The organism is Paraburkholderia sp. GAS42, assembly GCF_050436565.1.
Taxonomy (GTDB): domain Bacteria; phylum Pseudomonadota; class Gammaproteobacteria; order Burkholderiales; family Burkholderiaceae; genus Paraburkholderia.
The window spans coordinates 402424-459488 of record NZ_JBNDML010000004.1 but is presented as its reverse complement, the minus strand read 5'-3'; the positions used below and the strand labels follow the sequence as shown (position 1 = coordinate 459488).

Sequence of the window (57065 nt, the reverse complement as noted above, 5' to 3'; positions counted from 1 at the left end):
AGACAGGATAGCGGGCGCAACACGCTTCTGCGTGTTGCCTGAAATAGCCGAAATCCTGATTGCGTTATCGGACGCGCAGATTGCGAGGCTGGCCGCCACGCCGCATGTGCTCTGCCATTTTCACTTTCACGTTCAGCCCGTGCTGGCCGCCCTGTCGGATGTGCGACGCCCTGCCGAAGCAACCTCAGCGACTGGGCCGTCCGTCAGCGAAGCGCGTTGTCCCTTGTAAGCGAATCATCCGGCGACGGGGAGAACACCGTGCGTATCACCGAAATCAATGACGACGAATGGCTGCTGCTGGCGCCTGTCCTGTCAGATGCAGTCATCGCTCATGGGCGGCGCGGCCGCCCACGCGCGCAGGTTCGCCTCGTAGCGAATGCCGTGCTGTGGATACTGACGACCGGCGAGCCCTGGTCCAGGTTGCCGGGGATCTATCCGTCGGTGCCGACGTGCAGGTGGCGCTTCGAAGCATGGCGTTCGACCGGCGCCCTCGCGGAAATGCACAGGCTTCTTTCGAACACCGGACGCACGTTCGTTTGCGGGCCCGACGGTTTGCTGGAACACCGCAATGTCCCGCCACAACGCATTGGCGGCCGACCTCGGGATGAAGGCCTGCGCCAGGTGCTCTGGAAAAGCCAGGCGTCGTGGCAGGCACCGCATGACACGCCGCAGCGACCCCATACGCCGGATACGTTCATTGAAATTGTCCGGCAGCTTCCGGATTCTTCGCGTGCCGTGCCTGACCGTCTCGAATCCCGCGCCCCGATGAACGCCCCACAATCCGTTCATCCGCCTGCCTCACCGTGCACGGGCCTCGCGTGGGAAGGCAAACGCGAATCCGATCCGCGCGGCTACATCATCTACATTTCCGCCGACCGGGTGGCGAGCGCCCGGTTCCGCGGATGGGCCGAGATCGTGCGGGACGCACAGCGGGTCGCACGCTCGGGCCTTATCGGCCCCAGCTTCACGAGCCGCGAGGCTGCACAGCAGCACGCGCTGGAATGGGCGCGGCGATGGATCGACAAGGAAAGCACTGTCGACAGAAGCGACTTCGATGCTGCAAACAGCGACCTGTGGGAACGAAACGTCCGGTCCGGATGAGCGACGCATCGACGGCGTCTCCGGACAGATTCCGCCCGCAACTGCACGCAGACGGTCCATGCAAAGGGTACAGGACAGCGTCAGCTCATCCAGTACTCGTCTGGAATGCTGCGGTCCGCTTCGGAGAGATAGGGGTTGTCGAGCTGAAAGGTCTTCCGGGATGCGGGCTTCGTGCGTACCAGCCCGTCCTGAATGTAGGGATGGGTGTTGAACAGTCTCATGTAGGATCCGTCGCGATACGCTGCGACGAGCCCCCTCTCGATCGTACCTGCCAGTTCTTCGTGGCCCGTCGCGACATAGAAAATGAAATCGGATCGATACTTCAGCAGCAGCCGGTTCTCGACCACGAGGTCGGGCTCCCGGTGTCGGCGCCCCTCGAGTTCGGCAAACGCTTCGACAACGCCTCGCGGAAAATAGTCGACCCGACCACTCTGGGTCATCTCGAACATCGTCTCGTAAGTCGAAGTCTGAACATTCAGACCGGCTGCTTTCAGGATATCGGTATCGATCCACCCGAGCCCCTGACCACCCGTGAACGCCTGCAGATCGGAAAAGCGCTCAATCCTGTCGAAATCCGTTTGCCGGTCCTTTCGTATGACGAACACGCGGTAGCCAATCAGCCCGCGATGTATCGGAATCCGGACCACGTTCAAGCCGCGCTCGGCTCGCGCCTCCATGCTCGTCCAGTGCAGATTGATCGTATTGTTGCCGCGCGCCAGTTCGGCCAGCGCGCGGCCTCGCTCCATGACAATCTCGGCCTGCTGCACCGAATAGGAGGCATTCGCCGCTTTCATCGCCAGATCGAGGACAGCGAGCGCATACGCAGCATGCACATCGCCGCCAACGCGAATGCGCGGGTAGACGATATCGAAGTGTCCTGCCGGGGCGGCGTGCGCGCAGAGCGTGACGCCTGCCGCACCCAGCGCAGCCAGCACAAAGCGCCTGCGATGCATAGACGGATGACTTCTCGACACGGGAACGATGCGCCCGGATCGGCGCACGTCCGCACAGGCTTCCACCTGGTCAGTCTTTCATCGTGCCACGCGCTACGCATGCTGGCAAACCGTACTATCCCGCTGGCACAGCGGGCGCTACGTTGCCCGTCGGCAGGTCAGTGCACTGCACCAAACATTGCGTTGACGCCGTCCTCAGGCGTCAGTCCTACGTTGAAATAGCCTTCGAGCCTCACCGCGGTCGCGTGATCGAGTACGAAAGGCGGCCTGATGAAGCCGATCGCGAACGCGTGGTCGTACCACGCACTCATCCACGCACGCAATTCTGTCTCGTGCTTCGAGACTCTCCCAGCGTTGTCCGCGGTCATCATGATCTCCCCTGGACGGAATCGTCATGTCACGCAACGAGCGGTTCGAAGCTCATCCTGCACACGTTGCCCGCTGGCGGAAACACGTGCCAGGTACCATCGTCGTGCCGGAAGAAAAACAGCACGAGCGGACCGGCGGGTCGTCTGATTTCGACGCATACGCGGCAGGTCAGACCGTCCCGCGAACCATGCAGCGAGAGCACGCGGACTGGCAGCGCGCCTGCCGTCGCCCGCAGTTTTTCGCGCAGCCCGCGTAGTGAGCTTTTCGTCGTAACCACGTCTGCCCCCTCGTACTCCTCGTTCCCATAGGGCCATCGTGGGGTAACGCCGGGGATTTTTCAGTCGGCAGCGGCGGATTGTGGATTCGGGAAACGCTGGTTCACGCTTAAGGATTTCCCTAAAGGCCCCGTCATTCGGCCACCAGACCGTGCCTGATCGCATATCGGATCAGTTCCGCATTGTTACTGAGGCCGAGTTTCTGCATGAGACGCATCTTATGGGTGCTGATCGTCTTGGCGCTGAGCGAACATGAATCGGCAATGTCGTTGATGCTCTTGCCGGCCGCCAGCATGCGCAATACCTGGAATTCGCGGTCGGACAGAACCTCGTGCGGCGGTGCGTCGCCGGAATGGGTCTCGAAGACCATCGCATCGACCAGCTTCGGATCGATGAAGCGCCCTCCGCCGGCCAGCTTGCGGATCGCGGCGAGCAGAACGTCCGGATCGCTGTCCTTCGTCACATAGCCCATCGCGCCGGCTCGCAGCGCGCGCGAGACGACCTGCGCCTCGTTGTGGATGCTCAGCACCAGCACGGGCAGGCGGGGCTGCTCGGCACGCACGCGGCGGATCAGATCGACCCCGCTGATCCCGGGCATCGTCATGTCCAGCAGCATGAGATCGAACTGTCCTGTGCGCAGCCGGTCGAGCACTTCCGAGCCCTGCGCCGCCTCGGCCGCGACGACGATGTCGGTTGTCGTCGCGATGATCTGTTTCAGGCCGCCGCGCACAATCGCGTGATCGTCAGCTATCAGGATGTTGATCATTTTTTTCGGCCCCGCCTGCAAGCGGAATGTGAATGGAAATGGCGGTGCCCATGCCAGGCGCACTGTCGATCGTCATCGCCCCACCGATCAGGCGGGCGCGTTCCTGCATGCCGAGCAGGCCATACGAGTAGCCTGTATGCGCCATCGCCGGATCAAAGCCGCGACCGTCGTCGCTCACGTGAAGGTCGATCGTCGCCGCGGTGCTGGTCAGCGTCACGTCGACCCGCGTCGCATCGGCATGACGCCCAACATTGGTCAGCGAGGCCTGAACGATGCGGAATACAGCTGTGGCATAGGCATCTGGCAGAACCGGCTCGCCTCCATTGATGTGCAACTGGCACGGAATGCTATTGCGCCGGCCAAAGTCCTCGACCAGCCACTCCAGCGCCGAAACGACCCCAAAGTTCAGCGCCGCCGGCCGGAGATGGTTCGCGACATTGCGGACCATCCAGATCGTTTTCTCGACGAGTTCGCGCATGTCGTCCGTCTTCCGTTTCGCGTCGGGGTCGCCGCCAAGGCGCATCTTCAGCAGCGAAACGTCCATCTTCAAGGCCGTCAGCAACTGGCCGAGCTCGTCGTGAATTTCCATCGCGATGCGCTTGCGCTCCTCCTCGCGAATCGCCTCCATGTACGCAGACAATTCGCGCAACTGCTCGCGGGATTCGAACAGCTCCTGTTCGATACGCTTGCGCGCCGTGATGTCGTTCAGGCCGACGTAGATCGCGGGGGCGTCGCCGTACGTCGCCACGCGCGCGGTGGCCATGGCCCAGAACGGCGTGCCGTCGGCCCGCCGCATGTGGACTTCGCTGTTGTTGAAGCTCCCCTCCCTGCGCAGATGAGACACTAACCGGTCGCGGTCAGTGGCATCCACATAGAAATCGACGATGTTGGTCAGCGTAGCCTCGCGCGCATCGAGCCCGAACAGTTCGCGCAGCGGTCCGTTCGCATACAGGATAATGCCTTCGGGCATCGACGTGATGCATAGCGGGATGGGGCTCGTCTCGACGATGGTGCGAAAGCGCGCTTCGCTCGACTGCAGTTTCGCTTCGGCCCGACGGCGCTCGTCGACCTGCGCGGAAAGTCTCGCGTTCGACTCCGCAAGCTGCTTCGTGCGCTGATCGACCCGCTGTTCGAGTTCGTCACGCGCGCGCGACAATGCAGCCTCGGCCTGCTGGCGTTCCGCGACTTCGCTCAGCAGCTGGCGGTTCTGCGCGACGAGCTGCCGGTGCATTCCGCGCAGCGCCAGATGGGTCTCGATCCGGGCCATCATTTCGTTGACCCGCACCGGCTTGGTCACGTAATCGACGCCGCCGGCCGAAAAACCCTCGATCATGTCTTCGCTGCCCGTCAACGAGGTCATGAAAATCACCGCGATATCACGCGTGCGCTCATCCGCCTTGAGCCGCCTGCACGTCTCGAAGCCATCGATACCGGGCATCTTCACGTCGAGCAGAATGAGATCGGGCTGGGAGAACAGCGCGCGTTCGAGCGCCTCCGCGCCATCGAGCGCAACGAGTACCCGAAAGCCACGGTCCATCAGGCTATCGACGACCACGCCGAAATTCGCCGGCGTGTCATCGGCGATGAGGATGGTCGGCCGTTCACCGGTATTTGCGATCGGGTCGCTCATGGTCCTGGCTCGCAACTCAAATATCGTTCAACCAGCTGGAGGATCGCTTTCGACTGGTAGTCGCGGGCGAGCGCGCAGAGCTGCGCCATGAACGGGCGATAGCGCGAATCACGCGCCGCCATGCGCTCGGCCCACACGATGATTTCGTGCATGTCGCCAAGGCGGGCGAGGCGATGGAGTTCGTCCATCTGCTGCTGCGGCACGGCCAGTGAGCCCACGGCGGACATGTCAGCGCGCGTGGACAGCGGCGACGGCGCATAGACCCACTGCAGTCCGAGCAGCGTGGCGATCTGCGTCAGCATTGCCTCGAAGTCGACCGGCTTGGAGAAGAATGCGTTCACGCCAGCGGCAACGCTCATCGCCTTGTCGGTTCCTGAAGGGCTGGCGGACATCGCAATGATCGGAACGTGCGCGAAGTCCGGCAATTGACGCAGGTTGCGCGTCAGATCGAGCCCGTTCATTTCGGGCATCACGATGTCGGTGAGAATCAGATCCGGTCGCTCGCGCTGCGCCTTCTCAAGCCCCTCGCGGCCGTTTTCTGCTTCGACGGTGTCGAAGCCGAGACGGCCCAGCAGATCCACCGCGAGCGCGCGGTTTACGTCGACGTCGTCGACGATCAACACCTTCCTGCGCGCTCCCTCGTAGCCCGTCGCCGCATGCGGCAGCGGCGCAGAGACTATCGTCGTGCGCGGCACCGGCCAAACGCTCGCTGGCGCCAGTTCGAACCAGAACACGCTGCCCTGCCCGACATGACTTTCGACGTCGATCTCGCCCCCCATCGCGCGCACGAACTCGCGGCTGATGGCAAGCCCGAGGCCGGCGCCACCGGCGCGCCGCTCGGGCAGGCCCAGCTGTTCGAACGGCTCGAAGATCGTCTCCAGCTGATCGGGACCGATACCAGTGCCCGTGTCGCGCACTTCGAAGCGGACCCGGTTCGACGGAGACTTCGAGATACGCAGGCTGACGCAGCCGAAATCGGTGAACTTCACGGCGTTTGCAAGCAGGTTGAGCAACACCTGCCGCAACCGCCGCTCATCGGCACGCACGCCGGTGGGCGCGTCCTGCGTGATTTCACAGGTGAAGTCGAGGTGCTTCTGCTCCGCCTTGACACCGATAATTTCCCGAATCACATCGACGAGCCCCGCGAGCGGCACGTCGCAAATCTCGACGCGCAGCTTGCCCGCCTCGATCCTCGCGAAATCGAGCGTGTCTTCGATCAAGGTCAGCAGATGTTCGCCACTGCGGTGGATGACCGCTACACGTTCGCGTTGCAGCTCGTTCAGTGTAGCGTCGCGGCCCAGGATCTGCGCATAGCCAAGAATGCCGTTCAGCGGCGTGCGTAGTTCATGACTCATGTTCGCGAGGAATTCGCTCTTGGCCCGGTTTGCGGCTTCGGCCAGATCGCGCGCTTCGCGCTCGGCCGCTGCGTCCCGTTCGTCGAGATAGGCACAATGCAGCCGCGCGCCCATCGCATTGAATGCGGTCACCACACAGTCGAGTTCGTCCGGCTCACGCGGCTGGCGTCGCTGAAGCCTGAACGGCCGGGGCGCCTCACGGAAATCGTAGCGTCCAACCATGCGCGCGATGGCGGCCACATGACGCATCACGAGGCGCGACAGGATGTGGATGGTAAAAAGCGAGACGAGAAAGGTGTTGACGGCCTGAGTCACCAGAATGACCACGGCGGTTCGCATCGACTCGTGGTAAAGATCGGCGAGCGTCGCCTCGACGTAGAGCCTGCCGATCTCCCGGTCCTTGCCCTGCACACGGTACACGAGCGGAAACTCGCGGGCGATGACCGGACCTGCGGAGCGCTGACCGGCGCTCAGGTAGGCGGATTCGCCGGCCTTCCCCGTCTCGCGGATTTCCGCGAAACGTATGTCGGCAAGACGCAGGATGCCGTTCAGTTCCAGTTGTAGTTGCGCGTTATCGAGCCGCCAGAGCGCTTCTGCGAGACTGTCGCGATTGCTGCGGTCAACGTCCGCGAGGCGATTTTCAATCTGCTCCACGCCCAGGTGGTAGTGGCGGTAAAGCTGTGACCCGGTCAGCAGCAGCGTGACCGCGCAGCTGAAGAGCAGCACCGTCGCGAGAAGCCGCAACACGACGCTACTCCGAAAGCGGCTGAACGAACTCCACCATGCGTCGAACATGTTGTTTGCCATACATCCCCGCGAGTGCTCCGGCTCTTGTTTCGTCTATTCTGCACTCGTTGCCGAAGCGGGGGGGCATGCACGCCGCCCGCCGCACTGGCAGAGTGGCCGTTTGGCGATTAGCGCTCCGGCCAGTCAGCGCCCTTCAGGTTCCCCGTGGCGACAGCAGTGCTCGCGCCGGACGCGTGTGCCCCATTGATCTGAGGAATTTTCTCACCCGCGCCGACGGGGTCCCGGGATCGTGCGCGAGGCGGCTAATCGTACGCGGCCTTATGCAAACGTATCCCGGGATAGAGCAGAATCTCATCGATGCACAAAGTCAGTTCGCAGAATATCGGCCAGGCGCTGCCGCCCAGCGCGCCGGGATGCGCCCTGCTCAGTTCGCGCAACCCGTCCGCCAGCCGCCGCACGGACACGGGTCCGCCATTCGGCAACGGCCAGCAGTGCAACAGGTAGCCGAGCGGTATGACGCTTCTGCTTTCGCACCACGTGTCGAACAGGCGCTGACACGCGCTGTTGATCTGTTCGACCGTATCTTCGTACTGTGCTGGATGAGCGGTCATAACGGGCCCGCCGAAAAAGATGATCCGATAGCCCATCCTAGGCAGACCGACAGCGCCATACAGTAAGGAAGCCCGGAAAATGCGCCGCCGGTCTGCTGAATTTGCCGTCAGGAAATTCTGAATGCCGATGTATGCCCGTGGGAGAGCGTGAACGGCAAAAGGATCGTCCTAGCCTGAACCGGCTTCCCGATGCGACAGTACACAGCAAGCACTTCAGCAAAAGCACATCCGGCAAGGAGCGCAGCGTGTCCGACTCGTACCCGCATCACCCCATCACCTACCGCCCGTTCGAAACCCGCGACGTCGCAGCGGCGTACCGGCTGTCGACGGAAGTCCGCTGGCCACATCGCGCGGAAGACTGGGACTTCGTATCGGACATCGGCGAGGGCTTTGTCGCCGAGGACGCGAGCGGCGTGCTGGGCACGGCCTTGTGCTGGAAGTACGGCAGTGAGACCGCGTCGCTGGGGATGGTGATCGTCTCCCCGGCGCAGCAGGGCCGCGGGATCGGCCGCAAGCTGATGGAGTTATTGCTCGAAGCGCTCGGCCGGCGCGTGACGCTGCTGCACGCGACGCCTGCCGGCCAGCCGCTCTATGAGAAGCTCGGCTTCGAGAAAATCGGCACGCTGCATCAGCATCAAAGTGCAGCGTTTCAGGCACCCGCAATTGACCTTCCGCCGAACGAAACGCTGCGTCCGGTCACGCCAGACGACACGCCGCGCCTGGCGGAACTGGCCTCACGTGCGGGTGGCCTCGACCGCAGCGCAGTGTTGCCCGCGTTGCTCGAGATCGCCGAAGGCGTCGCACTCGAACGCGACGGCGCGCTCGTCGGCTTTGCGCTGTTTCGCCCCTTCGGACGCGGCCATGCCATCGGCCCCGTGGTCACGCTCGACACGCCCGAAAGCGCAGCAGCCCGTGCCAAAGCGCTGATCAGCTACTGGCTCGCGAAAAATACCGGCGCGTTCACTCGCATCGACACGCCAGACGGTGGCGGCCTCTCATCGTGGCTCGAGGAAATCGGCCTGCCGCGCGTCGACACGGTGGTCAAAATGGTCCGCAACGGCGTGCTCACCGCCGATCCACAAACACGCGAGTTCGGCATCATCAACCAGGCTCTCGGCTAGGCGGCACCATGAGTTTCCTCTACAAGGCAGACCCCGCCCGCGGCGAACAATGGGCGCGACTCTTCGCGCAAAAGGCGCCGGACATTCCGTTTCGCCTCTGGCCCGATGTCGGCGACGCGGCATCGGTCCGCTATCTCGCCGCGTGGCAGCCGCCAGAAAACCCCAATGCCGCGCTACCGAATCTCGAAGTCGTGTTCTCGGTGGGCGCGGGCATCGACCAGTTCGATCTGTCCGGCGTGCCCGCTCATGTGCCGGTGGTGCGGATGATCGAGCCGGGTATTGTCGAGGGGATGGTCGAGTATGTGACGCAGGCTGTCCTCACGATCCACCGCGATCTGTTCGACTACGCCGCGCAGCAGAGCGCGTGCGTCTGGCGCGAACTGCCCGTGCGGCCGGCCGCGACGCGGCGCATCGGTGTACTCGGGCTCGGTGTGCTGGGCACCGCCGTGCTCGAACGGCTGCGCCTGTTCGGTTTCGCGTGTGCCGGCTGGAGCCGCTCGCCGCATACGCTCGACGGGATCGAATGTTACGCGGGCGCCGATACGCTCGATGCGTTTCTCGCGCGCACCGATATCCTCGTCTGCCTGTTGCCGCTCACGCCTGCGACGCGCGGCCTGCTCAACAAGACGACTTTCGATGCGCTACCGGCAGGCGCCTCGCTGATCAATGTGGGGCGCGGGCCGCATCTGGATCAGGACGATCTGCTCAACGCACTTGCGGGCGGCCGCCTGCGCAACGCGATACTCGACGTCACCGATCCCGAACCGCTGCCGGCCGCGCATCCGCTCTGGACGCATCCGCGTGTGCGCATCACGCCGCACATCGCGAGTGCGACGCGCCCCGACACGGCGGTCGATGTCGTGCTCGACAACATTCGCCGCCATCGCGCAGGTCTGCCGATGATCGGACAGATCGATCGCAGGCAAGGCTATTGACGGCGCACGCATCGCCCGGCCGCCCGCAATTTTCCGCATGTTAAGATCAAACGCCACCCTCGACAAGCCGGACCGAACCCGCGACGATGAGCACCGACTGCAAGCTTGACCGCATTGATCTGCGGATATTGTCCCAGCTGCAAAAGAAAGGCCGTATCACCAACGTCGAGCTCGCCGACGCGGTCGGCCTATCGCCCAGCCCGTGCCTGATTCGCGTGAAGCGGCTGGAGAAAGCGGGCTACATCCTCGGATACGGCGCCCAGATCCAGCTCGAAAAGCTGGGTGATGTGCAGGTGGTGTTTACTGAAGTCACGCTCGCCGATCACCGGCGCGAGGACTTCATCAAGTTCGTCGCGGCGGTCAAGGACGTCGACGAGATTGTCGAGTGCCACCTCGCGAGTGGCGGCTACGACTATCTGCTGAAGTTCGTCACGCGGGGCGTCAGCCACTATCAGAGCATCGTCGAAGGCCTGCTCGATCGCAACATCGGCATCGAGAAATACTTCAGCTACGTGATCATCAAGTCGCCGTTCGTGAAAGCGCACTACCCGCTCGAGTCGCTGTTCTCACAGAACCATCAGTGAGCAGTCGCGGCGCACGCAGTTAGCGCCCCGCCGTTACTGCTGCGCGTCGCCTGCCGTGAGGTCGGGCCACCGCGCGAATTCCTCAGCAAGAAAGTCCACGCAGACCCGCACTTTCGCCGACGACGCAACCCGCGCCGGATAAACCGCCCACACGTTCGCGGGCTGTGTGGCGTCGGGCAGCACCTGGACCAGCGCGCCGCTTTCCAGCAGCGGCCGCACGTCCCACAACGAACGCAAGACGATGCCTCGCCCCGCCAGCGCCCATTGGACCGCCACTTCGCCATGATTGGTCGACAGCGGACCGCGAACCTTGATCGACACGGTCTCGCCGCGCACCGTCAAACGCCACACACCGAAAGGATGATCGCGCTCCTTGATCACGAGGCACGCGTGCGCCGGGAGGTCGGCAAGCTGGCGCGGCGTGCCGTGCTGCGCAAGGTAAGCAGGCGACGCGCAGAGCACCCGATGATTCTCCGCGAGCCGCCGGGCAATGAGTTGCGACGCGATGTCATCGCCGATGCGGATGTCGAGATCGAAGCCCTCACCCGCCACATCGACGATCCGGTCGAACAGGTCGAGCCGCACGCCGAGTTGCGGATAGCGCGCGCTGAACCGCGCGACCGCAGGCGCCACCACGTGCCGGCCGAAACCGAAACTGCTCGAAATGCGCAGCGTGCCGCGCGGCACGCGCCGCGTCGTTGAGATGTCCTCGACGAGCTGATCCATATCGTCGAGGATTTTTTCAGCCCACATGTACACACGCTCGCCGGCTTCGGTGACCGCCACGCGGCGCGTCGAGCGATGAAAGAGGCGCGTGCCCAGATCGGCTTCGAGCAGGTTGACGCGCTTGCTCACATACGCCGCGGACACCTCCAGCGCCTCCGCGGCCGCGCTGAAGCTCAATTTGCGCGCGACGGTGCAAAATACTCTCAGATCATCAAGGTTGGGCGTTTTGTTCACGATCCGTGCAGATTGACTTAACTGAAACGCCCATTCTAAATCGAAGCAGCACGAATAAACTGTGCACCTGTTCCCGTTGAACGACCCCGACAGGAGGCCTCGCATGACCCGCAAAACGTATCGCATCGCCGTGATTCCCGGCGACGGCATTGGCAAGGAGGTGATGCCCGAAGGGCTGCGCGCGCTCGACGCCGTCAGCAAACGCTTCGACATTCCGCTCGAATACCGGCATATCGAGTGGGCGAGCTGCGATTACCATGCCGCCCACGGCCAGATGATGCCGGACGACTGGAAGGCGCAACTGCAGGATTGCGATGCGATCCTGTTCGGCGCGGTCGGCTGGCCGCAGACCGTGCCCGACCATATTTCGCTCTGGGGCTCGCTCTTGAAATTCCGCCGCGAGTTCGACCAGTACATCAATCTGCGCCCGGCCCGGCTGTTCGAGGGCGTGCCGTCGCCGCTCGCGAACCGCAAGGCCGGCGACATCGATTTCATGATCGTGCGCGAAAACACCGAGGGCGAATACTCGTCGGTGGGCGGCACGATGTTCGAAGGCACCGACCGCGAATTCGTGATGCAGCAATCGATCTTCACGCGCAAGGGTTCCGAGCGGGTGCTGAAGTTCGCGTTCGATCTCGCGCGGCGCCGCGAGAAGAAAGTCACCGTCGCGACGAAGAGCAACGGTATCTCGATCAGCATGCCCTGGTGGGACGCGCGCGCGGCCGAAGTCGCCGCGCTGTATCCGGATATCACGTGGGACAAACAGCATATCGACATCCTCTGCGCGCGTTTCGTACTCAATCCGGACCGCTTCGATGTGGTGGTCGCGACGAACCTGTTCGGCGACATTCTTTCGGATCTCGGCCCCGCGTGCACGGGCACGATCGGCATTGCGCCGTCGGGCAACCTGAATCCCGAGGGTGCGTTCCCGTCGCTGTTCGAGCCGGTGCACGGTTCGGCGCCCGATATCGCGGGCAAAGGCATCGCCAATCCGATCGCGATGGTCTGGTCGGCGGCGATGATGCTCGACTTTCTCGGCAAGGGCCAAGGCAAGGAGCGCGAAGCGCACGACGCGATTCTCGCGGCAATCGAAGCGGTATTGAAGGAAGGACCGCATACGGGCGATCTGGGCGGCAAGGCGAACACGGCGGACGTCGGCAAGGCCATCGCCGGGCGTCTCGCGTAACCGGCCTATCTTTCTTCAAACGGGCACCATGAAAGTTCAACAGATCAAACAAGGCATCGCATTGCAGGGACTCGAAGACTGGGGCACGGCCGGTCTTCCGGGCACACCGGAGATCAAGGTATCAGGCGTGCAAAAGGTGATACGGGGCAGCGAATCAATCGACACGGGCGTGTTCGAATGCACGCCCGGCACGTATCGTCGCTCGGTCAAACAGGCAGAAGTCATGCACTTCCTGAGCGGGCGCGGACGCTTCACACCCGATGGCGAAGACGCCGTCCACTTCACAGGCGGTGACACGCTGTTCTTCGAGGCTCACACGGAAGGCTTGTGGGAAGTCGAAGAAACAATGCGCAAGGTCTACGTGATCTTTTAGGCCAACTTTCGAAAGAGCAATCAGGTCACATTCGAATTGACTGCCGGCGAGAACGTCAGACATAACACCATGTCATGACCACTCAAACAATTCCGGCGTTGCTCCGCCTGAATTGACTCACTATATTTTGTATCAACCCCGCGCTGTTTTGCTTCGGCGGCAAGCTGAAGGTGCAACAGCATGACCTGGAAGATGTCTTCCGTTCAACCGTGTCGAGGAAAGCCGTGATCAAAATGCCGAGGTTGGGTTCGATTGCCATAACGCTCGCGGCGAGCTTCGCCAGCGTGGCGCCGGCTCTCGCAGCAGGAAAAATCACTTTCGTCTCGCAAGGCGGCACGTATCAGGAAGCGCAGACCAAGGCAATCCTCGATCCCGCCGCAAAGGAACTCGGCATCGCCGTCAATCAGGACAGCATTCCTGATGCGTGGCCGCAGATCAAGGCGCAAGGGGCAACGGGCAAACCGATCTGGGACGTCGTGGATACGCCTACGTCGAACTGTCTGCGCGGCGGCCGCGAAGGTCTGCTCGAAAAGCTCGACTTCACGAAGATTCCGAATGCAGCATCGATGCCGGAAAAATATCGCACGCCTTATTCGGTTGCCTACGAGTTCTATTCGACTGTCATTGGCTACAACAAGAAGACGTTGAAGAAAGTACCGCAAAGCTGGGCCGACTTCTGGAACGTGAAGGCGTTCCCCGGCACCCGCGCGCTGCGCAACGATCCGCAGACCGTGCTCGAAGCCGCGCTGCTCGCCGACGGCGTGGCGCGCGACAAGCTCTATCCGCTCGACGTCGATCGCGCGTTCAAGAAGCTACAGCAGATCAAGCCGGACATTACCGTGTGGTGGACGTCGGGCGGCCAGTCGGCGCAGTTGCTGCACGACGGCGAAGTGGACATGACGATGATCTGGAACGGCCGCGCGAGCGCCGTGCGCAAGGACGATCCCGATGTCGACTTCACGTTCAACGACGGCATTCTGCAAAACACGCAGCTTTGTGTGCTGAAGAATGCGCCGAATCTTCCCGACGCGATCAAGTTCGTCAACGCAGCGGTGTCGCCTGAGTTGCAGGCCAATCTGCCGCTTTATATCGACTACGGTCCGGGCAATCCCGCCGCGTTCAAGACCGGCAAGATCACGCCGAAGCGTGCGAGCGAATTGCCGAGCTCGCCGGAAAATGCCGCGAAACAGGCACTGATGTCCGAAGACTGGTGGGCATCCGACGCCGGCATTCAGGCCAAAGCACGCTGGCTGAAGTTCATGCAGTGACCATGCAGTAACGTCGCGCGTCTCTCGCAGCGCCCGCACGAACTCCGTTCTTCGCGGGCGCTTTCGTTTCGCACGCGAGGACTCGATGCATTCACGGCGTTCAAACGAACGTGTAAACGAAACGCCTTCGCCTTCGCTTATCCAACGTGATCGACTATCTGATTCTCGGCGGCGGATCAGCCGGCTGCGTGCTCGCAGCGCGTCTGTCCGAAGATGCCGGCAAGACGGTGTGCCTCGTCGAGGCGGGCCGCGACATTTCGCAACGCACGATGCCTGCGGCGATTCGCAGCCGCTATCCGGGCCGTGCGTACCTCGACACGACGAACATCTGGCAGCAACTCAAGGCGCGCATGAGCGCGCCTGCAGCGACGCGTCGCTATGAACAGGCGCGGCTTCTCGGCGGCGGCTCGGCGATCAACGCGCTGATGGCCAATCGCGGCGCGCCCGCCGATTACGACGAGTGGGAACAACTCGGCGCGCATGGCTGGAACTGGCAAGCGTGTCTGCCGTACTTTCGCAAGCTCGAAACGGATTGCGATTTCGACGGCGAATTGCACGGCAAAAGCGGGCCACTGCGCATTCAGCGCACCGCGTGGGCGCACATTTCGCCGTTCGTGCGCGCGGTGCTCGATACGCTCGACAAGCGCGGCCATGCGCGACACGCGGATCAAAATGGTCCGTGGGAAGACGGTACGTTCGTCGGCGCGATTGGCGTGAGCGCGGCCGGCGAACGCATTCCCACTTCCGTCTGCTATCTCGACGATAACGTGCGCGCCCGGGCCAATCTGACGATCCGCACTGACTGCATGGTCGAACGCATTCTGTTCGAAGGCAAGCGCGCGGTTGGCGCACGCATGATCGATCGCGACGGCCAGCACGTTGAACTGCGCGCTGAACATGTGATCGCGTGCGCGGGCGCGATTCATAGCCCCGCGTTGCTGCTAAGAAGCGGCATCGGCCCCGCCGACGATCTCACCGCGTTAGGCATCGAAGTCCGCGCGCGTCGTGAAGGCGTGGGCCGCAATCTGATGGAACATCCGTCGATTGCCGTGTCTGCGTTTCTGCCGCGCAGCGCACGCGCGCTGTTTCCCGACGAGCATCACGAACAGGCTGTCGTGCGCTTTTCTTCGGGCTTGCCCGGCACCGCCAGCGGCGATATGCACGGCGCGATCCTGTCGCGTTCCGGCTGGCATTCGGTCGGATATCGGCTCGGAACGATTTTCTTCTGGATCAACAAGTCGTACTCGCGCGGACGGCTGAAACTGAAGTCGACCAGCGCATTCGATGAACCCGACGTCGATTTCGACATGCTGTCCGACGCGCGCGATCTGGAGCGCCTGAAGCTCGCGCTGCGCTTCGGCGCCGACACGCTCGCCGATGCGTCGATGGCCTCGTATCGCGACGCACCCTTTCCATCGAGCTATTCGCCGCGCGTCGCCGCCATCGCCGTGCCCGGCGCACGGAACGCGGTGCAGCGCGGCGCGTTGAGTGCATTGCTCGACATCGCCGGTCCGTTGCGCGGCTGGCTGATCCGGCGCGTCGTCACAGAAGGCGTGTCGTTGCAGCAACTGCTAGGCGACGATCACGCGCTGACGCAATTCGTCACGCGCTCGGTGGGCGGCACGTGGCATCCGTCGGGCACCTGCAAGATGGGCGCGGCCGACGATCCGCTCGCCGTGACCGATGCGCGCGGCGCGGTCTACGGGGTCGAACGGTTGCACGTCTGCGACGCGTCGCTGATGCCGTCCATTCCGTGCGCGAACACCAATATACCGACGATCATGCTCGCGGAGCGGATCGCCGATCTGTTGCGCGGCGAAGCGCGTCAGTCGCCGTAGCCGACGATGCCCTTCACTTCGAGAAACGCTTCGAGGCCCCATTCGCCATATTCGCGGCCATTGCCCGACTGCTTGTAGCCGCCAAACGGCGCGCCCGCGTCCCACGACGGATAGTTCACGTATACACTGCCCGCGCGCAACTGGAACGCGACACGTCGTGCCCGCGCGGCATCGGCAGATTGCACGTAGGCGGCGAGGCCGAACGGCGTGTCGTTGGCGATGGCGATGGCGTCTGCTTCGTCGCGATACGGCATGATCGCGAGCACCGGTCCGAAAATTTCTTCGCGGGCGATGCTCATCGAAGGCTTCACGTTCGCGAATACAGTCGGCCGCACGTAATAGCCGCGCGTCAAACCTTCGGGGCGACCGGTGCCGCCCGCCACGACTTGCGCGCCTTCGTCGATGCCGACCGCGATCAGCCGCTGCACACGCTCGAACTGGATTTCGCTGACGACAGGGCCCATCGTCGTGCGCGCGTCGTCGGCGGAACCGACACGCTGCGCCTGCGCCGCGCGCCGCGCGATTTCGACCGCTTCGTCATGACGCGACGCGGGCACGAGCATACGCGTCGGCGCATTGCACGACTGGCCGCTATTGCCGAAACACGAATTGACTCCCGCCGTGACGGCGGTCTCGAAGTCCACGTCGTCGAGCAGAATGTTCGCCGACTTGCCGCCCAGTTCCTGATGCACGCGCTTCACGGTCGGCGCGGCGAGCGTCGCGATCTCGATGCCCGCGCGCGTCGAACCGGTGAACGACACCATGTCCACATCGGGATGACGGCACAGCGCCGCGCCGACGGTCGGCCCGTCGCCGTTCACGAGATTGAACACGCCTCGCGGCACGCCCGCGGCGTCGAGAATCCCGGCGAACAGCACGGCGTTGAGCGGCGACACTTCGCTCGGCTTGAGCACCATCGTGCAACCCGCTGCGATGGCGGGCGCGACCTTGCACACGATCTGGTTGATCGGCCAGTTCCACGGCGTGATGAGCGCGACGACGCCGACCGCTTCGTGATTGATCAGCGTCGTGCCTTTCTTGCGCTGCCACGCGAACGTCTCGCAGGTGCGCAGCAGTTCTTCCAGATGCCGCTTGCCGAGCCCGGCCTGCCACGCGTGCGACAGCGCTTTCGGCGCGCCGATCTCGCGTGAGATCGTCGCGGCCATCTCGTCGTAGCGTTCGAGATACACAGCGAGAATGCGGCGAATCAATGCGAGACGTTCGGCGGGCGTGGTCTGCGAGAACGTGACGAACGCGCGCTTTGCAGCCGCGACCGCGCGGTTGACGTCCTGCTCGTTGCCGAGCGCGATTTCCGCGAAGGCTTCTTCCGTGCATGGATCGATCACGGGCAGACGCGCGTCGCCGGACGGCTCGACCCACGCGCCGTCGATATAAAACTTCAATGCATGGTTCATGCGGTTTTCCGTTCGAATGGAATCAGGCGCGCGCCATCGACGAACGCCGGCTCACGACGACGATCATCACCAGACACAGCGTGAGCGCCGTCAGCATCGTGCTGATGGCGGCGATGGTCGGATCGATTTCGTCGCGCAACGTGACGAACATGCGCCGTGTCAGCGTCTGATTCGATCCGCCCGAAATGAAGAGCGCGACAACCGTTTCATCCAGCGCCTGAATGAACACGAACACCGCGCCCGAGATGACGCTCGCCTTGATCTGCGGCAGCGTCACGGTCAGGAAACTGCGGAAGCGGTTCATGCCGAGACTGCGCGCGACCATCTCCTGCGAGCGATCGAACGTGCGCAGATCCGCACCGACCGAAATCAGCACGTAGGGCAAACCGAGCATCGTATCGGCGACGATCAGCCCGCCGAGCGTGTTCACATAACCCGCCTGCGAATACACGAAGAACACGCCCACCGCGACGATGATGATCGGCACCATCAAGGGCAGCATCAGCAAGGTCCGCAGATAACGCATGATCCAGTGCGTGCCGTGCTGCAACGCGTAAGCGGCGGCGATGCCGAGCGGCGTCGCGATGATTGCGGCGCTGACCGACGCGATCAGCGTCGTGCGGGCGGCGTCGATCCACGCGGGGTTATCGAAGAACGCGTGATACCAGCGCAGCGAATACGCGGGCGGCGGGAACGTCATGAAACGCGTATCGGAGAACGACAGCGGCACGACAATCAGAATCGGCAGCATCAGAAAGACGAGGATCAGCACGACCCCCGCGCCAAGAACGATTCTTCCGAATGAGATCCTGTTCATTTCGCGCCCAGCGTCTTTTCAAGTGGAATCACGCGGCTCGCGGCGTAGAAGATCGCGAACACGCAGATCAGCAGCACGACGCTCACTGCACTCGCCGCGCCCCAGCTGTTATAGATCTCAACGTTGCGGCTCACGACCATCGACACCATGATCGACTTGCCGCCGCCCATCAACTCAGGCGTGATGTAAAAGCCGAGGCACAGAATGAAGACGAGCGTGACGCCCGCGACGACGCCGCTCATCGACAGTGGCAAAAACACGCGCCAGAACACATGCAGCGGCGAGCCGCCAAGACTCGCGCCCGCTTGCGACAGGTTCGACGGAATCTTCTGCATCGCCGAATAGAGCGGCAGTACCATGAACGGCAGCAGGATATGCACCATCGCGATGATCGTGCCGAACTGGTTATAGGCGAGCTGTATGGGATGATCGATCAGCCCGCTCGCCATCAGCGCCTTGTTGACGAGCCCCGTGCGTTGCAGCAACACGAGCCACGCGTAAGTTCGCACGAGCACGCTCGTCCAGAACGGCAGAATCACCATGCCGAGAATCAGCGCGCTCAGCTTCGGCGGCAGCGACGTCGCGAAATACGCAACCGGATAGCCGAGCAGCAGCGTGATCGCCGTCACGATGAAGCTCAGTTTGAACGTCAGCAGAAACGTGTCGAGATACGTGCCGGTGAACATGCGCTGGTAGTTCGCGAGCGTGAAGCCGCCGTCGTGCCAGATCGACTGCCACGACAGCCACGCAAGGGGCACCACCAGCAACACGACGATCACGAACAGCGCCGGCGCGAGCAACAGCAGCATCGCGCGATCTTCGCGCTGCTGATGACGCACCGACGGATCGATTGTGGAAGCCGGCATCAACGCGTGTCCTTCGAGAATCCGTTTGGCTGTCGTCATCATGCACCTACGGCGTCGAGAAACTGATACCACGCAGCGACGAGCCGAACGCCCGGCGCGCGCAGCGAATGAAACGGCACCGGCCGCAAGCCCTGCTGCGCGAGCAGCGCAAGCTCAGGCGTCTCGCCGAGCGCAAGCGCGGCGGCATGCTGGCCGAGCAGGCTCGCCATCGCGATACCTGCACCGTTATACCCTAGACAAAAGGTCGTCGTGTCGTCACTGCGCCCGACATGCGGCAACGCATTGAAAGTCATGCCGACATAACCCGACCAGCGATACTCGACACGCACGCTCGCCAGATCGGGAAAGAGCGCGACCATTGCGCGCTGCAACGCATCGAAGCCGGTGTCCTCGCCTTCCTTGCCGAACGCATCGCGGCCGCCAAATAACATGCGTCCGTCGACCTTGCGAAACCACTTCATCATGCGGCGCGTTTCCGTATAGCTGCGCCGCTGCGGCATCAGTTTCGCATCGAGTTCCGGCGACAGCCGCCCGGTCGCGATCATCGCGCTGCGAAACGGCACGAGTTCGCGCTGATACGGCGCGGTCGCGGAAGTCAGCCCGGAATACGCATTCGTCGCGACGATCACCTGCTTCGCGCGCACCGTGCCGCCAGGCGTGCGCAGCGTGACGCCCGGGCCGGTTCGCGCGCGCGTCATCTCGACGATCGGCGTCGATTCGTAGATCGGCACATGCCGCGCCGTGAGTCCGCGTGCGAGGCCGCGCACATATTCGAGCGGCAAGATCGTGCCCGCGTCCGCGCTCAACACGCCGCCGACAAATCCCGTCGATCCCGTCTCGTGCGTCACTTCTTCACGCGATTGCACCGTCATCGACGTGTCGCCGAGCGCCGTGCGCACCCAGTCGGCCTCAGCGCGAATCGCGGCGAACGCGTGCCCGGTATGCGCGCAGCGCAGGCTGCCCGTATGCTCGAACTGCGCGCGCTCCAGCTTGAATTCGTCGATGAGCGATTCGACCACACGCACGCCATCATGCGCGAGACGATGCATGCGCCGCGCGGTGTCGAGACCATGCATGCGTTCGATCGTCGGAAACGACAGCCTGAACTTCGACGACACCACGCCGCCATTGCGGCCGCTTGCGCCCCAACCCACCGGGTTCGCGTCGAACACCGCGCAATCGACGCCGCGCTTTTGCAACGCATACGCCGCCGCCAGCCCTGAATAACCCGCGCCGATCACCGCCACGTCGACGATCAGATCGCGATTGAGCGGCGTGCCCGTGCTGACGGGCGCGTGTGTCACGGGCGCTCTGGCGGCCATCGCCCGCCAGAGCGAATCGGGTTGCGGGCGCAACGGTGTGGTCGGGGCGAGCATGATCAGGCCGCGCGTGCTTCGGCTTCGACGGCGTCCGCAAGCGCGGCGAGCGTCGCGAATTTGAACGTCGGCGCGGTTACCGCTTCGGGCACCGGCGTCGCGCCGAAACCCTTCAGGCCCTGGCGGCGCTCGATCCAGCACGTTGCATAACCGAGCTTCGTCGCGATGCCGATATCGTGATACTGGCTTTGCGCCGTATGCAGAATCTCACCGAACTTGAAGCCGAACGCCGCCTGACGACCACGGTTGTAGGCGAAGAATTGCGGATCGGGTTTCGCGACGCCGGTTTCATCGCAACAGACGGTATCGTCGAACGGATCGCCGAGCGTATGCGCATACGCCGACAACGCAACGCGGTCCGCATTCGTCATCGCCACCAGCCGATAGTGCTTGCGCAGGCGCTTGAGCGCCGCCACCGAGTCTTCGAACGCGGGCCATTCGAGCACGTCGCGCTGAAATGCAGCGGCCGATTGCGCGTCGTCGGGCAAACCCAGTTCTTTTGCGAGCGACAGATATACGTTTGCCATTTCATGGCTCGAACGGCCCGGCCAGGCCGCGCGGCCGCGCATGTACGGTTCGAAAATCTGTTCGTCGGTCAGGTCTTTCGCCGCCGCGCCGCCCAGGCGTCGCACGGACGCGAGCACGCCCTTTTCGAAGTTGATCAGCGTGCCGACGACATCGAACGTCAGGACCTTGAAATCGGTGAGCTTCATTGCTTCATCCTTTGCAGTTGCGTGAAATCCGAAAGCGGAATTGCCCGTACGCGGGCGGCGAGTGAAATCAGGCGGGCACAACGATGGTGTCGAGCGGATCGAGCGCGACCATCATCTGCGCGCCCGGTTCGGGAATGCGCTTGCGCGCTTCGTAATTGCCAGGTTGTCTCAAGCTGATGGCCGTCCCGTCGGCAAGCGTCGCGAACACGCGCAGGCTTTCGCCCTGGTACAGCACTTCAGTGACGCGGCACGACAGGCGATTCGCGTTCGCGTGCGCATCGTTGCCGTCGATCACGAGCTTTTCGGTCTGCACGGCGAGCAGCAACCTGTCGCCGCGCGGCAGCGGATGCGCAGTGCGCAGCACGGTTTCGCCGAGCCTGACGGCATCGTCGCCCGCGCGGCTCACGCCGAGCAGCGTCGCTTCGCCGATAAAGCTCGCGACAAACGCATCGCACGGCCGGTCATATAGACGCTCCGGCGTATCGATCTGCACGAGCTTGCCGTTCTTCAGCACCGCGACGCGGTCGCTCATCGTGAGCGCCTCGCGTTGATCGTGCGTGACATAGACGATCGTCGCGCCCAGCTTGCGATGCAGGCGGCGCAATTCGATCTGCATGGTTTCGCGCAACTGCTTGTCGAGCGCGGAGAGCGGCTCGTCCATCAAAATGAGTTGCGGCTCGAACACCATTGCGCGCGCAAGCGCGACACGCTGGCGCTGACCACCCGAAAGCTGGCTGATGCCGCGCCCTTCGTAGCCGCTCAATTCGACCATCGCAAGTGCATCGGCGACTTTTTTCGCCCAGCCCGCTTTCGGCTCGCGCCGCGCGCGCAGCGCAAAGGCGACGTTCTCGCCGACCGTCATATGCGGAAAGAGCGCGTAGTTCTGAAACACGATGCCGATGTTGCGCTTGTGCGGCGGCGCAAATGTAATGTCGCGTTCGCCGACCCAGACCGTGCCCGAACTCGGCTGAACGAAGCCGCCGAGAATGCCGAGCAGCGTCGTCTTGCCTGAACCCGACGGTCCCAGCAACGACACGAATTCGCCCGGCGCGATATCGAGTGAGACGTCGTCCAGCGCGACCACCGGACCGTAGCGCTTCACTGCCGACCGGATGGAAACTCCCGTTTTCGCTCGTGCATCCATGACGTCTGTCTCGCTAGAAAGCCTGCATTGAAGAAAATATAAGTCGCGATGTTTTTGGCGGCAATTCCCAAATTGTTGGATCGGGCATAACATCAGGTCATGCCAAACCTTCGCAAGAAACTGCCCAGCGCCAACGCGCTGTTCGTGTTCGAGGCAGCCGCGCGCTGCGGCAACTTCACGCGCGCCGCACAGGAACTGTATGTCAGCCAGCCCGCTGTGAGCCGCATGCTCGCGCGCATGGAGGACCATATCGGCGTGCGGTTGTTCGAGCGCGTGCGCGGCGGCATCGAACTGACCGAAAACGGCAAGATCCTGTATCGGAAGATTTCGGAAGGCTTTAGCGGCATCGAAAGTGCGATCCGCGAAATCGAGGCACGCTCGACGGGCGTGGAATCGGTCACGCTGTCGGTGTCGACGGGCTTTACGACGCATTGGCTGATGCCGCGCATGAGCCGTTTGAATCAGGCGTTTCCGTCCATCGATCTGCGTTTTCAGCTGATTTCCGGGCGCATTGGCGGGCCGCTCGTCGACGTCGATCTGGGCATGCGTTTTCTGCGAGAAGACGAGATCGACGAGAACAGCGTGTTCGTGATGCCGGAAACGCTGTTGCCGGTGTGCAATCAGCGTTATCACGAGATGTCGCAAACCGATGCGCATCGCGAACACGGCGACACGGTGATCGTGATGGACGACGAAGAGCGCGGCTGGCACGACCGCTTCGCGGCGTTTGCCGGACACGGGCGGCACGTCGCCGGCATGCTGAGCTTCAACGATTACGCAATCGTCGTGCAGGCTGCGCTGCTCGGTCAGGGCATCGCGCTTGGCTGGCTCAACGTGGTGTCGCACTGGCTGGCGCAAGCCGCACTGATGCCCGCCGAGGCCGAATTGATCACGACGAGCCGCCGCTGCTGTCTCGTATGGCCCGTGAGCCGGCCGGCGCGGCCGATCGTCACCGAAGTCTGCGACTGGCTGATCGAAGAAATGCGCAACGATATGCGCATCGTCGATCGCACGTATCCAGACCTTGGATTGCGCGCGGCGCTGAAGCAGTCAGGTCTCGTGCTTGGTTGAACCTTACGCGGCCTTGATTGCGCGCGCGCTTTGCAGGAAAGTACTCGGCGTCATGCCGCAAAAGCGCTTGAAGTGCCGCGCCAGATGACTCTGGTCGAAAAAGCCCACTTCCGCCGCCACCACCGATCCAGGCATGCCCGCGAGCAACAGCGTCTGCGCGCGCCGCACGCGCACGCCGCACAGATACTTGTACGGCGACAACCCAAACTGCTGCCGGAACACAGTCGCAAAACGCGACACGCTCAACGCCGACATGTCCGCAAGTTGCGCAAGACTCACGGCCTGATCGAAGTGCGACTCGATGAAAGCAAGCGCGTTGTCGAGAGGCGCGGGCGCGCGCGGCATCGATTGATTGAAGGTGTTCATGAAGAAATCTCGATTGTTGGCGCGACGGTGAGTGCGTGCGGCGCGCTCAGGAATCGTCTGATGGAAAAGGCGTCGAGCGGAATCGGCGTGTGGCCTTTGTCGATCAGTTCGGCCAGCGTCTCGCCGACACCCGGCCCGATCTGAAAACCCGCACCGCAGAAACCGAACGCATAGAACAGGCCGTCGATCTTCGCGCTGGGTCCGATCACCGGTTCGCCATCGGGCAGATAACTTTCGACACCACTCCATACGCGAATCACGTTGAGCGCGGAGATCGCCGGCACCAGACGCCGGAACTGTGCGATCTGCCCGATCGTATTTTCCGGCAGGACGGATGCGCGGCATGTCGCAGCATCGGCGGGCCCGGGTGGGCCGCCGCCGAGAATGATGTTGCCGCGCGGAATCTGCCGGAAGTACACGCTCTCTGCCTTGATCGACGTGTACACGCCCATCGACGCACGGAACACATACGGTACGGGTTCCGTCACGGCCATCTGGGGTCCGCGCGCGACGAGCGGCGCCGGCTCGCCGAACTGCTCGCTGAGCCGGGTTGCCCACGCGCCCGTGCAGATCACCAGTTGCGGCGCGCGATAGACGTCACCGGTCGAACTCTCGACCCGGAACTCGCCGCCCTCTTTTTCGACACGCACGATCTCGGTGTTCTCGACGATCTGCGCGCCGAGCCGCGCCGCCGCGCGGGCAAACACCGGTGCTGCGAGCCGCGGATTGGCGTGCCCGTCGAGCGGCGAGATCGAAGCGGCCAGCACTTCACGGCCCAAAAACGGAAACCGTTCGAACATGGCCGCGCCGTGCAGCACTTCGAGGTCGAGACCGTAGGCGCGTGCGTCCGCGGCGTAGCGATCGAAGTATTCGGCGTCGTGCGCGTGATAGCAGACACGCGTGTGGCCCGACGCGAGAAATTCGACATCTTCGCCGAGCAGTTCCCGCGCGCGACGCCAGGTGGCCAGCGCGCGATTCGCGATCGCGAGTTGCGGCAACGCACGACCCTGACGGCGAATCCCGCCGAAATTCACGCCGCTTGCCTGCTGTCCGGTCAAACCGCGTTCGAGCAGCACCACCGAGCGGTTGCGCCGCCGCAAAAAAAACGCGGTCGACGTCCCCATGATGCCGCCGCCGATGACGATCACGTCGGCTTGCTGACTCATTCGCTGAACTCCCGTGCTTCGTTCGATTCATCCCGCCCATGCTGCGCATGGTGCGTACGTTGCTTACGTTGACTATCGCAATCCGGGACTTCATCCGACGCGTCGAGCGCCATCGGCAGCGGCTTCACCGGCGCCTGGCCACGCAGCCGTCCAACCGATGACAGCGGCACACGCGCTTCAGCCGCGATCACTTCGGCCGCGGCATGGGCGCAAAATCGCCCCTGGCATCGGCCCATGCCGACGCGCGAAAATGCCTTCGCGCGATTCGCTTCCTGTGCGCCGGTTTCGCGGACGACGCCGCGCAACTCGCCAGCCGTCACTGCTTCGCAGCGACACACGATGGTGTTATCGGGCAGACTCGCAGCGAAACGCGCGGGCCATGGAAACGCCGCGCGCAAGCCCGCCGCGAAACGGCTGAAACGCGCGAGCCGGATACGGACCCGGTCGGCGCCCTGCACGGCGATGCCGAGATCGTCCAGCGCCGCGAGTGCGGCAAGGCGCCCCGACAGTTCCGCCGCATCGGCGCCGCGTACGCGTGCGCCGTCGCCGGCGAGGTAGACGCCCGCCACGCTCGAACGACCATCGGTATCGACCTCGGGTAGCCACTGGTGGCTCGCGTCGTCGAAACGGAACGCGCAGCCCGCGAGATCCGCCAGTTGCGTTTCAGGACGCAGGTGATAACCGAGACCCACGGCATCACAATCGAATGACAACCGCTCGCCGTTGGCCAACGCCACCTGCACGCCGGTCACGCCACGCTCCGCGGAACCGGCGATCAAAACCGGCGTCACGCCACGATGCACCGGCACGCGCGCCCGTCGCAGCACACCGAGGAGCGCCATGCCTTTGCGCACGGCAGCGGGTATCGCGAGCAGTTGCGGCAACGCGCGGAACCGGTCGAGCGAACGGGACGTGTCGAGCACCGCGGACACCGTCGCGCCCGCCTTCACATATTGCGCGGCGACCAGATACAGCAGCGGCCCCGTACCCATGAACACGGTCCGCGCACCGATCGCGCAGCCTTGCGACTTCAACGCGACCTGCGCACCGCCGAGGCTGTACGTGCCTGCCAGATGCCAGCCGGGCACCGGCATCAGCCGGTCGGTCGCGCCGCTGCAGACGATCAGCGCATCGAACCCGAGTTGCCGGTAACGCGTGCCACTAACCACATGCACGGCCTTCGGCCCGATGTTCCAGACCAGCGTCCCGGGCAGATAGTCGATCTGGCCGCTCTCGCGCAGTGCATCGAAATCGCGATGCAGCGAAGCGGCCCGGTCCGCCTCCGTCCCATATAACGTCTTGTACGAACGTGAAAACCCTTCCGGTTGCCGCCGATAGATCTGTCCGCCGTCGCGCCGGCCCTCGTCGATCACGACCGGCCGCAGTCCCGCTTCGACGAGCGCCGCAGCCGCCCGGACGCCCGCCGGCCCCGTGCCGATCACGATCACCCGCGTGGCCATACGCCCTCCGTGCGATCGTTCAGACGCGTGAGCACCGACATGCCCGGCGCCGCGGGTGTCGTGCAGGCGCGCAGGCGTTCGCCGTCCGCCGTCCAGACCCAGCAGTCCTGGCATGCGCCCATCAGACAGAATCCCGCACGGCGCGCATCTCCAAACTCGGAATCGCGTAAGGCGTCCTGTGCGGTCAGCAGCGCGACCATCAAGGTGTCGCCTTCGGCGGCCTGCGTCGTCACGCCGTCGACTGTGATGGAAAACTGCTTGCGTCCCGTTTCCGCGACGCGTACAAAACGGGCTTTCATGCGTGCACCGCCTCGATCGTCTGGATGCGGGCCAGTTCCGCCTCCGAATGATGGCAAAGAATTTCCGCGCCGCTCGACAGCTTCTTCACGGACGGCGCCGTCACGTTGCATTTCCCGTCGATGCGCACCGGACAGCGCGCGCGGAAGCCGCACAGATCGCCGGCCTGGTTCGCCTGCGTGGTCGATGCGGCCATGGGCGGCAATGCAGTACTCGCTACGGCACGGCGCGAATCGAGCCAGCCCGGCCGCAATGCCGGCACCGAATCGACCAGTAATCCCGTGTAAGGGTGATACGGCGGCGCAGTGAGCACGTCGCGTTGCCCCGCTTCGACGCGCTGCCCGGCGTACAACACCATGACTTCGTCGCAGATCGCCCGCACCGTCGAGATGTCGTGACTGATGAACATGTACGACACGCCGAGTTCGCGGCGCAGTTCGACGAGCAGATCGAGGATCGCTGCGCCGACCACCGTATCGAGCGCGGACGTGACTTCGTCGCAGAGGATCAGCGCGGGATCGGCGGCGAGTGCGCGCGCCAGATTCACGCGCTGCTTCTGGCCGCCCGACAGTCCACCCGGTTGCCGCTTCGCTATCGATGCCGGCAACTTCACGAGGTCGAGCAGTTCGAGCATCCGCTTCTGCGCCGCAGCGCCCTTCAGGCCGTGATAGAACTTCATCGGCCGCGCGAGGATGTCGGCGATCGTGCTGCTCGGGTTCAACGCCGTATCGGCGTTCTGGAACACGATCTGGATGCGGCGATACTGGTCGAGCGTGCGTTGGGACAGCTTCGCGGGCAACGGTTTGCCGTCGAGCAACACTTCGCCGTGCGCGCGGTCAACCAGACCGGCCACCACGCGCGCCAACGTCGTCTTGCCCGAACCGGATTCGCCGATCACGCCGAGCGCACTGCCGCGCGCGATCCGCAGGCTGATGTCGTCGAGCACGCGCACCGCCGGCACACCCTTCGCGTCGACGCGCCCGTAGCCCGCGCTCAGCCGGTGAATTTCGAGCACGGGCGGTGCGTTGTCCTGCTCCGCACCGAGCGTCAATCCGGATTCCGGACGACGGGTTGCCGCAAGCAACTGACGCGTGTAATCGTTGACAGGCGCGTCGAGCACCTGCAACGTCGAACCGTTCTCGCGCACCGTGCCGCCGTTCAGGACAACGATGCGGTCCGCCATCTGCGCGACGACGGCAAGATCGTGCGACACATACACCGCCGTCGTGCCAAGTTCACGCACGACGCTTTTGAAGGCCGCCAGCACTTCGATCTGCGTCGTCACATCGAGCGCAGTGGTCGGCTCGTCGAACACGACCACGGCGGGATCGGTGATCAACGCCATCGCCGCCATCAAACGTTGCAACTGGCCGCCCGACACCTGGTGCGGATATCGGTCGCCGATCGTCTCCGGCGAAGGCAGCGCCAGCGAACGAAACAGCCCGATCGCCTTGTCACGCGCGGCAGCCGGTGTCATCAGGCGGTGCAGCAGCGCGGGCTCGGTCACCTGATCGATGATCGTGCGCGCCGGATTGAAGCCGGCGGACGCGCTCTGCGCGACATAGGCAACGGTGCGTGCACGCAACGCCCGGCGGCCCTTTTCGTCGAGCGCCAGCACGTCGACGTTGCCGATCCGCACCGAGCCGCCCGCGATCGAGCAGCCCGCGCGCGCATAGCCGAGCAGCGCCAGCGCGATCGTCGTCTTGCCGGAACCCGATTCACCGATCAGCGCCAGCACCTCACCCTGCTTCACGGTGAAACTGACGCCTTTCACGATTTCGGTCAGCGAGTCCGGCACGGCGCCCGCGACCACGCACAGGCCCTTCACTTCGACCATGTTCATTTTCCGGCTCCCTGGCCACGGCCGCTGTGGCGCCGCACGCTGTCGATCAACAGATTCACGCCGACGGTCAGCGTCGCGATCGCGACAGCCGGCATCAGCACGGCCGGCGCGCCCTCGGCGAGCCCGCCGATGTTCTCGCGCACGAGCGAGCCCCAGTCGGCGTCCGGCGGCTGCACGCCGAGACCGAGAAAACTCAGCCCGCTCAGCAGCAGCACGATGAATACGAACCGCAGGCCGAAATCGGCGAGCATCGGATGAATCATGTTCGGCAGGACTTCGACGCGCGCGATATAAAACAGCCCTTCTCCGCGCGCCTTCGCGACCTGCACGTATTCGAGCGCCATCAGGTTCACCGCGAGCGAGCGCGAGATGCGGAACGCGCCGGGGATATAGGCGAGCGCCGCGACCAGCGTCAGCATCGTGATCGATGAGCCGAACGCCGCGATCACGACCAGCGCGAGCACCTTGCTCGGAATCGAGATCAACGCGTCGAACAGGCGGCTTAACACTTCATCGACCCAGCGCGCCGACACTGCGGCAAGCAGGCCGAAAAACGTGCCGATGGAGCTTGCCAGCACCGCCGCCGCAAGCGCGAGGCCGACCGTATAACGCGTGCCATAGAGAATGCGGCTCAGCATGTCGCGGCCGAGAAAGTCGGTGCCGAGCGGATAGGCCGCGCTGCAATGGCCGAAAATCTCCGTCGATGTCAGCGCGCCGCCGTTGTACGGCGCAACCAGCGGCCCGATGAATGCGACCGCGAGCCAGAACACAACAATGACGAAACCGATCAGACCGAGCAGCGAAAAACGTCGCACGAAGCGGCGCAGTGAGCCGGTGCTCGCAACCGGAGCGGCCGATGTTTCCGGCAGCGGATCACGTGATGACGGCTCAACGCGATCGTCCGGTTCGCCGTTCTCGGATACCGAATAGAGAACGGTCGTGGCATGGGAAGTGGCGGGTCGGTTCATCGTTGACGCAACCTCGGGTTGGATACGATCTGACACAGGTCGGCGATCAGCACGAGCGCGAGATACGCCACGCAGAACACCATCACGCAGCCCTGCACGAGCGGCATATCGCGATTCGTGACGGCATCGACCATCAGGCTCGCAAGACCGGGATAGTTGAAGATCGATTCGACGATCACCACGCCGCCGAACAGATACGACAGGCTCAGCGCCACCGCATTGGCGATCGGCCCGATCGTATTGGGCAGCACGTGGCGCAGCACGACACGCATCGGCGATGCGCCCTTCAGCACGGCCATCTCCACATACGAAGCGTTGAGCTGATCGAGGACGGCGGCACGCGTCATCCGTGCCATCTGTGCGACGATCACGCAGCACAGTGTCATCACCGGCATCGCGTAGATGCGCACCAGGGCGCCGAACGACGACACCTCCGACAGATACGAGAGCGCAGGCAGCCAGCGCAGCTTCACCGCAAAAATCAGCACGGCGACGGTCGCGATCAGGAATTCGGGCACGGCGACCGTCGACAGCGTGAGTACGTTGAGCGCGCGGTCGAGCAGCGAGCCGCGGAACATCGCGGAGGCGATGCCGATCACGAGCGCAACCGGCACCGATACCAGCGCGGTGAGCCCCGCCAGCACCAGCGAATTTGGCAGACGCGTGGCGATCAGCTGGCTCACGGGCAGATTATTCGATAGCGACTGGCCGAAGTTTCCGCTCAGCATGTGCGCGAGCCACTGGAAGTAGCGCTGCAACGCAGGCTGATCGAGGCCGAACTGATGACGCAGCGCCTCGACGGCTTCGGGCGTGGCGGCCTGGCCGAGCGCCTGTTGAGCCGCATCGCCAGGAAGCAGGCCGGTGATCGCGAACACCGCGGCCGACACCAGCAACAGCGTGAGCAGCCCGAGCCCGAGGCGCGCGGCGATGAGTCGTTGCGCGTGTGCTTTCATCGTGTATCGCCTCCTTCGAGTGAAACCGTGCGCCGCAGCCGCAGCGGCGCACGTTTGCAGCAAACAGCAGGACGGCCGGAGCCGGGCCGCGTCAAGCGTCAAGCTTCAAGCCAGACGTTCTCGGCGAATGCAAAACCCATCAGGCCGGCAAGCGGAATCGAGCCGAGGCCCTGCAGCTTCGACGTATGCGCGTCGAGCGAGCTCTGGAACAACGGGATGCCAATGCCGCCGGTGTCGTGCACGAGCACCTGCATGTCGCCGTAGATCTGCTTGCGCTTCGCTTCGTCCGGTTCGCCGCGGGCAGCGACCAGCATCTGGTCGAACTTCGCGCTCTTCCAGTTCGCTTCGTTCCACGGCGCGTCCGACTTGAAGAACTGCGTGAACAGCACGTCGGCGCTCGGGCGTGCGTTCACCGAACCGAAGCCGAGCGGATGCTTCATCCAGTGGTTCGACCAGTAGCCGTCAGCGGGCACGCGCGTGACCTGCAGGTTGAGGCCGGCTTGCGGCGCGACCTGTTGCAGCAGCATCGCCATTTCGACCGACCCTTCGGCCGCGGGCGACGCAACGATCTGCACCGGCGCATTGCCGAGCTTTGCCTTCTGGAAGTAGAACTTCGCTTTCGACGGATCGAACGTGCGTTGCGGCAGGCCGGCCATGTAGTACTTGTTGGTCGGGTCGATCGGCTGATCGTTGCCGATCGCGCCGTAACCGCGGAACACCGCGCGGCGGATCTGTTCGCGATCGAACAGGTACGTCATGCCACGCCGGAAGTCCTCAGTGCCGGTGATGCCGCCTTCGTCGCGCATGATCAGGTCGGTGTACTGACCGGTCTTCGTTTCGAGCACCGTGAAGCCGCTGGTGCCCTTGATGCGGTCGGTCGAACGCGGGCTCACGGCGTTGATCAGCTGCACGTCGCCGGAGAGCAGCGCATTCACGCGCGCGGATTCGTCGCCGATGCCGATCAGCTCGATCTCGTCGAGGTGCGGCATGCCCGGCTTCCAGTACTTCTCGTTCTTCACGCCGACCGTGCGCACGCCCGGTGAGAATTCCCTGACCTTGAACGGGCCGGTGCCGACTGCCGTTGTGAAGTCCTTCGTGCCGTCCTTGATGATCAGGAAGTGCGACGTCGCGAGAATCACCGGCAGGTCGGCGTTCGCGCCTTCCAGCGTGATCGTTACTTCGTTCGGGCCGGTGGCCTTCACATCCTTGATCTGGTCGGCGAGGGTCTTCGCCTTCGATGCAGTCGCCGGGTCCTTGTGGCGCATGATCGAGTAGACCACGTCGGCGGGGGCGAGCGACTTGCCGTCATGGAACTGCACGCCACTGCGCAGCTTGACGACCCACACGGTCGCGTCTTTCGTATCCAGCGATTCGGCCAGCGCCATCTTCGCGCCAAGGTGCGAGTCGAGTTCGGTCAGGCCGTTATAGAACATGTTGGCGCGTACATAGTCAGTGCCGAGTGCGCCCTTGGCTGGATCGAGCGTATCCGACGCGGACGACGACTGCGTCGCCACGCGGATCTTGCCGCCCTGCTTCGGCTTGGCTTGCGCAAATGCCGCGCCGCTCTTCGCCAGCAAGCCCGCGCCCGTCAGCGACATCAGGCCGCCGGCGGCCATCGCGCGCAGTACTTCGCGTCGTGATGCGCCGCGCCGGGTCAGCTCTTCCAGCCGGATGCCGGCTTGCGTCAGTGCGTCAGGCGATTTGTCGTGGTTCATCGAAAGTACTCCGCGTGAGGTGGTTCGTGGTGTCCCGTAGCCTGTCGCTGTCGGGCAGGGGTCAATAAAAAACGTCTTTGATCTGGTAATACGCGCCGACGAGCGGCAGAAACCACGGCTTGCCCGTGTGCCCGGGAATCGCAGGCCAGTCGAAATCGCGCCACGGATTCGCCGCTGCGTTGCCGCCGATCACATCGGCCATCACCTGGCCCATGTGCGTCGACATCTGCGTGCCGTGGCCGCTGTAGCCCATCGAGTAATACACGCCGTCGTGCTGGCCGGCGCGCGGCAGACGGTCGGCCGTGATGTCGACGAGACCGCCCCAGCAATAGTCGATACGCGCGTGGGCGAGCTCCGGGAACACCCGCGCGAGACCGGCTTGCAGGATGCGGCCGCTCTTCGCATCCGAAGGCTGCTCGGATGCGGTGAATCGCGCCCGGCCGCCGAACAGCAGGCGCGAATCCGGCGTCATGCGGAAGTAGTTGTGCATCAGGCGGCTCGTCGTGTACGAACGGCGCTTCGGCAGCAGTTGCGCGAGCAGCGCGGGCGGCAACGGCTCGGTCACGACGATGAACGAGCCGATGGGCGCCATACGCCGCCGATACCAGCCGAACGGTCCGTGCCGCGAAGGGCCGGTGGCGATCAGCACCTGGCTTGCGCGCACTTCGCCACGCGCCGACACGATCCGGTATGCACCGCCTTCCTTCTGGATCGCACTGACCTCGGCGTGTTCGAAAAGCCGCGCGCCGTTGCGGACCGCTGCGTTGGCGAGGCCGGCGGCGAACTTGCCCATATGCATCTGTCCGCCGTGCTTTTGCAGCAGCCCGCCGAAAAAGCTGTCCGATGCGACTTCGTTGCGAATCCTTTCCCTGCCGATGACTTCGACATCCGGATCGACTTCACGCCGGATCAGCTCGGCGGTTTTTTCCAGATGATCGAGGTGATGCGGTTTTGCGGCGAGTTTCAGCTTGCCCGTCGCCAGGTAGTCGCAGTCGATGCGTTCTTCGCGAATCAACCGCTCGACCGTATCGACTGCCGCCGCGTACGCGAGGTAACACTGCTGCGCGCGTTCGACGCCGAGTTGCGCGCGCAGCGCCGCGTAGTCCTGCGCGACACCGGTGTTGCACTGGCCGCCGTTGCGGCCCGATGCGCCACCGCCCAGGCGCCCCGCGTCGAGCACCGCGACCGACGCGCCACGCTTGCCGAGCGCAAGCGCCGCCGACAGCCCGGTGAAGCCGCCGCCGATCACGGCGACGTCGACCCGCGCATCGGGCGGCCCTTCGGCTGCCGCCATGCCGGCGGGCGCCGTGTCGAGCCAGTACGAATCGAGCTTCATCGGATGTCCCTGTGCGATGCAGACGATGTGGGCGTGGGCGCTTACAGGCCCAGCAGCGTGGCGAGACCGCCGATGTCGTCGACTTCGTAGTACTGGTAGTACGGTGTCGACGGTTCGTGGCCGCGCTTGACGAAAGCCTTGTGCCTGACGCCCATGTCGTGCGCGGTCATCAGGTCGTAACGCAGGCTCGACGACACGTGCAGCACGTCTTCCGGGTTGCAGTCGAGCTGGTCGAACATGTATTCGAAGCCCTGCATGCGCGGCTTGTACGACTGCGCCTGCTGTGCGGTGAAGACCTTGTGAAACGGCGCGCCGAGCTTGTCGACGTTGCTCTGGATCTGGTCGTTCGATGCGTTCGACAGGATCACCAGTTTGTACTTCTTCGCGAGGCGCGACAGACCTTCCGGCACGTCGGGGTGCGGGCCCCAGGTCGGCACCGCCTTGTAGAACTTTTCGGCTTCCGCTTCATTGAACGCGATGTTCATGCGCTGGCAGGCCCGGCGCACCGAATTGACGACCACGTCGCGGTACGGTTTCCAGGCGCCGAGCACCTCGTCGCGACGATAGCCGGCGAAGAACGTGACGAATTTCTCCAGCTGTTCGCCTTGCAGGCGGTCGGCGAACAGTTCGCGCGCCATGTCCGCCATACGAAATTTCGTCAATGTGCCGTAGCAGTCGAACGTGATGTACTTCGGCTCGAAATCGATCATGGTGTCAGTCCTTTCGTGTAAGTGAGCCCGTCCGGAGCTCAGGGGCGAAATACAGGAAAGCGCATTCCTGTGGAAAATTTAATCAGTGCAAAAAAGCGGGGGTGTCGCTAAATCCTGCTGGCTCACAACATATTCGACGCGTTTTGAGGGGCCCTCACAGCACACTCTGCGGTGTCGCAGGCGCCGCCCCCGCCGCGCCGTTTCACATCGGGTCAAACCCGCATGTCGATCAGCACGCTCTTGAAGCGCAGATTGGCTTCGTAAGCCTGCCGGCCGAGATCCTTGCCGATCCCCGAGCGCTTGTAGCCGCCCGTCGGGATCATAAAATCGCTGGTGCGGCCGTAACGGTTGACCCACACCGTGCCCGCCTCGATGCCTCGCACGAAGCGCAGCGCGCGGCCGAGATCGGCCGTGTGAACGCCAGCGGCGAGCCCGTAGTCCGGGTGGCGCGCCAGTTCGAGCGCTTCGTCTTCAGTGTCGAAGGTTTGCAGCGTCAGAACCGGGCCGAAGATTTCCGCCCGCACCGCCTCCGATTCGGGCGTGACGCCGGTGAGCATGGTCGGCGCATAGAACGCGCCGGGCGTCGCACCGTCCACGCGAGAACCGCCGCAGCAGAGCCTCGCCCCGCTCGCGACGGTGCGCTGCACGATCGCGTCGATACGGGCCGCCTGCGGGTCCGAAATGATCGGCGGCAATGTCGTGCCAGGCGCCCATGTCGGCCCGGCGCGCAGCCCGGCGAACACCTGCTGGATACGCCCGGCGAGCTCGTCGGCGATCGAACGTTCGACCAGCAGCCGCGAACCGGCCACGCACACCTGCCCCGCATTGCCGGTAATCGCGCCGGCAATGCGCGCGGCGACATCGGCCAGGCGCGGCGCATCGGCGAACACGATCTGCGGACTCTTGCCGCCCAGTTCGAGCGTGACCGGTTTGGTGCCGGTCTCCGCGCACGCGGCCATGATCGCGGCGCCGGTGCTGGTCGAGCCGGTAAAGGTCACCTTGCCGATCCGCGGGTGGCGCACCAGCGCATCGCCCGTGGTGCGGCCGTCGCCCTGTACGACGTTGAAGATGCCCGGCGGCACGCCCGCCGCGATCGCCAGCTCAGCGAGCCGCAACACCGAAAACGGCGTCATCTCCGACGGCTTCAGCACGACCGCGTTGCCGGCCGCGAGCGCCGGCGCGATCTTCCACGACGCCATCACCAGCGGAAAATTCCACGGCGCAATCGCGCCGATCACGCCGATCGGCTCGGCGATCGTCATGCCGAGATGGTCGTGATCGGTTGCGAGCACGTCACCGCCGATCTTGTCGGCGAACTCCGCGTAGAAGCGGATGCCTTCGGCGGTAAACGGTACGTCCCAGGCCGCGGCGTCGCGAACCGGCCGGGTCGAGCCAAGTGCTTCGAGCGGCGCGAGCGTGGCGACATCGGCGGCGACCAGGTCGGCGAACCGGCGCAGAATGCGCGCGCGTTCGCGCGGCGCCATGTGCGCCCAGCCGCTTGTGCGAAACGCCTGCCACGCATTGTCGACAGCACGGTCGACCAGCGCCGCATCGGCACGCGGCACGGATGCATAGATCACGCCGTCGGACGGACGCGCAACGTCGATCCGTCCAGCGCCTTCGTCGACATATTCGCCGCCGATGAAGTGGCCTTGACGTACCACGACCTGGGCGGGATCGAAGCTGTCCATGTACTGTCCTCGTCAGAATGGGTTCGGGATGGGTAAATCGTATGCCCGGCCCCCTGGCACATGTCGTCGACAAAAACAGCGAATCAGCAGATCGCACGCGTTGTAGCCGCCCCCACAGCATTTTCTGCGTCGGGGCGTCCGACGCCCATGCAGTGCGGGCCTGTACGGCCGGGAACAGCCAGATCGTCCTAGTCAAGTTCGCGTGACGATGCCAAAGTGCGGGTGTAAGGCTTCAGTCAAGGAGGTCGGCGTGTCCGGCGAGCAACAGAATTCCCCGATTACTTACAGGCCCTTCACTGCCGACGACCTCGTCGCGGCGCACGCGCTCTCCCGCGCCGCGAAATGGCGGCATCGCCCCGACGACTGGCGTTTCGTCGCCGCAACCGGCCAGGGGTTCGTCGCGGAACAGGCCGGCGTGGTGATCGCCACGACGCTGCGCTGGATGTATGGAGACGGCGGCGCGGCGCTCGGGATGCTGATCGTGGCGCCAGAACATCAGGGGCGTGGCATCGGGCACAAGCTGATCGAACTGCAGTTGAAGGAGACCGGCGATCGCACGACGGTGATGCAGGCGTCGCCGCTCGGCCGACCGATCTGCGAGCAGCTCGGTTTTACGGCCGCCGGCACGCTCGATCAGCATCAGGGCGCGGCGTTCCAGCCGCCGCTGGTGTCGTTGCCGCCGGGCGAACGGCTGCGGCCGATCGGCTCGAACGACACCCCACGCCTCGTTGAACTGGCGACGCGCGCAAGCGGGCTCGACCGCAGCGCGATCCTGCCTGCGGTGCTCGAAGCCGCCGACGGTATCGCGCTCGATCGCGATGGCGAAATGCTGGGTTTCGCGCTGTTTCGCCGCTTTGGCGACGGGCACGTGATCGGCCCGGTGATCGCGCCCGAGGCGCCGGACTGCAGCCGTGCGAAGGCGCTGATCAGTCATTGGCTCGCGCTGAATGCGGGCATGTTCGTGCGGATCGATACGCCGGAAGACAGCGGGTTGTCAGCGTGGCTCGAAGAAATGGGCCTGCCGCTCGTCGATACGATCACGACGATGGTGCGCAATGGGCCGCTGCGGGTCGATCCGGACGTGCGGCAGTTCGCGGTGACGAGTCAGGCGGTGTACTGAATCACAGAGACGCCACTTCGCAGGTGCCGTCGGCCCGTGGTGACGGGCGCGCAGCAGAATATGCTGCGCGCGCAGGGCAATTCGCGGCGAATGCGCTTTTCAGCGATTAATTTGGCGACACGGGCACACGGCGTGACTCATTAGTATGGAACGGTCAACAGCCTTTCCAGAACGGGAATTCCACCATGCCGACTCATTCGCCGACCCAGTCCCTCATCGAAGCCGATCGCAAGCATCTGATTCACCCCGTCGTCAGCTACCGCGCCCATGAAGCGCGCGGCGTTACCGTACTCGAATCGGCGCGCGGCGCCTTTCTGCGCGACAAGGCGGGCAACGAAGTGCTCGACGCGTTCTCCGGCCTCTGGTGCGTGAATGTCGGGTACGGTCAGGACAGCATCGTACGCGCGGCGACCGAACAGATGACGCGCCTGCCCTACGCAACCGGCTACTTTCACTTTGGCTCCGAACCGGCGATCGAACTTGCGGCGAAGCTCGTCGAGCTGGCGCCTGCGTCGTTGCAACATGTGTATTTCACGTTGGGCGGATCGGACGCTGTCGACTCCGCGTTGCGTTTCATCACCCACTATTTCAACGCAACCGGCCGGCCGTCGAAGAAGCACATCATCGCGCTCGAACGCGGCTATCACGGTTCGTCGTCGGTGGGCTCGGGGCTCACTGCGCTGCCCGCATTTCATCGCAACTTCGATGTGCCGCTCGCGACGCAGCACCACATCCCGTCGCCGTATGCGTACCGCAACGATTACGCCGACGACCAGGCGCTGATCGCCGCATCGGTCGCCGCGCTCGAAGCGAAGGTCGCCGCGCTTGGCGCTGACAACGTCGCCGCCTTTTTCTGCGAGCCGGTTCAGGGCTCGGGCGGTGTGATCGTGCCGCCGGCTGGCTGGCTGAAAGCGATGCGCGACGCGTGCCGCAAGCTCGACATCCTGTTCGTCGCCGATGAGGTCATTACCGGTTTCGGCCGTACGGGTCCCCTCTTCGCCTGCCAGGCGCAGGCCGAACAAGTCGAACCGGATCTGATGACGGTCGCAAAAGGATTGACCGCGGGTTATGCGCCGATGGGCGCGGTGCTGATGTCCGATGCGATCTATCAGGGCATCGCGGACGGCGCCGACGCGTCGGCAGTGATCGGCCATGGGCATACGTATTCGGCGCACCCGGTCAGCGCGGCGATCGGGCTCGAAGTGATGCGGCTCTATCACGAAGGCGGGTTGCTGGCGAACGGCATCGCGCAGGCACCGCGCTTCGCAGAAGGGCTCGACGCGTTGCTCGCGCATCCGCTCGTCGGCGATTCGCGTCATCGTGGCCTGCTCGGTGCACTTGAGCTGGTCTCGGACAAGGACAGCAAGCGCGGCTTCGACGCCTCGCTGAAACTGTCGGAGCGTATCGCTACAGCGGCGTACGACCATCGCCTCGTGTTCCGTGCGTTCAACGACAATATCCTCGGCTTTGCGCCAGCGCTCTGCTATACAGCAGCCGAATTCGACATGTTGTTCGAACGCCTGACGAAGACACTCGACGACGTGCTCGATCAGGCGGATGTGCGCGCCGCGTTGGGCCGCCCGCGCGTGGCGAAACACGCAGCCGCCGCGTGACTGCCGCGCTAACCGTGACCACAAAGGAGTGTCAATGAGCAGCCGACTGCAACTGGACCAATTGATCCGCGCGGACAATTTCATCGACGGCGCCTGGCAGCCGGCGGCGAGCGGCCAGCGCTTCGCCGTCACCGATCCGGCGACGGGACGAACGATCACGCAGGTCGCCGACAGCGGTCCGGCCGATGCGCGTGCCGCCACCGATGCCGCCGCACGTGCGTTTCCTGCGTGGCGTGACACGCTGCCGGGCGAACGCGCCGCGGTGCTGCGCCGCTGGCACGCGGCCATCGTCGAGCATGCCGATGCGCTCGGCCAGCTGATCTCGCTCGAACAGGGCAAGCCGCTCGCCGAAGGGCGCGGCGAGGTGATGTACGGCGCGTCGTATGTCGCGTGGTTTGCCGACGAGGCAACGCGCATCTACGGCGACATCATTCCGCAGCAGCAGCGCGGCAAACGGATGTCGGCGGTGAAGGAGCCGGTCGGCATCGTCGCCGCGATCACACCGTGGAATTTTCCGCTCGCCATGATCGCCCGCAAGATCGCACCCGCGCTTGCCGCGGGTTGCACGGTCGTGGCCAAGCCTGCCGAAGACACCCCGCTCACCGCGCTTGCACTGGCGCTGCTCGCGCACGAAGCTGGTGTGCCGCCTGGCGTGCTCAATGTGATCTCCGCCTCGCGCGAGAACACGGTGCCCGCCGTTGCCGAGTGGCTCGCCGACAGCCGCGTGCGCAAGATCACCTTCACCGGCTCGACGCCCGTCGGCAAGCATCTGGCGCGCGAATCGGCGGGCACGTTGAAGAAGCTGTCGCTGGAACTCGGCGGAAATGCGCCGTTCATCGTGTTCGACGATGCGGATATCGATGCGGCCGTCACGGGTCTGCTGGCCGCGAAATTCCGCAATGGCGGGCAGACCTGCGTGTGCCCGAACCGCGTGTATGTGCAGTCGGGCATCTACACCAGGTTCGCTGACAGGCTCGCGACGCAAGTCGCCGCACTGAAGGTCGGCCCGGCCACCGATCCCGCATCGCAGATCGGACCGATGATCAACGCACGGGCAATCGACAAGATCGCGCGTCACGTCGACGATGCGGTGAATCAGGGCGCACGGGTGCTCGCGGGTGGCCGGCGCCTCACCGAACTCGGCCCGAATTACTACGCGCCGACCGTGCTCGCCGACGCAACGTCGTCCATGCAGTTGAGCTGCGAAGAAACCTTCGGTCCGGTCGTGCCGCTGTTCCGTTTCGATAGCGAAGACGACGCGATTCGCGCGGCCAACGACACGCCGTTCGGTCTCGCGTCGTATTTCTACAGCCTGGACGTGCGGCGTATCGACCGCGTCGCGCGCCAGCTCGAAGCGGGCATTGTCGGCATCAACGAAGGCGCGCTCGCCAGCGAAGCCGCGCCGTTCGGTGGCGTGAAGGAATCGGGTTACGGCCGCGAAGGATCGAAGTACGGTCTCGACGATTACCTGTCGATCAAATATCTCTGCCAGGGCGGTCTGCAATGAACGATCAAGCCTATCCCGTCGAAGTCACGTTTCCTGACATAGCCGTGCATGAGGATAGCGACTCCGGCATCGCGTATCTGCATACGTTCGATTCCGGTGTGGCCGGACCGCACGTCATGATCAATGCGCTGACGCATGGCAACGAGGTATGCGGCGCGATCGTCGTCGACGCGCTGTTGCGCGCGAAGTTGCGGCCGCGGCGTGGACGGCTGACGTTGTCGTTCGCGAACGTCGCGGCGTACCGCAACTTCGACGCTGCGCGGCCCGACGCCGCGCGTTTCGTCGACCAGGATTTCAACCGCGTGTGGACGGGCGATGTGCTCGACGATCTGTCGCGTACGTCGTGCGAACTTGCGCGCGCCCGTGAGATGCGGCCCGTGATCGACACGGTCGATCTGCTGCTCGATCTGCATTCGATGCACGAAAAAAGCAGGCCGCTGATTGTGGCGGGGCCGCTCACGAAGGGCGTCGAACTTTCAGCTCGCCTGGGCACGCCCGCAACCGTGATTCGCGACGAAGGGCATCCCGAAGGACGACGAATGCGCGATTACGCAGGCTTCGGCGACACAGAGAGTCCAAAGAACGCGCTGCTGATCGAGTGCGGACAGCATTGGGAAGCGAGTGCGGTGGACGTCGCGCGCGACGTCACAGCACGATTCCTGCTGTTGTCAGGCGTGATCGATCGCGGCGATCTGCCGGCGGACTGGATCGCGCCGCTGCCCGTTGAAATGCTGGTCGTGCAGGTGACGGAGCCGGTCGTCGCGCGCAGCACCGAATTTTGCTTCGCTGGACCTTACACCGGACTCGAGGTGTTTGCGGAAGCGGGCAGCGTGATCGGCTGGTCGGACGGCGAGGCGGTACGTACGCCCTACCCGGATTGCATGCTGGTGATGCCTTCGTTACGACAGTTGCGTCCGGGCGTCACGGTGGTGCGGCTCGGGCGGATCGAGCGGCGGATCGGGATTGCAGCGGCGCAACAACATTAGAAACCAGACTTCGGGTGGGGAGATGAAAGTCCAGCAGATCAAACAAGGCATTGCACTCGAAGCCTGTTGCGCCCGTCTGAACCAGGAATGTATCGATACTGAAGGGTAGCTCACCTAGACTTAACGATTAGCTACAGACGTGGGCGTTCGTAGCAAGCAAGGTTAAGCCCAGGAGGTAATTCGTCATGAAGTCGCTAATGTTTGCAGTCTTCGCCGCTTCAGTCCTCGCCGCTCCGGTTGTATCGTTCGCTCAGTCGGACGCGCCCGTCACCCGTGCGCAAGTGCGCACCGAACTCAAACAACTCGAAGAGGCCAGCTATAACCCGGCCAGGGGAGAAGACCCTAATTATCCGGCCGACATCCAGGCTGCAGAAACGCGCGCTGCAGCGCAAAACGGCGCGCCTGCTTATGGCGGGATAGTCAGCGGGACATCGGCCTCTGGTGCTCCGGCAATCAGCCACCCCGCTTCTGCCGACGAAATGAACAAGCTCTACTTCGGCGGTCAATGAACAGCCAGGTTTTCCACGGGTCGCCGGGCGGCCGCAGAGTACTACGCTCTGCCGGCCGCAGCCCAACTGAAATCCGATTGCACGGTGCCGTCGAGCGGTGAGGCAAGGAGCGGTCGCAACCGGTTGATTCCGGATGCGACCGCGCTCGATGCGACCGCGCTGTTTGCCGGCAAGATCAAAAATGCGCGACGCCAGGCGGGAGTGAGGATTGCATCCAGCCTGGCGGACACGTGCTGCCCGACTCGACGAACGTCGACTTTCTGGCCAGCGCCTTCCCACCGCTAATACATGTTCAGACCTGTTCCCCGCATGCGACGAACCTGACGTGGCTGCTGGGAAAACTTGTCCACCAGCAGGCCGATGACCTTCCCGGAGCCGCTATCGCTTCGACGCAGCTCGCGCAGTTGATGTTTGCCCACCTCCTGCGCACTTCCATTTCATACGGTCTGCACCCCACGTCTATCCCCGGGATGCTTTCGACTTGATAAGGAAATTGAAAGAGGGTATAAATGCGAACCATTCTCAAATGCGAATACGTCGCATTTGAGAATGAGCAATTCGTACTTACCCTCTCCTATATCGACTGCGGAAGAATCCATGAAATATGCTGTGCCGAGCCGACGTCCCCGTCGCATCGGGCGTCTAAAAAAGTTCGAGCTTCCCCGCGCGTTTGGTACAGCAACGGTGCTCGTGACGGCAGCCTGGCCAGTAGTGAGTTACGCCGCAACGGACGTTGCCGCTGATCCGGTTCCTGCTTCTGCGGCGTCTTCCGCCAGGTCTTCACCGCAGGACGCGGGCCATACGCCCGAGGGGGACGTTGCCGACGGCGGCACGCTCAAAGCCGTGGCGGTCACCGGCACGAATCTGCAGCGCGCGAGCACCTATGCGCCGAAGACAGTCGAAACCGGACAGTATCGCGGTCTCGATGCGCTGGACGTCCCCGCAACCGTGAACGTCGTGACCAGCGATGTCTTGAAGGCTCAAGCTGCAACGGGCCTTTATGACGCGTTACGCAACGTTGCGGGAGTCGTACGTCAGCAATTGAACGGCATCGCTTACGACAACCTCTCCATCCGCGGCATCCCCCTTGATAACCGTACCAGCTATTACCTCGACGGCGTGCTGCCGATCGACAACAACATCTGGATGCCGATGGAGGACAAGGATCGCGTCGAGGTGTTGAAGGGCGCGTCCGCGCTCTACTACGGTTTTGCGGTCCCGGCGGGCATTGTCAACATGGTCACGAAGCGCGCCGGCAGTACGCCGGTGACGAGCGCATCCGTTCTGGTGGATTCAAGCGGCTCCGTGGGCGTGCATGCCGATCTCGCGCGCCGCTTCGGCGCGGAAAATCAGTTCGGCATACGCGTGAACGCGATGGATGAGCATCTCGAGACCCCAATCACGGGCGACCGCGGCTATCGGAAGTTCGAGAGCGTCGCGCTGGACTGGCAGGCAACCCGTCGCCTGTCGTTCAAATACGACCTCGAGCACATCGACCAACGCGTTGTAGAGCAGGCGGGTATCACGCCGCTGGCGGCGGTAAAGGGCGTGATTACGCTGCCCAGATTGCCTGATGCATCCACCCTGCTCGTCCCTAACGACAAGAAAACAAACGCGACAGCCACGAGCCAGCTGTTTCGCGCCGACTATCTGATCTCCGATAACTGGAGCGCGAATGTGTCGGTGGGTCAATCCATCACGCAGCGCGATCGCTGGCTCTGGATCATGCAAAAGTACAACGTGAACACCGGCGCCGGGACCTTGCAGGGAAGCAAGCAGAACGGCCAGTTCTACGAGAGCAAAATCGTTCGCGCGGAGATGAATGGCGATTTCCACACGGGCAGTATCCATCACGATGTCACGTTCGGCGTGTCTCAGACCTGGCAGTTCCAGCCCGATTTCACAACTTACTACTACACCGCGGCGCAAAACCTGTACGCGCCCGTCAGCATCGCAAAGCTCACCGCGGCGGGCTCAAAAGCCTTCTACGCGCAGCACATCAGCAACGGCGGCGCCTATGTGTTCGATCGCATTGACTTGACGCCGCAGTTGCAATTCACCCCTGGCCTGCGCTATGCCGATTACCACGCGACACAGGCCAACACACCGACACAGGATGTGAACCGCACGTCGCCATCCGCGAGTCTCGTCTACAAGCTGACACCGCGGACCAGCGTGTATGCGAGCTATATCGAAGGGCTCGAATCGGCCGGGAGTGCCCCGGCCACTGCATCGAACGCGTACCAGGTGTTGCCGGCCGCCGTTAGCAAACAGGAAGAGATAGGCGTGCGACATCGCTTCAGCAACGATTCCCTTGCTTCGATTGCCTTGTTCCAGATTCGCCAGCCCGCTGCGAGTACCGACGCGAATAACATCTATGCCCTGAACGGCACCGGTCGTTATCGCGGACTGGAGTTTTCGTACCAGGGCGACATTACCGGCGACCTTTCGATTGTGACCACAGCCATGTGGCTGAATGCCCGGCTTGTCGACAGTACGGATGCGACCACACTCGGAAAGCGGCCCGAAAACACGCCTCGCTATACGGGCAGCATTTTCCTGAATTACCGCATACCGCACGTCACAGGTCTCTCGTTCAATGGCGGGGCCTATTTCGTCGGATCGCGCCCGATCAACGATGCAAATCAGGCAACTATCCCAGGCTACACACTGTTCTCGGCAGGTGCCCGGTATGCGACGCAAATCTTCGGAAAAGGTGCGACGTTTCAGCTAAACGTCGAGAACGCATTCAACAAACACTACTGGGCGTCGGCGGGATCGAGCCAGTTGGGCATCGGACTGGAACGCACGGTCTCGCTCACATCGACCTTCGATTTCTAACCCAGCCCTTATCTGAACGCGGCTTCTTAAAGGAAGAGCATGTTGACGTCCATCTTTTCGGTGTATCGGCTATCCCGGGTTACGCGATTAATGGCCGCCAGCCTCCCGCGGTTCGCATCGCTTCGGCGCCGCGAGACGTTTGCCACGATTGCCGTCGCCGTGGCGGCCATCGTCGAACTGAGTAGCAGCGCTATGGCTTATGGGGCGCCTCCTGGCATCGGAACCCAGCAGATCACTGGTCATAAAAAAGTGCTGTATGTGACCCGGCTCGCACACCGTGACCGGGAAGCAGACGACAAGGTCCGCGCTCATCTCGAGGGGCGTGGGATGATCGTCACCATGGTCGACCAGAGCAGCCCGGTCAGCGTCGCGCAAGGCGAAGATCTGGTGATCATTTCTTCGGTCGTCAGCGCGCGAGACATGGTGGGAACGGCGTTTCGAGACGTGCCCGTGCCGTTGTTGACATGGGAGTCAGACCTGTTTGATTCGCTGCGATTTACGGGGCAAAAGAAGGGCGAGGATTTCGGCACGCTGGAGAAGGAACACTATATCAACGTGGTCAACGCGCCGAGTCCGCTGGCAGGCGGGATCCCTGCGGGCAAGCGGTGGGTATATCCACGCGACGATGAAATGGGCTGGGGTAAGCCGGCTCCCGGTGCGACCGTCATCGCCACTGTTCCGGGCGAGCCGACCGAGGCGGTGATGTTCGCCTACGAGAAGGGCGCTACGATGGACTACGATTTCATCGCGCCGGCGCGTCGGGTCGCTGTGTTCCTCGGCAACCGGTCCTTTGAAAAGCTGAGTGCCGACGGTGCAACACTGTTCGATGCGGCGCTCGATTGGGCTGTGGGTTCCAGGTGACGTTCGATATCCATCGTTCATGGATTTCGGGCGAGCGCCTCAAGGCTTCCAGGCGATTCCCCCTCACGGCGTTAGCGTGAATTGCCCCGGGTACTCTTCCTGACGCTCCCGACGCGAGGCGCATCTTTACCCGCCAGGACGCCGCCGTTCATCTGCTCCATCCACGACAACGCGTCGACGTACGACAGGAACTGCTGGAGATAGCCTGGCGACAGCTCGCGCATCAGCGAGAGCGACCGATGCACGAGGCTACTCGAATTGAGCGGACCGGCATTCCCGGGCACCTGCTCCAGCGACTGTCGGAACTGTTTCTCGGTCCTGACCTTCGACGAGAGCGCTCTGAAGTAATCGAGCGCCTCCAGTTCTGGCCAGGCGGGAGACCGGGATGCGACGTCACCCGCAGCGGGCTCGTCTCCACCAGCGGGCGCATGGCTGGCGATGTAATCGATCAGTCCGGCAAGCGCTCCGCGTGCGGGCCCGGCGGGTGATGCCGCGCTGCCGGCGTCGGCAGCGCGCGATGCGGCGCGCTCGAGATCGCTGGCATACGCCGCGAGCAGTGTGGACAGCCTGTCGTCCAGGATACGTCGCGCGTCGCCGCTGTGGCGCGCCGCGCGCCGGTCCAGCGCCTCGATGAAACGAAAGCGGACAGGATCCAGGCGATCGGCGCCGCGCTCGCACCATGCGTCGAGCGTCGCCCGGGCCTTGCCTGTCACACCAGCGCCGCTACTCACGGGGCTTCGCCGCTGCGGTCGACGGCCTCGGGATGGGCGCCAGTTCTACTCGCCGGTTCCTGGCCCGTCCCGCGTCGTCGGCATTCGAGCTCACGGGCTGCTGGGAGCCGAACGCGGCCGCGAATACCGAGGAGGAAGGAACGCCTTCATCGATCAATGCACGGGTCACCGTCAGCGCGCGCTGGGCCGACAGCTCCCAGTTGTCGGCAAAGCGACGGTTAGCCTCCCGCACCTGCCGGTCATCGGTAAAGCCGCTCACCATCAGGATCTCGTCTCGGGTCTGGAGGTAAGCGGACAGCGGCCCAGCCAGGCTCTTCAATACTTCCCGGCCTTCGGGCTGCAACTGATCGGAGTTCAGCGCGAACAACACACTGCCGCTGATACCGATGCGCCCGTTGACCAGCGTCACCCGGCCCGCCGCCAGCGGCCCTGCCAGCGCCTGCTCCAGGCTCTTGCGGCGCTGCGTTTCCATCTGACGCTGCCTGACCTCCTGTTCCAGCCTGGTCGAGAGCTCCAGTTGCACGCCGATGACGCCCACCAGGATCAGCACGAAGGCGCCCAGCAGCACCGACATCAGGTCGCCGAAGACGGGCCATATCGGCGCCGTCGTCTCCACGCCGCCGTCGATTTCGTCGCTCATGCCACTTCAGCTCCGGCGGACGCCCGCTGACCGGCGAGCTGTTGCAGGTCTTCGACGATCTGCTTCTGCGACATCATGCTCAGGTCGATGACTTCCCTCGCCTGCGCGACATAATAGGCAAGCTGTTCGTCGCTCCGCGCGAGGGACTTGTCCAGCGCGGTTTCGATCCGCTGCAGGTGGACCACCAGCCTGTCGTTCGACTCGCCGAACAGCTGGACGGCCACCCCGAATGCTTCACCCAGGCTCGCCACCTCGACGGCGCTGCCGGTGACCTGTGCGGCAACGGCGGAGAGCTTCCCGGTCTCAAGCTCGACCTTGTCGGTGAACTGGGTGCCGACACGATCCAGCAGTTCTGCCGACGTGGCGACCAGCGCGTCGACGGCTGACCGCTGTTCGGTGGAGGTATGGTTCACGGCATCGAGCAGGGTTTCCAGCGTTTCCAGCAAGCGGCCGCGCTCCTCCAGCATCGCGGTGTCGCGGGCCATGCTGTCGGAGAGCTTCTGGCGCAGTTCGGCGACGACTTCGGCCGCGGCCCTGGGGGCTTCCGACGCGGCCTGCACGAGGCGGGAGATCTCGGCGATCGTGTCGCTGGCGTGTGCCTGCGTCTGGGCCGATATATCGTGCGCGGTCTGTGCCAGCGTGTCACAGATCGCCTGTTGCCGGCTCGCGGTGCGCGTGCCCGCCTGCTCCCACTCGCGGCTTAACGTAGCGGCCATCGAACCGAGCGTCTCGGTCCAGGCCGCCAGCCGTTGCTGGTCCCGCGATGCCAGGTCCGCCTGCCAGTCCGCATGCGACTGGCCCACGGTGCGTAGCAGCGACGCCGAGTGCTGCTCGAAGGTCGCTGCGGCAGCCGCCAGGGCCTGCTCGTTGTGGTCCGCCAGCTTCTCGCTGACGCGTTCTTGCCGCGACAGCGCCTCGCTCCACGCTTCCGACACGCTACCCGCCATGGCGTCGAGGCGCGTGGAGACGCCTTCCAGCAGACCGGCCGAGCGTTGTTCGAAGGTTTCAGTGAATCGATCCAGCGACGTGCGCAGATGCTGCGCAAGCGCCTCGCTCGAGCGCTGGTGCCCCGCCAGTGCCTGGTTCCAGATGTCCGCCACGTTAGTGGTCGTCGCCTCGAAACCGGTCGACAGCCCGGCCAGCTGCCGCTCTACGGCGTGCGTGACGGTGTCGTGCAACGAAGCCGTCTCGCGAGCGAGACCCGCCATCGTCGCCTCCATGACCGGCTGTAGCGCCGCGCCGGCGGTGCGGGCGCTTTCGGCGACGCTCTCCTTCAACGACTGCTCCACGGACGAAGCCAGGCGCGTATAGGCGGCCTCGGCCTTGCCGTGGAAGGCATCCTGGCTGGCGATCTGCCGCTCGTTCAAGGCGAAGCTCTGTTGCTCGATGGTCGCCATCATCGCCTGCAACCGGTCGACCAGGGTGGGCATCACCTCGGCCTGCCGCTGCAGAAGCTTGAAGGTTTCCTCGCGCTGATGGGTCTGCGAATAGATGCGCAATGTCGTCGCGATCTTCACGTCGAGCATCTGCGCCGCCTGGAGCCGCTCGCGCCGGCACAACGCGGAGAGCAACCCCAGCATGGCGGATGTGGCCACGCCCGCGATCGAGGTGCCGAACGCAAACCCCAGTCCCTTGACCGGTGCGGCGAGCGAAGCGCGGATAGCCTGCAGGTCCGTCGCGCTTTCCAGCGCCATCCCGGTGCCCCTGAGGGTCGCCACCATGCCGAGAAGCGTACCCAGCATGCCCAATAACACCAGCAAGCCGACCAGATACGGCGTTAGCGCCGGGCCGGCCAGGGCCACGCGCTCACCCTCGATGCGCAGGCGCACTGCATTGCGCAGGCTGGGATGCAATGGGTCGAGCCAGGCGCCCAGGCTGGGCGGTGGTTCGGAAAGGCTCGTGACGGCGCGCGCCAGGCTGGAAGTGGCCTGGCTGTAGCGTTGCAGTTCGAGCGCGCCCGCCAGGTAGCAGGCGCCAACCAGCATCGTGACGGCCAGCGCCAGTGGATTCGAGCCGACGTAGCCGGCGCCGGTCCAGCACACAGCGGCCAGACCTGCCAGAAAAACAACAAGAGCAAGAAGATATCTGGACATAGTGTCCCAGTTAGCGGGTGCGAAGGGCCGCAAGCAACCCATCGACCGGTTGAAAACGAACATCCAGTTCGGCGAGCAACACGCTCTGCATATCCTTGCGGAACACGTCCAGCCATGCGCCGGGCGTGGCGGCCCCGGTGTCCCCCGAGGCCTGGGCGACGGTCAGCGTATCCTGCCCGGCCTCGCGCAACCGCGCGAAGTGCCCTGCGAGCAACACGGGCACGGCGGCCAGCAGACTCCGCTCGCGCTCGCTCAGCGCTCGCTCCATGACGGCATCCACCGCCGCGAGCCGGGCCATGCCGGGCGTCCCGGCGGCCAGCACTCCCCGCAGGCGGCCGCGCAGGTTGCCGATGGCCGTCTCCATCGTCTGCTGCATGGAGAGATAGCGCTGACGAAAAACCGCGTAATCGACCGCTGCGTCCACGGGGGCGCCCTGGGGCCTCGCTTGCGCAGCCCCGCGCCGCCTGCCGGCGGCGAACGCACTATCGCCGGCGATGGCATTCGCCAACGCGGTGCGCACGCGGGCGCACTCGTTCTCTTCAGCGTGGCCGTTGGCTCGCGCGCCGGAGGCTACGGCAGGCGGATTGCCCTTCAGCGCCGTGGACAGCGCGACGGCATCGGTCCAGTCGAGCCATTGGCTCAGCCGGTGCGAGAGCGATTGGCTGGAGTCGGAAACATCGACGTCCGTCAAGCGAGCAAGTAAGCGAATGAGCGCCGGGCCGCTGAAACCTGTGCGCTGTGAGGCTTGCACCATTCCACCAGATTCAAAAAAGTCAGCAGTTTACACGCCGACGGGGTGGGGGCCGCCGTCTCTTGATTAACAGGGCGGGCGAGCGCGGCATTTCAGCGTGGCCGACATGCCACTCGCGATGGGCGCAGCGGGCGTTAGAACGGCCGTCCGGGTACCGGTGGCGATCGCCCTCGGGTGGCCACCCCGGGACTTTCGCAGCGAGCACATTGCACGCGGTCCACCCTCTCGGCGCGCACTTTACTGATAACGGAGGCCAGGCGCACAATCTGTGCGGATCTCGCGGTTCGCAGTCTTTTCCAGTCTTCCGGATTGTCCGCGCCGACGCGGAATCCGGTAACAGGCTCACCAGGGTCGCAATGTGCGCCCACCCATTCGGAACGCCCCCATGAGCGATAAGTCTTCAGGCAGAGTTGAAGAACTGATGACAGGCGGCAGCCGTCACCATCAGATTTTTCCAAGGCTGGATGAAAGGCAGTTTGCGCTATTGGAGAGATACGGCGAACGACGCAAACTGAAAACGGGCGACGTGCTGTTCTCCGAAGGCGATCGGCACATTCCCATGTTCGCCATCGTCTCCGGGACAATCGAGGCGACGAGAGGCTTCGGAGACAGTCTCCATATTCTGGGCTCGCACGGTCCCGGCAGCTTCACCGGCGAGGTCGGAACCCTTGCCGGCCGCGCCGCGGTGGCGACCGCACGCGCCACCTGTGATTGCGAAGTTATCGTTATCGACGAGGAGTCGCTACGCGCGCTCGTCATCGCGGAAGCGGAGTTGAGCGAAACGATCATGCGCGCGTTTATCCTGCGACGCGTCGCGTTCATTCAGGATCAGAACGGGGGTGTTCTGGTCATTGGCAGTTCGGCTTCTGCGGCCACGCTCCGCTTGCGGCATTTTCTGAGCCGCAACGCCCAGCCTTCGGCCTACTTCGATATCGAGGAGCATGAGGAAGCAAAGGCGCTCCTTGAGCGTTATGGCGCGACGGACGCGGACATTCCGGTGCTCATCACATTGCAAGGCATCGCGCTAAAGCGTCCGACCAACCGGGCCGTGGCTGATGCGATTGGCCTGAGCCCCGACAGGTTGAATGGCGAGCGGTTCGATGTGGTCGTGGTCGGCGCGGGACCCGGAGGTCTTGCGGCCGCAGTCTATGCGGCATCCGAAGGACTGAGGGTCGCGGTTCTCGACACCAAGGCCCCAGGCGGCCAGGCGGGTACCAGCTCGAAGATTGAAAATTACTTCGGATTCCCAACCGGTATCTCGGGACAGGCGCTTGCTGGACGCGGCTTATCTCAATGCCGTAAATTCGGCGCGGAGGTCGGCGTACCCATCGAAGTACTCGGCATCGAATGCCACGACGCGCCGCCCTTTCACATCCTTCTTGATTACGATGAGCACGTGTATGCCCGCGCTGTCGTCATCGCTACCGGCGCTCGCTATCGAAAGCCGTCGCTGACCCGCCTTGAGCATTTTGAGGGACGCGGAGTCTATTACAGCGCAACGTTTATGGAAGCCGCGTTTTGCGCCAACGAAGAGCTGATTATCGTCGGTGGAGGAAATTCAGCCGGCCAGGCAGCGGTTTTCCTCGCGGGACTTGCGCGTCACGTCCATATCGTGATTCGCGGCGACGGACTCAACGCGAGCATGTCGAACTATTTGATCAGGCGGATTGACGCGGCCGCGAACATCACCGTTCATCGACGGACGCAGATCGTCGAGTTGAACGGCGAAGCACAACTTGAATCTGTCAAATGGGACCGGCAAGGGCATATTGAATCAAAGCCGGTCCGGCACGTCTTCCTGTTTCTTGGTGCACAGCCCAATACCGGCTGGCTCGGCGATTGCGTTGCGCTGGACAAGAACGGCTTTGTGCTCACTGGCCCCGATGCAATCAACGGGTGGCCGTCCGACCGCCCTCCTCATTATCTGGAGACGAGCCGGCCCGGCATCTTCGCAGTGGGTGACGTTCGCAGTGGCTCGGTGAAGCGGGTTGCCGCCGCCGTCGGAGAAGGTGCTGCCGCCATTCAGTCTCTTCATCAATATCTGGCTCTGTATGAGTGACGTCTGACTGCGTCGGGACCACTTATGCCGCTCGGTTTTCTGATAAACGCTGCTTGAGGCATCAATAGTAAAGTAGCGCGAGCGAAAGGACCCGACATGAACCATTCAACACAATCCAGCCTCGACCGCCCGATCTGGGCAGCCCTGACAGGCAGACAGGCGCATCTCCGGCAAGGTGACCTGCTTGCCCGTCGCTACCACCCCGACGTAGCTCCGTTTGCAGCTGTCGCGTGTGAGACCCCAGCGGCCTACCAGACGCTCCATCAGCTCCTGCTTCCTCACGAGCAGGTGGCATTGCTGTCTTTCGATCCAGTCGATCCAGTCGATGCTCTACGAGCAGAGCCGATGGGCATGATCCATCAGATGGTGGCCACTCGCCACGAAGCCAGAGGCACGGATGATCTGGAAGTCATCCCCCTGGGTAGCGTCGATGCGAAAGACATGCTCGATCTGGTCCAAAAGACCAAACCGGGTCCTTTCGGCAAGCGAACGCACGAGATGGGCAACTACATTGGAGTTCGCGACCGGGGGCGTCTCATTGCGATGGCGGGCGAACGCATGCATCTCGACGGGTTCGTTGAGATAAGCGCGGTTTGCGTGGATGACGCGTGGCGCGGCAGGGGCCTGGCTGGGCGGCTCGTGAATGTGTTGCGCCGGGACATCGAGCAACGTGGTGAGACTCCATTCCTGCACGTACTCGGCGACAACCATTCCGCGATCGGGTTGTATGAACGTCTTGGATTCGAGTTGCGGAGGAGGTTCATCCTTACGCGGATCAGGCATGCTGATCCGGGTGCGGCGTGATGCGATGTTCCTGTTCGCGCTATCGATCGTGCCGGCGCGAAGCAACGGTTCAGTCGCGGAGTACCAGCAAACGGTGCTCCGCGAACGAACTCGTCAACCACCGCGATACATCGGATCGATGCTATCAGCCGGGGCACGCCGGCCAGATTGCGACTTGACCGATTCCGCGCCGCCGACGCCACTGTGGTTCCCGTCAGCCGCGCTGCCCTGGCCTTCTGACGCGGCCTTCGTTTGAGCGGCTTGACCGCGTTGCGATACTGGCGCATCGACGTCGGTGCGAGAGACGGAAGTCTGGCCGTAACCGCCCGCGAAGGCGGGAGCCGCCAGCGATACGGCGCTTGCGACTAACAAGGTAGCGATAGATTTCGCTTTCATGACGACTCCAATAAGCTTGTTGAACATTCGAATGCGCCCGGATCAGGTCCATCGCGGCGCGCCATCGTCAACGTTGATGGGACGACGCGCAGGACCGTGCCGCGCTAACAAAGAGGCTCAAACGAACAACACGCTTCCCGGAATCTGAGCAACGCTGCTGACGCCGTGGCGCTAGCACCAAACCGGTCGCCGTTGCGCCCACGGCTACAAATGCACGGGTTATGCCAACCCTGATTCGCACACCCTCTGAGCGGCCCTAACCACCTGAAAATAAACAACATCGATTTCGACCACGAGGCTTTAACAGCCAGATTGAGGAGCGACGATGTCTGGCGGTAGACAACGCTTTTTGAACCGCTGTGTGCGCTCACCCAACAGAACAAAGTCTGCGCGCTCAAGCGCGACGGACGTTCTCGAGATCGCGAGCAATACCCTCACCAGCCCAGATCGACGTTGTGGTCATTCTTCGGACAATTCCATTTTTTAGCGTTCGGAAATCCGATTGGAACGCGTAGCGTTCGGGCCGCCGCCTCGATTGTTGTCAAACTCAAAACTGTGAATTCGTCGCTGCTCCGTTGATGTCTACCGCGGAGTGCCTAGAATCACTTTCGTAGACAAACCGTTCGTACGCGTCATCGTTCGAACTGAATCGCATGATTCTGCGATGTGGAGCATCAGATGGACATCCTGGACCTGGCTCGAAAATCGGGAATAACGGTTGTTCTTGACGCAAAGATTGGACGTCAGGAATACCGCACTGTGCATGGTTCCGTTGAAGCGCTGGAGCGCTTTGCGAAGCTTGTTGCTGCGTCTTTGCATGACGAGCTGGCAGAGCAGGATTGATGCGTGTCGACAGCAACCGCATAAAGGAGCAGCAATGAATTACGACTCATCGAATTCCAGAAACCGCCGCCCGGGTGACAGGCATGGCGAACGTTCGCCCTCTGAAGAGGGCTCACAGGTGGTCAGCAGGACGCGCGAAACGACGAGGAACTGGGCGTGGGCGCACAGCAACGAATCATATGACTGGATGGACTCGCATAGTCCGTTTACCGCGCAAGACCCGTTTCATTGAAAGGGTGAAAATGTTGCGACGGTCAGCTCGATCGAAGCTGTACCGACGACTGCAAAGTAGCCTGTCTCAGGCGCCGGCGATCCGCCACCCGTGCGTTCACCGAGCGCCGGCCAGAAAGCCATGAATCTGCGCCACCACGGCCGCGCCTTCGCCCACTGCCGACGCGACACGCTTGGTCGATCCTGAACGAACGTCGCCGATCGCGAAGACACCCTTGACGCTCGTCTGCAACGGCATCGAATGCGTGACAGCTTCGAGAACGTCGGTGCCTGTCAATACGAACCCTTTGCTGTCGAGCGACACGCCGCATGTCTTGAGCCAGCCAGTATTCGGATCCGCGCCAATGAAGACGAACAGGTGATGGGTCGTCATGCTTCCTTCAATGCCACCGGCACCGCGGTAGTACACGCGCTCGAGACGCGCATCCCCCTCGAGCGCGGTCAGTTCGATGCGTGTATGAAGCGTCACGTTCGGCAGCGATGCGACACGTTCAGTCAGGTAGTGCGACATGCTGTGCTCGAGGCTCGCGCCTCGAATGAACATGTGTACATGCTCGGCGTGTGATGCCAGAAACACCACTGCCTGTCCTGCCGAATTGCCGCCACCGACCAGCACCACCGGCTCCTTGCGGCACAGCCTCGCCTCGATCGGCGTAGCCCAGTAATAGACGCCGCAGCGCTCGAAGCGCGCGAGGTCCTCGACGGCCGGTCGCCGATACTCTGCGCCACTGGCGATGACCACCGTGCGCGCGGTGATGCGGTGGCCATCGGCAAGCTCCACGACAGGCGGTTGCCTGTCGCAATACAACGCCTTGACCTCGCACGGGATGCCGATGTGTGCACCGAACTTCTGCGCCTGGATGAACGCACGGCCCGCGAGAGCTTGACCCGTGATGCCGGTGGGGAAGCCCAGATAGTTCTCGATGCGCGCACTCGTACCGGCCTGGCCACCGGGTGCGCGACAGTCGAGCGTCGCGACCGACATTCCCTCGGATGCCGCGTAGACGGCCGCCGCAAGTCCCGCGGGGCCTGCGCCGACGATCGCCACATCGTAGACGTGCGTCGGATCGAACTCGGGAATCAGTCCGAGGCAAGACGCAAGCTGCCCCGCATCGGGGTTTCGCAGCACGGTGCCGTCCGGACAAACGACGAGCGGGAAGTCGTCGGGCTGCGGCGTCAGGCGTTCGAGTAGCGCGACGGCTTCGGCGTCCTGCTCCGCATCGAGCGTCATGTTCGGAAAAGCGTTGCGGCGCAGGAAATTCTGCAACGCGAGGAGTTGTGCGTCACTGGAGGAGCCGACCAGAACGACCCCTTGTCCGCGCTCGATCACGAGGACACGCCTCAAAATCAGTGCGCGCATGATCTTTTCGCCAAGATCGGCCTCGCTGATCATCATGGCGCTGAGTTCGTTGGGCCGCACCAACACCGCTTCGACATCTTCGACGACATGCGCGTCTACAACTGCGGGCTTGTTCGAGAGCTGGGTGACATCCGAGGTGAACTCACCGCGCTGCGTATAGGTGTGAATGATCCGTTCGTGGCCGAGGCCATCACGGGCGATTATCCGGATTTTGCCCGACAGCAGGACGAACATTCCCGGGCAGAGGCTTCCCGCACGATAGAGCAATGTGCCTTTGGCGTAGCGGGACAGGCTGCCGAAGCGACGCACCCTGTCGACCTCAGCCTCCGTGAGGACCGGAAACATCTGCTGGTAACGCGGATGGTCGCGCACGCTCGGGTCTTCGACGACCGCGCCGTCGTCGATACGACTCGCGTCGCCTGCCGGCTGATGGGCGGGCGTATCGCCGCCCTGCCTTGACTCGTTGCTCATCTCGGACTCTCCTCCAGCGGCTGGTCGAAGCCGCCACCGCCTGGTCGACTGTCGCCCGCTGCCGGAAGCCGAAGGCCCCGTAACGTCAAATCAAAATGGAACGGCTGCTGAATATTTCCGCTCGCGTTTCTTCGGCGGTCACCGGTGCGAAAGGGAATGACCGGGCGCATGGCCGCCCGTGCGATTGCAATGAAGAGAGTAGTCGAGTTGCCGCGGGGCAGCCAGGGATTGTTGCATCGGACGGGTTACGCCGAACCACGCAAGAGACCTTTCGAACGCGCCGATTGTCGTCCAGAATATTTTGAGGAATAGCGAGCATCATCCTCACAGCCTCATGTTTGTGCAGGTATTGCGGTTGAGCGCCCGCCAGCGCCGGACGATTTTTGTCGCGAGCACAGGCGGCGCGCTCGAGGTATTCGATTTCGCCGTCTACGGATTTTTCGCACAGAGCATCGGCCGCGAATTCTTCCCGGCACGAACGGGCCTACCTGCAGAGACACTGGCGTTCGCGGTCCTGGCTGTCGGCTCCATGTCGAGGCTCGTGGGCGGCATCTTCCTCGGCCGGCTGGGTGACAAGTACGGCCGGCGCATTGTTTTCACCTCGTCGGCAATGGTCGCTACTGTGTCGACCTTGCTCGCCACAAGTGCGGCACGCTCGGAGTCGAACGTATGGAATTACGATGCCAGCATCAAGAATAGTATCTGGAGCTATTTTTCAATGCGTTTGATTTGTGCGCCCTATATCCGCTCCTGGGCGAATGCGAACAGCCGATCTCGCTGGAAGGCAGTGGCTGCGCGAGACCGCCAGATTGGGCGTCGCCACTGATGGGTCGAAGTCGGCGTGGCCAGTTGTCTTCGGCCTCGCCCACTCCGTTTCTGTCTACGGCGGATTACATGCCGCCAAACGGTTTCTTCACCGTCAGCTTGTTGGTCACCGAAGTCACTCCGGGAACGCCCCTGGCGATCGCCTCGACCTTGCCGACATGGGCAGCTTCCGTGACCGTGCCATTCAGTGTCACCGCGCCGTCTTTCGCAATGACACTAATGTCTCCGGCGCTGATTTCCTTGTCCTGCCCGATGGCGGCATAAATCTTCCGGCGCAGTGCGCGATCCGCTTTCCTTCCCGTGGGTGCCGCTGCGCCCGATCCCGCTATCGCGGACGCACCTTGCGCACTGGGCGGGGTACTGGCTGCTTCACCGGCCTGGCACCACGTGGTCATGGACATTGCAACGAACAATGTGGCGACAGCCAGCCCAAGTACCTTGATTGTTTTCATGGATTGCTCCGCTT

Annotated in this window: 53 protein-coding genes and 1 pseudogene (1 of these 54 running past the window's edge); 22 read left to right on the top strand and 32 right to left on the bottom strand. The window is 63.6% G+C overall.

All coding sequences use genetic code 11. The features are described from left to right. Positions 1–229 carry the 3' portion of a flagellar transcriptional regulator FlhD gene (locus P3T16_RS09415; RefSeq protein ID WP_429342034.1) on the top strand. It extends 80 nt beyond the left edge of the window, so 229 of the gene's 309 nt are visible here — the last part of the coding sequence; its start codon lies beyond the left edge, outside the window; its stop codon occupies positions 227–229. A gap of 29 nt (positions 230–258) precedes the next feature. Further along, positions 259–1101, top strand: a complete 843-nt coding sequence (locus P3T16_RS09410) for a transposase (protein WP_429342033.1) — start codon at positions 259–261, stop codon at positions 1099–1101. 80 nt (positions 1102–1181) lie between these two features. Here P3T16_RS09410 and P3T16_RS09405 read toward each other — a convergent pair whose 3' ends face one another. The 7 genes from P3T16_RS09405 to P3T16_RS09375 all read right to left on the bottom strand — a co-directional run bounded on the left by P3T16_RS09405 (position 1182) and on the right by P3T16_RS09375 (position 7807). Continuing rightward, positions 1182–2054 (bottom strand): hypothetical protein, encoded by an 873-nt coding sequence (locus P3T16_RS09405; protein ID WP_429342032.1) that lies wholly within the window; start codon positions 2052–2054, stop codon positions 1182–1184. A gap of 158 nt (positions 2055–2212) precedes the next feature. Further along, positions 2213–2422 carry a hypothetical protein gene (locus P3T16_RS09400; RefSeq protein WP_429342062.1) on the bottom strand — a complete coding sequence of 70 codons (210 nt, stop codon included), beginning with the start codon at positions 2420–2422 and terminating at the stop codon, positions 2213–2215. A 29-nt stretch (positions 2423–2451) separates the two neighbouring features. After that, complete coding sequence (locus P3T16_RS09395) at positions 2452–2700, bottom strand: hypothetical protein (RefSeq protein WP_429258625.1); 249 nt, start codon at positions 2698–2700, stop codon at positions 2452–2454. Between the two features lie 131 nt (positions 2701–2831). Next, the gene (locus P3T16_RS09390; protein ID WP_429258624.1) at positions 2832–3464 is read right to left on the bottom strand and encodes a response regulator; all 633 of its coding nucleotides are present in this window, start codon (positions 3462–3464) and stop codon (positions 2832–2834) included. Continuing rightward, positions 3442–5094, bottom strand: coding sequence for a response regulator (locus P3T16_RS09385; protein ID WP_429342031.1), 1653 nt, complete (start codon positions 5092–5094; stop codon positions 3442–3444). Before P3T16_RS09385 ends, P3T16_RS09390 begins: the two co-directional genes overlap by 23 nt. Further along, positions 5091–7256 carry an ATP-binding protein gene (locus P3T16_RS09380; RefSeq protein WP_429342030.1) on the bottom strand — a complete coding sequence of 722 codons (2166 nt, stop codon included), beginning with the start codon at positions 7254–7256 and terminating at the stop codon, positions 5091–5093. The genes P3T16_RS09385 and P3T16_RS09380 overlap by 4 nt, the downstream gene beginning before the upstream one ends. Positions 7257–7498: 242 nt before the next feature. Then, a complete protein-coding gene (locus tag P3T16_RS09375) occupies positions 7499–7807 on the bottom strand; it encodes a hypothetical protein (protein ID WP_429342029.1) in 309 nt (102 codons plus the stop codon). A gap of 245 nt (positions 7808–8052) precedes the next feature. Between P3T16_RS09375 and P3T16_RS09370 the strand changes: the two genes are divergently transcribed. The 3 genes from P3T16_RS09370 (at position 8053) to P3T16_RS09360 (ending at position 10447) form a co-directional block, all read left to right on the top strand. Then, the gene (locus tag P3T16_RS09370; RefSeq protein ID WP_429342028.1) at positions 8053–8928 is read left to right on the top strand and encodes a GNAT family N-acetyltransferase; all 876 of its coding nucleotides are present in this window, start codon (positions 8053–8055) and stop codon (positions 8926–8928) included. An 8-nt stretch (positions 8929–8936) separates the two neighbouring features. Continuing rightward, entirely contained in the window at positions 8937–9863 is a 927-nt protein-coding gene (locus P3T16_RS09365; protein WP_429342027.1) for a 2-hydroxyacid dehydrogenase, read from the top strand. An 86-nt stretch (positions 9864–9949) separates the two neighbouring features. Beyond that, a complete protein-coding gene (locus P3T16_RS09360; RefSeq protein ID WP_429258618.1) occupies positions 9950–10447 on the top strand; it encodes an Lrp/AsnC family transcriptional regulator in 498 nt (165 codons plus the stop codon). 33 nt (positions 10448–10480) lie between these two features. Here the strand turns inward: P3T16_RS09360 and P3T16_RS09355 are convergent, their stop codons facing one another. Further along, positions 10481–11407, bottom strand: a complete 927-nt coding sequence (locus P3T16_RS09355; protein ID WP_429342026.1) for a LysR substrate-binding domain-containing protein — start codon at positions 11405–11407, stop codon at positions 10481–10483. A 103-nt stretch (positions 11408–11510) separates the two neighbouring features. Between P3T16_RS09355 and P3T16_RS09350 the strand changes: the two genes are divergently transcribed. The 4 genes from P3T16_RS09350 to P3T16_RS09335 all read left to right on the top strand — a co-directional run bounded on the left by P3T16_RS09350 (position 11511) and on the right by P3T16_RS09335 (position 16072). Beyond that, positions 11511–12593, top strand: a complete 1083-nt coding sequence (locus P3T16_RS09350) for a tartrate dehydrogenase (protein WP_429342025.1) — start codon at positions 11511–11513, stop codon at positions 12591–12593. 28 nt (positions 12594–12621) lie between these two features. Beyond that, positions 12622–12966: a cupin domain-containing protein gene (locus P3T16_RS09345; protein ID WP_429258615.1), complete on the top strand. Its 345-nt coding sequence runs from the start codon at positions 12622–12624 to the stop codon at positions 12964–12966. Between the two features lie 233 nt (positions 12967–13199). Beyond that, complete coding sequence (locus P3T16_RS09340; RefSeq protein ID WP_429258666.1) at positions 13200–14234, top strand: ABC transporter substrate-binding protein; 1035 nt, start codon at positions 13200–13202, stop codon at positions 14232–14234. A gap of 146 nt (positions 14235–14380) precedes the next feature. Next, the gene (locus P3T16_RS09335) at positions 14381–16072 is read left to right on the top strand and encodes a GMC family oxidoreductase (protein ID WP_429342024.1); all 1692 of its coding nucleotides are present in this window, start codon (positions 14381–14383) and stop codon (positions 16070–16072) included. On the opposite strand, the gene P3T16_RS09330 is transcribed toward P3T16_RS09335, so the two are convergent. The 6 genes from P3T16_RS09330 to P3T16_RS09305 form a co-directional block, all read right to left on the bottom strand. After that, complete coding sequence (locus P3T16_RS09330) at positions 16060–17487, bottom strand: aldehyde dehydrogenase family protein (RefSeq protein ID WP_429342023.1); 1428 nt, start codon at positions 17485–17487, stop codon at positions 16060–16062. The genes P3T16_RS09335 and P3T16_RS09330 overlap by 13 nt on opposite strands. A gap of 22 nt (positions 17488–17509) precedes the next feature. Further along, positions 17510–18304 (bottom strand): ABC transporter permease, encoded by a 795-nt coding sequence (locus P3T16_RS09325; RefSeq protein ID WP_429258612.1) that lies wholly within the window; start codon positions 18302–18304, stop codon positions 17510–17512. Then, positions 18301–19212 (bottom strand): ABC transporter permease, encoded by a 912-nt coding sequence (locus P3T16_RS09320; RefSeq protein ID WP_429342022.1) that lies wholly within the window; start codon positions 19210–19212, stop codon positions 18301–18303. The genes P3T16_RS09325 and P3T16_RS09320 overlap by 4 nt, the downstream gene beginning before the upstream one ends. Next, complete coding sequence (locus tag P3T16_RS09315; RefSeq protein ID WP_429258610.1) at positions 19209–20546, bottom strand: NAD(P)/FAD-dependent oxidoreductase; 1338 nt, start codon at positions 20544–20546, stop codon at positions 19209–19211. The genes P3T16_RS09320 and P3T16_RS09315 overlap by 4 nt, the downstream gene beginning before the upstream one ends. 2 nt (positions 20547–20548) lie before the next feature. Beyond that, positions 20549–21259: an HAD-IA family hydrolase gene (locus P3T16_RS09310; RefSeq protein WP_429258609.1), complete on the bottom strand. Its 711-nt coding sequence runs from the start codon at positions 21257–21259 to the stop codon at positions 20549–20551. Positions 21260–21326: 67 nt separating this feature from the next. Continuing rightward, positions 21327–22403, bottom strand: coding sequence for an ABC transporter ATP-binding protein (locus P3T16_RS09305; RefSeq protein ID WP_429342021.1), 1077 nt, complete (start codon positions 22401–22403; stop codon positions 21327–21329). Between the two features lie 99 nt (positions 22404–22502). Here P3T16_RS09305 and P3T16_RS09300 point away from each other — a divergent pair, with 99 nt between their 5' ends. Next, complete coding sequence (locus P3T16_RS09300) at positions 22503–23474, top strand: LysR family transcriptional regulator (RefSeq protein WP_429258607.1); 972 nt, start codon at positions 22503–22505, stop codon at positions 23472–23474. A gap of 3 nt (positions 23475–23477) precedes the next feature. On the opposite strand, the gene P3T16_RS09295 is transcribed toward P3T16_RS09300, so the two are convergent. The 11 genes from P3T16_RS09295 to P3T16_RS09245 form a co-directional block, all read right to left on the bottom strand. Then, positions 23478–23819 carry a helix-turn-helix domain-containing protein gene (locus P3T16_RS09295; protein ID WP_429342061.1) on the bottom strand — a complete coding sequence of 114 codons (342 nt, stop codon included), beginning with the start codon at positions 23817–23819 and terminating at the stop codon, positions 23478–23480. A gap of 17 nt (positions 23820–23836) precedes the next feature. Beyond that, entirely contained in the window at positions 23837–25006 is a 1170-nt protein-coding gene (locus tag P3T16_RS09290; protein ID WP_429342020.1) for an NAD(P)/FAD-dependent oxidoreductase, read from the bottom strand. Continuing rightward, positions 25003–26466 (bottom strand): FAD-dependent oxidoreductase, encoded by a 1464-nt coding sequence (locus P3T16_RS09285; RefSeq protein WP_429342019.1) that lies wholly within the window; start codon positions 26464–26466, stop codon positions 25003–25005. The genes P3T16_RS09290 and P3T16_RS09285 overlap by 4 nt, the downstream gene beginning before the upstream one ends. After that, positions 26451–26765 carry a (2Fe-2S)-binding protein gene (locus tag P3T16_RS09280; RefSeq protein WP_429258603.1) on the bottom strand — a complete coding sequence of 105 codons (315 nt, stop codon included), beginning with the start codon at positions 26763–26765 and terminating at the stop codon, positions 26451–26453. The genes P3T16_RS09285 and P3T16_RS09280 overlap by 16 nt, the downstream gene beginning before the upstream one ends. After that, complete coding sequence (locus P3T16_RS09275; RefSeq protein ID WP_429342018.1) at positions 26762–28606, bottom strand: ABC transporter ATP-binding protein; 1845 nt, start codon at positions 28604–28606, stop codon at positions 26762–26764. Before P3T16_RS09275 ends, P3T16_RS09280 begins: the two co-directional genes overlap by 4 nt. Continuing rightward, positions 28603–29574: an ABC transporter permease gene (locus tag P3T16_RS09270; RefSeq protein WP_429342017.1), complete on the bottom strand. Its 972-nt coding sequence runs from the start codon at positions 29572–29574 to the stop codon at positions 28603–28605. The genes P3T16_RS09275 and P3T16_RS09270 overlap by 4 nt, the downstream gene beginning before the upstream one ends. After that, complete coding sequence (locus P3T16_RS09265) at positions 29571–30527, bottom strand: ABC transporter permease (RefSeq protein ID WP_429342016.1); 957 nt, start codon at positions 30525–30527, stop codon at positions 29571–29573. Before P3T16_RS09265 ends, P3T16_RS09270 begins: the two co-directional genes overlap by 4 nt. Positions 30528–30625: 98 nt before the next feature. After that, positions 30626–32242 carry an ABC transporter substrate-binding protein gene (locus P3T16_RS09260; protein ID WP_429342015.1) on the bottom strand — a complete coding sequence of 539 codons (1617 nt, stop codon included), beginning with the start codon at positions 32240–32242 and terminating at the stop codon, positions 30626–30628. Positions 32243–32303: 61 nt separating this feature from the next. Then, positions 32304–33578: an NAD(P)/FAD-dependent oxidoreductase gene (locus P3T16_RS09255; protein WP_429258598.1), complete on the bottom strand. Its 1275-nt coding sequence runs from the start codon at positions 33576–33578 to the stop codon at positions 32304–32306. A gap of 41 nt (positions 33579–33619) precedes the next feature. Next, positions 33620–34288: a haloacid dehalogenase type II gene (locus tag P3T16_RS09250; RefSeq protein WP_429342014.1), complete on the bottom strand. Its 669-nt coding sequence runs from the start codon at positions 34286–34288 to the stop codon at positions 33620–33622. A 212-nt stretch (positions 34289–34500) separates the two neighbouring features. After that, positions 34501–35979 carry an aldehyde dehydrogenase family protein gene (locus tag P3T16_RS09245; protein ID WP_429342013.1) on the bottom strand — a complete coding sequence of 493 codons (1479 nt, stop codon included), beginning with the start codon at positions 35977–35979 and terminating at the stop codon, positions 34501–34503. Positions 35980–36229: 250 nt separating this feature from the next. Between P3T16_RS09245 and P3T16_RS09240 the strand changes: the two genes are divergently transcribed. From P3T16_RS09240 to P3T16_RS09205, 8 genes and pseudogenes are all read left to right on the top strand, one after another. Beyond that, positions 36230–37099 carry a GNAT family N-acetyltransferase gene (locus tag P3T16_RS09240; RefSeq protein ID WP_429342012.1) on the top strand — a complete coding sequence of 290 codons (870 nt, stop codon included), beginning with the start codon at positions 36230–36232 and terminating at the stop codon, positions 37097–37099. A 185-nt stretch (positions 37100–37284) separates the two neighbouring features. Further along, on the top strand, positions 37285–38712 hold the full coding sequence (locus P3T16_RS09235; protein WP_429342011.1) for an aspartate aminotransferase family protein: 1428 nt from the start codon (positions 37285–37287) through the stop codon (positions 38710–38712). A 34-nt stretch (positions 38713–38746) separates the two neighbouring features. Continuing rightward, complete coding sequence (locus tag P3T16_RS09230) at positions 38747–40219, top strand: NAD-dependent succinate-semialdehyde dehydrogenase (RefSeq protein ID WP_429342010.1); 1473 nt, start codon at positions 38747–38749, stop codon at positions 40217–40219. Further along, on the top strand, positions 40216–41205 hold the full coding sequence (locus P3T16_RS09225) for a M14 family metallopeptidase (RefSeq protein WP_429342009.1): 990 nt from the start codon (positions 40216–40218) through the stop codon (positions 41203–41205). Before P3T16_RS09230 ends, P3T16_RS09225 begins: the two co-directional genes overlap by 4 nt. 185 nt (positions 41206–41390) lie before the next feature. Next, complete coding sequence (locus P3T16_RS09220; RefSeq protein ID WP_429258591.1) at positions 41391–41714, top strand: DUF4148 domain-containing protein; 324 nt, start codon at positions 41391–41393, stop codon at positions 41712–41714. Between the two features lie 176 nt (positions 41715–41890). Then, positions 41891–42199: pseudogene (locus P3T16_RS09215) on the top strand (cupin domain-containing protein); the annotation flags it as partial. 112 nt (positions 42200–42311) lie between these two features. Continuing rightward, entirely contained in the window at positions 42312–44555 is a 2244-nt protein-coding gene (locus tag P3T16_RS09210) for a TonB-dependent siderophore receptor (protein WP_429342008.1), read from the top strand. A gap of 39 nt (positions 44556–44594) precedes the next feature. Further along, positions 44595–45416, top strand: coding sequence for a hypothetical protein (locus tag P3T16_RS09205; RefSeq protein WP_429342007.1), 822 nt, complete (start codon positions 44595–44597; stop codon positions 45414–45416). Between the two features lie 71 nt (positions 45417–45487). On the opposite strand, the gene P3T16_RS09200 is transcribed toward P3T16_RS09205, so the two are convergent. From P3T16_RS09200 to P3T16_RS09185, 4 genes are read right to left on the bottom strand one after another with little or no spacing between them, the layout of a single operon-like run. Further along, entirely contained in the window at positions 45488–46147 is a 660-nt protein-coding gene (locus P3T16_RS09200; protein ID WP_429342006.1) for a DUF2894 domain-containing protein, read from the bottom strand. Then, the gene (locus tag P3T16_RS09195; RefSeq protein WP_429342005.1) at positions 46140–46787 is read right to left on the bottom strand and encodes an OmpA family protein; all 648 of its coding nucleotides are present in this window, start codon (positions 46785–46787) and stop codon (positions 46140–46142) included. The genes P3T16_RS09200 and P3T16_RS09195 overlap by 8 nt, the downstream gene beginning before the upstream one ends. Further along, positions 46784–48880 (bottom strand): DUF802 domain-containing protein, encoded by a 2097-nt coding sequence (locus P3T16_RS09190; RefSeq protein ID WP_429342004.1) that lies wholly within the window; start codon positions 48878–48880, stop codon positions 46784–46786. Before P3T16_RS09190 ends, P3T16_RS09195 begins: the two co-directional genes overlap by 4 nt. 10 nt (positions 48881–48890) lie before the next feature. Next, positions 48891–49634 (bottom strand): DUF3348 domain-containing protein, encoded by a 744-nt coding sequence (locus P3T16_RS09185; RefSeq protein ID WP_429342003.1) that lies wholly within the window; start codon positions 49632–49634, stop codon positions 48891–48893. A 382-nt stretch (positions 49635–50016) separates the two neighbouring features. Between P3T16_RS09185 and P3T16_RS09180 the strand changes: the two genes are divergently transcribed. Further along, on the top strand, positions 50017–51690 hold the full coding sequence (locus tag P3T16_RS09180; RefSeq protein ID WP_429342002.1) for an FAD-dependent oxidoreductase: 1674 nt from the start codon (positions 50017–50019) through the stop codon (positions 51688–51690). Between the two features lie 96 nt (positions 51691–51786). Then, positions 51787–52494, top strand: a complete 708-nt coding sequence (locus P3T16_RS09175) for a GNAT family N-acetyltransferase (protein ID WP_429342001.1) — start codon at positions 51787–51789, stop codon at positions 52492–52494. Positions 52495–52587: 93 nt separating this feature from the next. On the opposite strand, the gene P3T16_RS09170 is transcribed toward P3T16_RS09175, so the two are convergent. Beyond that, on the bottom strand, positions 52588–52869 hold the full coding sequence (locus P3T16_RS09170; protein WP_429342000.1) for a hypothetical protein: 282 nt from the start codon (positions 52867–52869) through the stop codon (positions 52588–52590). A 678-nt stretch (positions 52870–53547) separates the two neighbouring features. Here P3T16_RS09170 and P3T16_RS09165 point away from each other — a divergent pair. Beyond that, entirely contained in the window at positions 53548–53712 is a 165-nt protein-coding gene (locus tag P3T16_RS09165) for a hypothetical protein (protein WP_429258582.1), read from the top strand. A gap of 328 nt (positions 53713–54040) precedes the next feature. Here the strand turns inward: P3T16_RS09165 and P3T16_RS09160 are convergent, their stop codons facing one another. Then, the gene (locus P3T16_RS09160; protein WP_429341999.1) at positions 54041–55774 is read right to left on the bottom strand and encodes an FAD-dependent oxidoreductase; all 1734 of its coding nucleotides are present in this window, start codon (positions 55772–55774) and stop codon (positions 54041–54043) included. Positions 55775–56108: 334 nt separating this feature from the next. Here P3T16_RS09160 and P3T16_RS09155 point away from each other — a divergent pair, with 334 nt between their 5' ends. Continuing rightward, the gene (locus P3T16_RS09155) at positions 56109–56600 is read left to right on the top strand and encodes an MFS transporter (protein WP_429341998.1); all 492 of its coding nucleotides are present in this window, start codon (positions 56109–56111) and stop codon (positions 56598–56600) included. Between the two features lie 64 nt (positions 56601–56664). Here the strand turns inward: P3T16_RS09155 and P3T16_RS09150 are convergent, their stop codons facing one another. Further along, entirely contained in the window at positions 56665–57051 is a 387-nt protein-coding gene (locus tag P3T16_RS09150; protein WP_429341997.1) for a BON domain-containing protein, read from the bottom strand. Positions 57052–57065 lie beyond the last annotated feature (14 nt).

Bases quoted from the DNA above. Each gene is read 5' to 3' on its own strand.
- P3T16_RS09150 (WP_429341997.1), bottom strand. From the start codon at position 57,051: ATGAAAACAATCAAGGTACTTGGGCTGGCTGTCGCCACATTGTTCGTT.
- P3T16_RS09280 (WP_429258603.1), bottom strand. From the start codon at position 26,765: ATGAAAGCCCGTTTTGTACGCGTCGCGGAAACGGGACGCAAGCAGTTT.
- P3T16_RS09170 (WP_429342000.1), bottom strand. From the start codon at position 52,869: ATGAAAGCGAAATCTATCGCTACCTTGTTAGTCGCAAGCGCCGTATCG.
- P3T16_RS09380 (WP_429342030.1), bottom strand. From the start codon at position 7,256: ATGGCAAACAACATGTTCGACGCATGGTGGAGTTCGTTCAGCCGCTTT.
- P3T16_RS09350 (WP_429342025.1), top strand. From the start codon at position 11,511: ATGACCCGCAAAACGTATCGCATCGCCGTGATTCCCGGCGACGGCATT.
- P3T16_RS09245 (WP_429342013.1), bottom strand. From the start codon at position 35,979: ATGGACAGCTTCGATCCCGCCCAGGTCGTGGTACGTCAAGGCCACTTC.
- P3T16_RS09235 (WP_429342011.1), top strand. From the start codon at position 37,285: ATGCCGACTCATTCGCCGACCCAGTCCCTCATCGAAGCCGATCGCAAG.
- P3T16_RS09265 (WP_429342016.1), bottom strand. From the start codon at position 30,527: ATGAAAGCACACGCGCAACGACTCATCGCCGCGCGCCTCGGGCTCGGG.
- P3T16_RS09305 (WP_429342021.1), bottom strand. From the start codon at position 22,403: ATGGATGCACGAGCGAAAACGGGAGTTTCCATCCGGTCGGCAGTGAAG.
- P3T16_RS09330 (WP_429342023.1), bottom strand. From the start codon at position 17,487: ATGAACCATGCATTGAAGTTTTATATCGACGGCGCGTGGGTCGAGCCG.
- P3T16_RS09360 (WP_429258618.1), top strand. From the start codon at position 9,950: ATGAGCACCGACTGCAAGCTTGACCGCATTGATCTGCGGATATTGTCC.
- P3T16_RS09255 (WP_429258598.1), bottom strand. From the start codon at position 33,578: ATGAAGCTCGATTCGTACTGGCTCGACACGGCGCCCGCCGGCATGGCG.
- P3T16_RS09325 (WP_429258612.1), bottom strand. From the start codon at position 18,304: ATGAACAGGATCTCATTCGGAAGAATCGTTCTTGGCGCGGGGGTCGTG.
- P3T16_RS09180 (WP_429342002.1), top strand. From the start codon at position 50,017: ATGAGCGATAAGTCTTCAGGCAGAGTTGAAGAACTGATGACAGGCGGC.
- P3T16_RS09400 (WP_429342062.1), bottom strand. From the start codon at position 2,422: ATGACCGCGGACAACGCTGGGAGAGTCTCGAAGCACGAGACAGAATTG.
- P3T16_RS09310 (WP_429258609.1), bottom strand. From the start codon at position 21,259: ATGAAGCTCACCGATTTCAAGGTCCTGACGTTCGATGTCGTCGGCACG.
- P3T16_RS09175 (WP_429342001.1), top strand. From the start codon at position 51,787: ATGAACCATTCAACACAATCCAGCCTCGACCGCCCGATCTGGGCAGCC.
- P3T16_RS09155 (WP_429341998.1), top strand. From the start codon at position 56,109: ATGTTTGTGCAGGTATTGCGGTTGAGCGCCCGCCAGCGCCGGACGATT.
- P3T16_RS09225 (WP_429342009.1), top strand. From the start codon at position 40,216: ATGAACGATCAAGCCTATCCCGTCGAAGTCACGTTTCCTGACATAGCC.
- P3T16_RS09285 (WP_429342019.1), bottom strand. From the start codon at position 26,466: ATGGCCACGCGGGTGATCGTGATCGGCACGGGGCCGGCGGGCGTCCGG.
- P3T16_RS09260 (WP_429342015.1), bottom strand. From the start codon at position 32,242: ATGAACCACGACAAATCGCCTGACGCACTGACGCAAGCCGGCATCCGG.
- P3T16_RS09385 (WP_429342031.1), bottom strand. From the start codon at position 5,094: ATGAGCGACCCGATCGCAAATACCGGTGAACGGCCGACCATCCTCATC.
- P3T16_RS09320 (WP_429342022.1), bottom strand. From the start codon at position 19,212: ATGATGACGACAGCCAAACGGATTCTCGAAGGACACGCGTTGATGCCG.
- P3T16_RS09345 (WP_429258615.1), top strand. From the start codon at position 12,622: ATGAAAGTTCAACAGATCAAACAAGGCATCGCATTGCAGGGACTCGAA.
- P3T16_RS09250 (WP_429342014.1), bottom strand. From the start codon at position 34,288: ATGATCGATTTCGAGCCGAAGTACATCACGTTCGACTGCTACGGCACA.
- P3T16_RS09365 (WP_429342027.1), top strand. From the start codon at position 8,937: ATGAGTTTCCTCTACAAGGCAGACCCCGCCCGCGGCGAACAATGGGCG.
- P3T16_RS09295 (WP_429342061.1), bottom strand. From the start codon at position 23,819: ATGCCGCGCGCGCCCGCGCCTCTCGACAACGCGCTTGCTTTCATCGAG.
- P3T16_RS09165 (WP_429258582.1), top strand. From the start codon at position 53,548: ATGGACATCCTGGACCTGGCTCGAAAATCGGGAATAACGGTTGTTCTT.
- P3T16_RS09375 (WP_429342029.1), bottom strand. From the start codon at position 7,807: ATGACCGCTCATCCAGCACAGTACGAAGATACGGTCGAACAGATCAAC.
- P3T16_RS09405 (WP_429342032.1), bottom strand. From the start codon at position 2,054: ATGCATCGCAGGCGCTTTGTGCTGGCTGCGCTGGGTGCGGCAGGCGTC.
- P3T16_RS09185 (WP_429342003.1), bottom strand. From the start codon at position 49,634: ATGGTGCAAGCCTCACAGCGCACAGGTTTCAGCGGCCCGGCGCTCATT.
- P3T16_RS09160 (WP_429341999.1), bottom strand. From the start codon at position 55,774: ATGAGCAACGAGTCAAGGCAGGGCGGCGATACGCCCGCCCATCAGCCG.
- P3T16_RS09205 (WP_429342007.1), top strand. From the start codon at position 44,595: ATGTTGACGTCCATCTTTTCGGTGTATCGGCTATCCCGGGTTACGCGA.
- P3T16_RS09300 (WP_429258607.1), top strand. From the start codon at position 22,503: ATGCCAAACCTTCGCAAGAAACTGCCCAGCGCCAACGCGCTGTTCGTG.
- P3T16_RS09340 (WP_429258666.1), top strand. From the start codon at position 13,200: ATGCCGAGGTTGGGTTCGATTGCCATAACGCTCGCGGCGAGCTTCGCC.
- P3T16_RS09390 (WP_429258624.1), bottom strand. From the start codon at position 3,464: ATGATCAACATCCTGATAGCTGACGATCACGCGATTGTGCGCGGCGGC.
- P3T16_RS09275 (WP_429342018.1), bottom strand. From the start codon at position 28,606: ATGAACATGGTCGAAGTGAAGGGCCTGTGCGTGGTCGCGGGCGCCGTG.
- P3T16_RS09220 (WP_429258591.1), top strand. From the start codon at position 41,391: ATGAAGTCGCTAATGTTTGCAGTCTTCGCCGCTTCAGTCCTCGCCGCT.
- P3T16_RS09210 (WP_429342008.1), top strand. From the start codon at position 42,312: ATGAAATATGCTGTGCCGAGCCGACGTCCCCGTCGCATCGGGCGTCTA.
- P3T16_RS09315 (WP_429258610.1), bottom strand. From the start codon at position 20,546: ATGCTCGCCCCGACCACACCGTTGCGCCCGCAACCCGATTCGCTCTGG.
- P3T16_RS09190 (WP_429342004.1), bottom strand. From the start codon at position 48,880: ATGTCCAGATATCTTCTTGCTCTTGTTGTTTTTCTGGCAGGTCTGGCC.
- P3T16_RS09195 (WP_429342005.1), bottom strand. From the start codon at position 46,787: ATGAGCGACGAAATCGACGGCGGCGTGGAGACGACGGCGCCGATATGG.
- P3T16_RS09230 (WP_429342010.1), top strand. From the start codon at position 38,747: ATGAGCAGCCGACTGCAACTGGACCAATTGATCCGCGCGGACAATTTC.
- P3T16_RS09270 (WP_429342017.1), bottom strand. From the start codon at position 29,574: ATGAACCGACCCGCCACTTCCCATGCCACGACCGTTCTCTATTCGGTA.
- P3T16_RS09290 (WP_429342020.1), bottom strand. From the start codon at position 25,006: ATGAGTCAGCAAGCCGACGTGATCGTCATCGGCGGCGGCATCATGGGG.